This is a genomic window from Streptomyces eurocidicus (assembly GCF_002891295.1).
In the GTDB taxonomy this organism is placed as follows: domain Bacteria; phylum Actinomycetota; class Actinomycetes; order Streptomycetales; family Streptomycetaceae; genus Streptomyces; species Streptomyces eurocidicus.
Genome location: NZ_LGUI01000005.1, coordinates 518,194 through 574,605, shown reverse-complemented (window position 1 = coordinate 574,605; position 56,412 = coordinate 518,194). Strand labels below are relative to the sequence as shown.

The window sequence follows — 56,412 nt, the reverse complement described above, 5'->3', positions numbered from 1 at the left end:
CGGTCCCCGCGCGAGCGCGGCACGCCGTGCCCCACCTTGAACGCCCGGATCTGCGGCGCCAGGCGTTCGTACGTCGCCCGGTCGTCGCAGGACAGCGTCGCCACCAGGGCGCCGTTGCTCGCGTTCATCGCCGCGAGCAGCTCGGCCTCCGTGTCCACCAGCACGATCGTGTCCACCGGGCCGAACGGCTCCGCGTGGTGCAGCGGTGACGCCGACGGCGGGTCGAGGAGGACGACGGGTGGTACGTACGCGCTCGTGTCCTGGCCCGGCAGGAAGCGGCCGGCGGCGAGCCCGGCGCGGTGCAGGGGTATCGCGCCGCGGTCCATCGCCTCCGCCACCTGGTCCGTCAGCTCCTTGGCCTTGGCCGCGTTGATCAGCGGGCCGAGGTCCAACTCCGGCAGGTCCTCGTCCGGCGACGCCACGGCCAGCGGGTGCCCCAGCGTCAGCGCCCGCACGGCCGGCAGATAGACCTCCAGGAAGTCGGCGAAGACCGCCCGCTGCACCACGAACCGCGGATACGCCGTGCAGCGCTGCTTCCCGTACTCGAAGGTCTTGCGGATCCGCGAGCCGAACCCCGCCCAGTCCGTGAAGTTCCAGACGCCCCAGGTGTTGAGGCCCTCCTGCTCAAGGATGTGCCGTTTGCCCAGATCCGCGACGGCGGTGGCGACCCGGGCGCCGGTGTCCCGGCCGCCCACGAAGGACACGCAGCCGATCTCGGGGGCCCGTACCAGGGCGCCGGAGAGCTCGCCGCCGCTGCCGCTGACCAGGGTCACGGGCAGCCCCTCGCGGGCGGCGAGGGCGCTCGCCAGTGTCAGACAGGCCAGGCCACCGTCCGTCGGCGTCTTCGCGATCACGGCGTTGCCCGCCAGCGCCTGGACCAGCATGGCGTGGACGAGCACGCTCATCGGGTAGTTCCAGCTGGCGATGTTGCTGACCGGGCCGGGCAGCGGGCTCCGGCCCTCCGTCATGCGGTCGATCTCCCCGGCGTACCACCGCACGCCGTCGATCGCCCGGTCCACGTCCGCCCGCGCCGCCCGCCAGGGCTTGCCGATCTCCCAGACGAGGAGGAGGGCGAGGAGGTCGCGGTGCTCGCCGAGCGCGTCGAGGGTGGCGGCCACCCGTGCCTTGCGGTCGGCGAGGGGTACGGTCCGCCAGGCGCGGTGGTGGTCCAGGGCGGCCCGTACGGCCCGGTGCGCGGTGGCCGCGTCGAGGCGGGGCGGGCCCGCGACGGGGGTGCCGTCGACGGGGGTCGTGGCGGGGAGCGGGCGGCCGTCGGGCCGCCAGGCGCCGTTCCAGAGGTTGAGGACGCGATCGTCCCGGAACGCCTCGGGGGCCACGGCGAGGCAGCGCTGCCAGGCCGTGGTCCACTCGGTGCCGGGCTTGAGGGCGAGGTGGGGCGTCGGTGCCATCGCAGATCTCCGCTCTCGGTGCACGGTCGGGGCGGGGAGGTGGCGCGCGGCGCTCGCGGGTACGGGTGCCGCGTAACTCCTACTGCGTACTGCTACCGAACAGTAGCCACGGTGCGGGGCCGCCGAGGGGTGCCCGGCCTCGATGAGGCCCACGTCACGTGAGACCGTTTGCAGGCATCGTCCGACGGTCCGTCCGGCTCGCCCCTGGTCGCCCGGCTCGCCTCGGTCCCTTGCTCCGCTTCGTTCGTCTTGTCCGCCTCGCTCACCACCACGGGACTGATCGCCATGGGACGGGTCACCTCACGACGCCGCGTCATCCGCATCCGCGACGGAGCCGCCGGCTCGCGCCCGGACACCCTCGTGACCGAGGAACCCATGGAGATCCGGCTCAACGGCAAGCCGCTCGCCATCACCATGCGCACCCCGGGCGACGACTTCGCGCTCGCGGCCGGCTTCCTGGTCAGCGAGGGCGTCCTCGCCACCGCCGACGAGCTCTCCCACATCGTCTACTGCGCGGGTGCCACGGAGGACGGCTCCAACACGTACAACGTCGTGGACGTGCGCCTCGCCCCCGGTGTGCCGCTCCCCGACATCGCCCTCGAACGCAACGTCTACACCACCTCGTCCTGCGGCCTGTGCGGCAAGGCGAGCCTGGACGCCGTACGGACCACCGCGCGGCACCCGGTCTCCGACGGCCCGTCACCGATGCGGCTCACCGCGGAGCTGCTGGCCGGCCTCCCCGGCCGGCTGCGGGAGGCGCAGCGCGTCTTCGACCGCACGGGCGGGCTGCACGGCGCGGCGCTGTTCACCGCGGACGGCGAGCTGCTGGACGTGCGCGAGGACGTGGGGCGGCACAACGCGGTCGACAAGATCATCGGCCGGGCCCTGCAACAGGGGAGGCTGCCGCTGTCGGGCACGGTGCTGCTGGTGTCGGGGCGCGCGTCCTTCGAGCTGGCGCAGAAGGCCGTGATGGCCGGGATCCCAGTGCTCGCGGCGGTGTCGGCGCCGTCCTCGCTGGCCGTGGACCTGGCGGCGGAGACGGGGTTGACGCTGATCGGCTTCCTGCGCGGCGCGTCGATGAACGTCTACGCGGGAGAGGAGCGGGTGGTGCTGGGCGGGGGCGTCGAGGGCGGCGGCCGCTAGGCCCGGGCGGGCCGGTGCCGTGGCCCCGGCCGGTCCTGTAGCCCTGGCTGAGCGCTCCGCGCAAAGTCCGGTGCGCCGTCTGCGGGTGCGCCGTGGCCGGTCGCGCAGTTCCCCGCGCCCCTTCGGGCGCTGCCGAACCGCACCGGACTTCGCCAAGCCCGCTTAGTCCGGTAGCCCTGGCCGATCCCGTACCCCCGGCCGGTCCCGGCCTTCGCCCGTCACCCCTCCGCCACCTTCCGGAGCAGCTCCAGGAACCGCTCCCGCTCCCCCGGTGTCAGCGCCCCGAGCAGTTCCTCGTTCGCCTCGTCGCCCAGCTCCGCGAGCCGGGCCAGCCGCCGGCCGCCCTCGTCCGTGAGGGAGATGGCGTTCTTGCGCCGGTCGAGCGGGTCCGGCGCGCGCGTGACCAGGCCCGCGGCCTGGAGGTCGTTGAGGATGCCGACCATGTCCTTGGGGTCGAAGCCCGTCGTACGGCCCAGCTCGGCCTGGGCGACCGGGCCCAGGTCGGACACGGCCGACAGCACCGCGTGGTGCGACATCCGCACGCCCTCCCGGGCGAGGGCCTCGCTCACCAGCCGACGGCCGCGCGCGGAGGCGCGGTTGAGCTGCCAGCTGGGGAGGGCGCGGATCCGCGTCAGCGCCGGTTCGTCCCCGGCGCCCCCGGTCAGTGCGGCGGTCTCGTTCTCCATGCCCCGACCCTACCCATAAATCCATTGGACGTCCCAACGAAATACAGATACCGTTGGGACCACCAACGACATCTGGGAGGTGCGCGTGCGTCGCGTCCGGTATCACGAGAACGGCGGCCCCGAGGTCCTGCGGGTCGAGGAGACCGAAGTCCCCCGCCCCGGCCCCGGCGAACTGCTGCTGCGCACCGAGGCGGTGGGCGTGACCCTGCCGGTCGTCCGGAAGGTGCGCGAGGGCGGCCTGGCGCTGCCCGCGGGCCTCGGAGGCGAGGTGGCGGGCCCGGTCGTCGCGGTCGGGCCGGACGTGACGGGCTTCGCCGTCGGCGACCTCGTCACGGGCCTGTGTTTCGGCGACGGCTACGCCGACCGCTCCGTCGTGCTCTCGGCCATGGCCTCCCCCGTCCCCGACGGCGCGAGCGCCACCGACGCCGTCGCGCTGGTGCGCTGCGGGCTGGTCGCCCGTGGCGCGTACGAGGCGGCCCGCCCCGCCGAGGGCGAGTCCGTGATGGTGACGGCGGCGGCGAGCGGCGCCGGGCACCTCGCCGTGCAGCTCGCCAAGGCGCGCGGCGCGGGCCGGGTCGTCGCCGCGGTCGGCTCGGCCGCGAAGGCGGACTTCGTCCGGTCGCTGGGCGCGGACGAGGTCGTGACGTACGAGGAGCTGGCCGGTCCGGCACCGCTGCCCTTCGCCCCCGTCGACATCGTCCTCGACGCCGTCGGCGGCGAGCTCCTCTCCCCCGCCGTGGCCGCGCTCGCCCCCGGCGGCCGCCTGGTGGCCTACAGCTCGGGCGGTGGCACCGTCGAGGCGTACGACCTGCTCGTCGGGGCGAAGTCGGTCGTCGGCTTCCAGATGGCCCTGATCGCCCGGCACCGCCCCGAGCTGATGGAGCGTTGGCGGCGGGAGCTGTGGGAGGACTTCGCGGCCGGGCGGGTGCGCCCCCGGATCCACGCCGAGCTGCCGCTGGAGGAGGCCGCGACGGCGCACGGGATCATCGAGTCCCGCGTCAACCTGGGCAAGGTGGTGCTGCGACCCATGTGAGCTCTTTGGCGGAACTCGCCTTGTGGGGTTGCGGAGCGCACCGTACGTTCGGCTCGCCGGACACGGAGTCAGAACGTCCGGTTTTCCGTGTCACGACATGCCATCACGTGCCTCGACGCGAAAGGGCCGGGCCATGGCGCCGCACCCCCCACCGGGTCCCCGACACCACCGATCCCGCCGGCTCCCCCTCCCCGACATCCCCGACATCCCCGATCTCCCCGGCCTCCCCCGGCTCCCCCCGGCCGGCGGGCCCCCGCGTCCCCGACGCGGCGTCAGGACGCCGCACGCCTGCGTCCGGGCCCTCACCGCCGTCACCGTCACCGCCGCGCTGGCGGCCGCCGTCCACCCCGCACCCGCCCGCGCCACGGCGGACCCCGCGCCCCCGGCCCGTACCGGCTTCGAGGAGCGGGTGCTGTTCAGCGCGGCGCAGGACGGCCCGCCGGGCGAGTACTCCTGCTTCCGGATCCCGGCCGTCGTGGCCGGACCCGATCCCGGCACGGTGCTCGCCTTCGCCGAGGGCCGCAAGGGCAACTGCGGCGACGCCACCGACATCGACGTCGTCCTCAAGCGTTCCGCCGACGGCGGCCGCACCTGGGGACCGCTGCGGACGGTCGACGAGGGGGACGGCGACACCCACGGCAACCCCGCGCCCGTCGTCGACCGCGCCACCGGCCGGGTCGTGCTGGTCACCACCTACAACAAGGGCCGGCGGGACGCCGCCAACTGCGACGTGCCGTGCGACCGCACCCCGCACACGCAGTTCAGCGACGACGCCGGCGCCCACTGGTCCCCGCCCCGCGACGTCACGGACTCGCTGCGCCCGCGCGGCTGGAACTCCTGGTACGCCACCGGCCCCGGCCACGGCGTCCAGCTCGCCCACGGGCCGCACCGCGGCCGGCTGGTCGTCGGAATCAACGCCGAGAGCCACGACGGCACGCGCGGCACCGCCAACCACGCCGCCCTCGCCCTCAGCGACGACGGCGGCCGGCACTGGCGGCTGGGCGCCGTGGACACCCACCGGATCGCCGCCGACGGCACCTACCGCCAGATGCCCTCCGAGCTGACCCTCGCCGAGCGGACCGACGGCGCCGTCTACGTCAACGGGCGCGAGCAGAACGGCACCGACCTCGGCCACCGCGACGACGCGGTCAGCCAGGACGGCGGCGAGACCTTCACCGCGCCCTTCCGCGCCCTCCCCGACCTCGCCGCGCCCATGGTCCAGGGCTCGGTCACGGCGCTGCGCCCGGGGCGCTGGCTGCTCTCCGCGCCCGCCGACCCCGACCGGCGCCGCACGATGACGATCCGCTCCTCCTACGACCAGGGGCGCACCTGGGAGAGCGCCGAGCTCGGCGCGCGGGTGACCGCCGACTGGTCGGGCTACTCCGACCTCGCGGTCGTCTCGCCGGGCACGGCCGGCCTGCTCTACGAGGCGGGCAAGGGCAACGCCCGCGACGAGATCCGGTTCGCCCGCTTCACCGAGGAGTGGCTGGGACCGCGCACCGGTCCCGGCGCCACGACGCCGGACCGCGGGACGGACGGCCGGGACGGGGCGGGCAGGGCTGACAGGGCGCACGCGTACGTCCTCGGGGGCGCCCGGCCGGTCGGCGGCCGGTGGGGCGGCGCGCTCTCCTTCGACGGGGTGGACGACGCCGTACGGCTCCCCTACCGCGACGCGCTGCCGCTCGGCGAGCGGGACTTCACGGCGGCCCTGTGGTTCCGCGGCGGCACCGCCGCCCGTGCCGAGCAGCCCCTGCTGTGGCTGGGCGGGGTCGGCGGCGCGCCGCAGGTGACGCTGCGCTGGGAGCCGGCCGAGCGGCGGGTGTCCGGGCAGGTCACGGCCGTCGCCGGGCCCGGCCCCGGCCGGACGGCGACCGTCCGGGCGGGCGTCGGGCCGCCGGGCGACGGCCGGTGGCACTTCGTGGCGCTGCGGCGCGGCGGAGGGCGGCTCACGCTCACCGTCGACGACGGCTCCTCGTGGGTGGCCGACGTGCCGGGCTCGGTGAGCCGCGGGTCGACGTTCGGGGCGTATCTGGGGCAGAAGCCGGACGCCCGGGCGTTCCTGGCGGGAGACCTCGACGACGTACGGGTGTACGGGCGGAGGCTGCCGGACGGGCAGGTCGCGGAGGTCAGGGCGGGGCGGGAGGCGGGACGGGCGGTGGTGTGGTTGCCGCTGGACGGGGTGCGGGGGGCTTTCCCCACGCGCCCCTTTCCGTGACGGGGCCCGGCACCCCGGTGGGCGACCTCCGGCCCGGGCGCCGGTGGGTCGGGGGCGGGGCGGGGTGGGCCCTCCGGGGCTGCATGATTTACGGGCCCCGTTACGCGACATTGCACAGTTACCCGCCGTTCGGCCCGCGAATCACTCCCCCAGCTACCGCTGGGGGTGCCCCCAACGCCCCTTGCCGGGCCCACCCCGCCCCGCCCCCTCCCGCCGCACTCCGACTGCGGGCCGCCGCCACCGGCGCCTGCCGCGCGTACCTCTTCGCCAGGACCGCGCAGACCATCAGCTGCATCTGGTGGAAGAGCATCAGCGGCAGGACCGCCAGGCTCGCCTGGGCGCCGAACAGGACACCCGCCATCGGCAGACCGCCCGCCAGGCTCTTCTTCGAGCCGCAGAAGACGATCGTGATCCTGTCCTCCCTGCCGAAGCCCAGCCGGCGCGCGCCGTACGTGGTGAGGGTGAGCATCAGGCCCAGGAGCACCGCCTCGACGCCGACCAGGGCCAGCAGCCGTACGGGCGTGACCTGGTGCCAGATGCCGCGGACGACGCCCTGGCTGAACGCGGCGTAGACGACGAGGAGGATCGAGCCCCGGTCCACGTAGCCCAGCACCTTCTTGTGCCGGGTGAGGAAACCGCCGACCCAGCGGCGCAGCAGCTGGCCGGCGGCGAAGGGCACCAGCAGCTGGGTGACGATCGAGACCAGGGAGTGCGCGGAGAAGCCTCCTCCGTGGCCGCCCAGGAGCAGCGCCGCGAGCAGCGGGGTGAGGACGATGCCGACGACGCTGGAGAAGGAGCCCGCGCAGACCGCCGCCGCGACGTTGCCGCGCGCGATGGAGGTGAAGGCGATCGAGGACTGGATCGTCGACGGCACCAGGCACAGGAACAGCAGGCCGGCGTGGAGCTGGGGCGTCAGGACGTACGGGACGAGGCCCCGGGCGGCGAGGCCCAGCAGGGGGAAGAGGAGGAAGGTGCAGGCGAGGACCGTCAGGTGGAGCCGCCAGTGGCGGACGCCGTCCATCGCCTCACGGGTGGAGAGCCGGGCCCCGTAAAGGAAGAACAGCAGTGCGACCGCACCGGTGGAGGCGCCGTTCGCCACCGGAGCGGCGGCGCCGCGCGCGGGGAGCAGCGCGGCCAGCAGCACCGTGCCGAGCAGGGCGGCTATGTAGGGGTCGACGGGGATGCGCGACACACGTATGCGCGTGAGGAAGGAGGGGAGGCCGGGGCGTCGCATGGCTCCAGCCTCTCCCCGGCCGGGGAGATCGGGAACCCCGTTCACCGCACTGACTGTTATCACGTACGACGATATAACCGTAGGCTCGACATGTGTTCGATCCGACGCAGCTGCGCACCTTTCTGACCGTCGCCCAGACCCTGAGCTTCACCCAGGCCGCCCACCGGCTGGGGCTCCGGCAGTCGACCGTGAGCCAGCAGGTCCGCAGGCTGGAGGAGGCGGCCGGCCGGCAGCTCTTCGCCCGCGACACGCACGGCGTGGCGCTGACGGAGGACGGCGAGGCGATGCTCGGCTTCGCCCGGACGATCCTGGCGGCGAACGAGCGGGCGGCGAGCTGGTTCGCGGGCACCCGGCTGCGCGGCAGGCTGCGGTTCGGCGCCTCGGAGGACTTCGTCCTGACGCGGCTGCCGGAGATCCTGGCAGGCTTCCGGCACGAGCACCCCGAGGTGGACCTGGAGCTCACGGTCGATCTCTCCGAGACGCTCCAGCAGCAGCTCGCGGCGGGCCGCCTCGACCTCGTCCTGGCCAAGCGCCCGCCGGGCGGCCCGCACGGGCGCCTGGTCTGGCGGGACAGCCTGGTGTGGATCGGCGGCGAGCGGCTCCGGCTGGAGCCGCACCGGCCGCTCCCGCTGGTCGTCTTCCCGCCGCCCGCGGTGACCCGGGCCCGCGCCCTGGAGGTACTGGAGCGGCACGGCCGCGCCTGGCGGGTGACCTGCACCAGCGGCAGCCTCAACGGCCTGGTGGCGGCCGCCCGCGCCGGGCTGGGCGTGATGGCCCACACCCGGGGCATGATCCCGCCGGGCCTGGTGCGGATCCCGGCGCGGGCCGGGCTGCCGGACCTGGGCGCGGTCGACGTCGTACTGCTGCACGGCGCCCCGCCCGACGGCGCCGCGCGGGGACCGGCCGAGGCGCTCGCGGAGGCGATCCTGGCGGCCGGGGACCGGCTGCACGTCCCGGCGCCCGGTGCCGGACCCGGGACGGCGCCCTCCCCCGAGGGGACCGGGGCGGGCCCGGAACGCTGAGCGGGACACGGGGAGGGCGGTCCGGGCGGGGACCGGGGGCGCGGGCACAGCGGGGACGCAGACACAGCGGGAAAGCGAAACCGGCGGGGCGGGCCCGGGAGCGAGGCGGGAGCGGCCCAGGAACGAGGCGGGAGCGGCCCGGGAGCAAGGCGGGGAGGGCCCGGGAACGACGCGGGAGCGGCCCGGGAGCGAGGCGGTAGGGGCTCGGGAACGGCACCGGGGCGGCCCGGGAGCGAGGCGGGGAGGGCCGGGAGCAGTACCGGGGCCGCACGGCCGCGGCGCCGAAAAGGGTTCAGGGAGGTTCTTGACCGGGTACGGTCACCGCGCTGTGCGGAGCGGCGAGTGCGGAGCACCGCCAGGAGCACGTAGGAGCGGCCAGTTGCGCGAGTTCACCGTCCCACCCCTGGTGACGACCCCCCACGTCGGCGGTCTGGCGGACGCCGTCTTCGAGCGCGCGGAGCAGGACCCCGGCGGGATCGCGCTCGGCCGCCGGGACGACGGCGGCGCCTGGCGGGACGTGACCGCCGCGGCCTTCCGGGACGAGGTCCTGGCCCTGGCCAAGGGCCTGCTCTCGGAAGGGGTGCGGTTCGGCGACCGGGTGGCCGTCATGTCCCGTACCCGCTACGAGTGGACGCTGTTCGACTTCGCGCTCTGGTCGATCGGCGCGCAGCCGGTGCCGCTGTATCCGACGGCCTCCGCCGAGCAGGTCTTCTGGATCCTGCGCGACGCGGGGGTCACCGCCTGCGTGGTCGAGCACGAGGACCACGCCATGACCGTCGGCTCGGTCGTCGACCGGCTGCCGCGGCTGACCCGGCTGTGGCAGCTGGACGCGGGGGCCGTCGCGGCGCTGACCGCCGCGGGCGAGCGGATCGGCGACGACGTCGTGCACCGGCACCGGAGGGCGGTGACGGCCGCGTCCCCGGCCACGATCGCGCACACCTCGGGCACCACGGGCCGCCCCCGGGGCTGTGTGCTCACGCACGCCAACTTCATGGCCGAGGCGGACAACGTCGTCGCACGCTACGGGTCCGTCTTCCGCTCCCGCCCCGGCGACGAGGCCGCCACCCTGCTGTTCCTGCCGCTGGCCCATGTCTTCGGGCGGATGGTGCAGGTCGCGGCGGTGCGCGGCCGGGTGAAGCTGGGGCACGAACCGGAGCTCACGGCCGCCGGGCTGCTGCCGGCCCTGCGGGGGTTCCGTCCCACGTTCGTCCTCGCCGTGCCGTACGTCTTCGAGCGGCTCTTCGCCCAGGCCCGCCGGGCGGCCGAGAGCGCGGGCCGGGGCGAGCCGTTCGAGAAGGCCGTCGAGGTGGCGGTATGCCACGCGGAAGCCCGGGAGCGGCGCGCCTTCGGCCTGGGCCCCGGGCCGGGCGCCGCGCTGCGCGGCCGGCACCGGCTCTACGACCGGCTCGTCTACGCGAAGGTGCGCGAGGCGCTGGGCGGCCGGGTGCGGTACGCGATGTCGGGCGGCTCGGCGATGGACCGGCGGCTGGGGCTGTTCTTCGCGGGCGCCGGGATCACCGTCCTGGAGGGGTACGGGCTGACGGAGACCACCGGTGCCGCGGTCGCCAACCCGCCCGAGCGGACCCGCTTCGGAACCGTCGGCCGGCCCGTGCCGGGTACGTCCGTGCGGCTGGCGGACGACGGCGAGGTGTGGCTGCGCGGCGGGCAGGTCTTCACCGGCTACCTCGACGACCCCAGGGCGACGGACGCGGTCCTGCGGGACGGCTGGCTGGCCACGGGGGACCTCGGCACGCTGGACGCGGACGGCTATCTGACCATCACCGGGCGGAAGAAGGAGATCCTGGTGACGTCCGGCGGCAAGAGCGTCTCCCCGCTCCCGCTGGAGGAGCGGGTTCGGGCGCACCCCCTGGTGTCGCACTGCGTCGTCGTCGGCAACGACCGCCCGTTCGTGGGCGCGCTGATCACCCTGGACGAGGAGGCCGTCACGCACTGGCTGCGGATGCGCGGCAGGCCGGCGCCGGAGTGGTCGGTGCTGGTCCGCGACCCGGACCTGGAGGCCGAGGTGCGGCGGGCGGTGGTGGCCGCCAACACCATGGTCTCCCAGGCGGAGTCGATCCGGGCCTTCCGGATACTGGGCGGGCGGTTCACGGAGGGCAGAGGGCTGCTGACGCCGTCGCTGAAGCTGCGCCGGAAGGTGGTCGAGGAGGTGTACGCGCGGGAGGTGGAAGAGCTGTACCGGGGCCGGGGGTAGGGCGTGGACCGGTCCGTTCCCCCGTGCGCACGCGTATGCGGAACCCCCGCCCGGGTCGGTCGTTAGGCGGCCGACACCTTTCGACTTCGACGTGAGGAAATACCGTGAAGCCTTGGGCCAAGGTGGTGGCCGGTTGTGTGCTGGCCGGAGCGGCCGTCCTGACGGCCGAGCCCGCGGCGACGGCCGAGGAGCAGCCGCTGGACCTGACGGAGACGCTGTCGGGCGGGGCGTGCCGGCATGTGTCCTTCGGCGGACTGGACTTCAGGGTCCTCTGCGCGAACGAGGTGTCGATCGACGGCGCGCTGCCGTCCGCGACGGCCGGCTGACCGGCGCGGGCCATGGTCCCGCCCGCACCCGGAAGGAGCGGCCGGCCGGGCGGGACCCGGCCGGCCGCCATGCGCTACGGCCTCACACCGTGGTCGCGTTCACCACGTAGTGGAGGGCGTACAGCACTCCGGGCAGGGCGGCGATCAGTCCGCCGATGGCCGCGATCACGAACGGCAGGCGACGCGTCGCCCGCAGCACGTTGGCCAGATAGCCCACGAGCACGAAGAAGGCCAGGGCCACGACGACCCCGGCCGACAGTGGCCACAGAGCTGGGTTCGGATGCATGTCAGCGCTCTCCTTGTGACGGTGCCAGTCCGACGGGTGTTCCACATCTCGACGCGGGGGCACGGCGCATCCACGAAGGGGCCTTGGTAGGAGGCCCGGGATCCGCTCACCCTGCGCGGCGATTGATTCGACGGTAGCCCAAATGGGCGCTCGCGGACCAGAGTTGGCGGTATGCAAAGAGCGCACACAACGGCACAGCACCGAACGGGAGTTGCTGTGCGGTGTTGTGCGGAAGGATCCGGGGCGCGCGGAAAGAGGCCCGGCAGGGCCGGACAGGAGGGACCCCCGGGCTACCACCCCCGGTAGGTCCCTGCCCGAGCCATCGCGGACTGGCACGTCACGGAAGGCTTTCCCGTGATAGTGCCACGCCGCGATAAACGCTTGAGAAACGCCGCACGGCCCCACGCTCTGTCTTTGCTCTGCGCTCACTTAACGGCGGCTGAACGGACTGCTACCGTGGGAGCGGGCCGAGCGCGTCCGCGCGCCGACGGTCCGGCGGGGGACGGCAAGGGGGGCGAAGGTGACGGCACTTCGGTTCGGGCTGCTGGGCCCGGTGACGGCGGAGCACGGGGGCCTTCCCGTCCCGCTCGGCCCACCGCAGCGGCGCGCGGTCCTCGCGGCCCTGCTGCTCGCCCGGGGCCGGGCCGTGACGGTGGCGGCCCTCCGCGACCGGATCTGGACGGGGCCACCACCCGCGTCCGCCGTCGCGGCCATCCAGGTCCATGTGCACCACCTCCGGCGGCTGTTCGGCGCGTACGGCCCGGGGCCCCGCCTGGTCACCCACCCGGGGCAGCCCTCCGACCGGGTCAGCTACGTCCTGCACACGGACCCCGGTTCCGTCGACGTCACCCGCTTCCAGGAGCTCTGCGGGCGGGCGGAAGCCACGGCGGCGGACGGCGACCCGGCGGGCGCGGCCGCGCTCTTCGACACCGCGCTCGGCCTGTGGCGCGGCGAGCCGTTCATGGACCTGCCGCCCTCCGCGTACTTCACCAGCGCCCGGCGCGGCATGGCCGACCTCCGCCTGGACGCGGGCAAGCGCCGGGCGGGCGCCCTGCTGGCGGCCGGGTCGCCCGCGCGGGTGACGGCCGACCTCCTGGACCTGCACGCCGAACACCCGGGCGACGAGGCCCTCGTGGTCCTGCTGGCGACGGCGCTCTGCCGCTCGGGCGCCCGCGCCCGCGCCCTCGACCTGGTCACGGGCGAGCTGGACCGCTGGCAGAACGACTACGGCCTCCGCCCGCCCGCCCTGCTCCGGCAGCGCGAGCGGCTCGTCGCGGGCGGCGGGGGCCACGATGAGGACTGAGGCGAGCATCCTCGGACCGCTCGTCCTGACCGTCGACGGTATCGACATCACCCCTTCCGCACGCCGTCAACGGAGCCTGCTCGCCGCCCTCCTCCTGGAGCCGGAACGGATCGTTCCGCCGGAGACCCTCATCGAGGACATGTGGGGCAGCACCCCTCCGGCCAACGCCGGTGCCCAGGTGCAGAATTACGTTCATCTGCTCCGCAAGAAGATTGAGGAGGCCGGAGGCCCCGGGTCGGGCATGGCCGCACTGGGGCGGCACCCGGTCGGCTACGTGCTGCATGTGACGTCAACGGACCATGAGCGGTTCATCGAGCTGCTCGGCACGGCCCGCGAGGAGCTCCAGGCCGGCGCGTACGAGCGCTGCCAGGAGGCGGTCGGGCAGGCGCTGCTGCTGTACCGGGGGCCCGCCTTCGCCGGGGTGCCGCGCCACAGCCGCCGGCTCACGGACCGGGTGCGGGAGATCGAGGCCGACCGGTGCGCGGCCCTGGCCCTGCGCGTCGACGCGCGCCTGCGCCTGGGCCGGCACACCGAGGTCGTCCCCGAACTGCGCGCCCTGATAGAGGAGTTCCCGGCGCACGAGGGCTTCCGCACCCAGCTGGCCTTCGCCCTCTACCGCACGGGCCGTACGGCGGAGGCCCTGGAGGCGTCCGCGGAGCTGCCGCCCGGGGCACGGGCGGCGCTCCGCAGTTCCCTCCAGGACGGTGGCCGGGAGCTCGTGGGCCCGGTGCGGCAGGGCGGGGGGAGCCCTGCCGCGGACGTCGCGCGTCTCCCGGCGCGCCGCCGCCCGCCGGCCGGCGACCGCCTCAGCTTCTCGGTGCTCGGGCCGGTGCGCGCCTGGCGCGGCGAGGAGGCCCTGCACACCGGCTCCCCCCAGCAGCGCGGCCTGCTCGCGGCCCTGCTGCTGCGCGGCCACCGCACGGCCACCGCCGCGGAGCTGCTGGAGGACCTCTGGGGCGACGACCCCCCGCACCAGGCGCTGGCGGCCCTGCGCACGTACGCCTCGCGGCTGCGGAAGGCGTTCGGGCCCGACGGGGACATCCTCGTCAGCGAGTCCGGCGGCTACGCCCTGCACCTCCGGGAAGCCTGGTTCGACCTGGACACCGTGGACGGCCTCGTCGCGGACTCCGGGCGCGCCCGCGCCGCCGGCGACCCCGTCCGGGCCCTGGCCCGGCTCGACGAGGCGCTGGCCCTCTGGGACGGCGAGCCGCTCGCCGGCCTGACCGGCCCGTTCGCCGAGATGCACCGCAGCCGTCTGGAGGAGTGGCGGCTCCAGCTGACGGAGTCCCGCGTCGAGCTGCGGATGGAGCTGGGCCGGCACGCGGAGGTCGTCTCCGAGCTGACGGCCCTCACCGCCCAGCAGCCCCTGCGCGAGCGGCTGCGCGAGCTGCTGATGCTGGCCCTGTACCGGAGCGGTCGGCAGGCCGAGGCACTCGCCGTCTACGCGGACACGCGCCGGCTGCTGGCCGACGAGCTGGGCGTCGACCCGGGCCCCGCGCTGGCGGACCTCCAGCAGCGGATCCTGCAGGCCGACACCCGGCTGGAGATCACGTCGGCCACGGAACCTGCCACCCCGGGACGCGAACCCGAGCCCGTACGTCCCGCACAGCTCCCGGCGGACGTCCTGGACTTCACCGGCCGGGGCGACCTCGTCGGCGAGATGACCGAGAGCCTGCTGGCGGAAGGGCGCCCGGCGCCCGTGGTCCTCGCCCTCACGGGCCTCGGCGGGGTGGGCAAGACCACGCTGGCCCTGCACGTCGCGCACGCCGTCGGCGACCACTTCCCCGACGGTCTGCTGTACGCCGACCTCCGGGGCGCGGGCCCCGATCCGGTGGATCCCGCGGCGGTGCTGGGCGATCTGTTACCCGCCCTGGGGGTGCACCCGGCGTACGTCCCGGCGACCGTCGCCGCCCGGTCCGCCCTGTACCGGTCACTGCTGGACCGCAAGCGGATCCTCGTCGTCCTGGACGACGCGCGCGACGCGGGCCAGGTCCGGCCGCTGCTGCCGGGTGCCCCGGGCAGCGCCGCGATCGTCACCGGCCGGGCGCGCCTGAGCGGTATCTCGGGGGCGCACCAGATCGACGTGCCGGTGATGGACCGTGAAGAGGGACTCCGCCTGTTTACCCGGATTGTGGGCGAGGAGCGGGTGGCGGACGAGCCGGACGAGGCCCTGGAGGTGGTGGAGGCGTGCGGCGGGCTGCCCCTGGCCGTCCGGACCGCCGGGGTCCGGCTCGCGGCCCGCCCGTCCTGGCCGGTGGAAACCCTGGCCGCGAAGCTGGCGAACGAGCACAGGCGCCTCGACGAGCTGCGGGCCGGTGATCTGGTGGTGCGGTCCGCGTTCGAGCTGGGCTACGGCCGGCTGGCGCCGGAGCAGGCGCGTGCCTTCCGGCTGCTGGGCATCGCTTCCGGGCCGGACATCTCGTTCCACGCCGCGGCCGCCCTGCTCGGCTCGGGGCCGGACGGGGACGACCTCGCCGGGGCGGAACGGCTCCTCGAATCACTGGTCGACAGCAGCCTCCTGGACTCCCCCGAGCCGCACCGCTACCGGCTCCACGACCTGGTGCGGCTCTACGCCCGTACCCGCGCCGAGGCCGACGAGCCCCTGGAGGAGCGGCAGGCGGCCGCGTCCCGGCTGCTCGGCTTCCAGCTGTGCACGGCGACCGTCGCGCAGCTGCGGCTGCGTCCGCGTGACGGGTGCGCACGGTACCTGGCCTCGGGGTGGGGATTCGGGTTGTCCTTCGAGGACCGCAGGGAGGCCCTGGAGTGGCTCTTCGCCGAGGCGGGGAACGTGCTCGCCGCCGTGGAGGACGTCATGGCGGGGCCGCAGGAGGTCTCCCGCGGGGATCTGCGCCGGGCGGTGGACACGCTGTGGGCGATCAGCGATGTCCTGGAGGACGGGGAGTTCACCGACCGGCACGCGGCGGCGGTCGGGAGCGTCGCGACCGCTGCCAAGGAGCGAGGCGTGAACCTCGTCGAGGCCCGGGCGCGGTATCTGCTCGCCAGGGGGCACGAGATCGCCGGGCGGACCGAACGGGCGGCGGTCGAGGCGGCACGCGCCGAGAAGTGCGCCACCTCGGTCCAGGACCTCTTCGCGCTGGGGCACACCCTGCGTCTGATGGGCTCGCTGGCCCGCCGCGACCACAACCGGGACCGGGCCGGGAAATTCCTCGGCAGGGCCGCCGACGCGTTCCGCCACGACGAGAACCGGATGGGCGAGGCCGTCACCCTGGCGAGCGTCTCCCGGCTGCTGCTGGCCGGGGGCACGGTCGACCGCGCGGTGGAGGAGGCCAGGCGCAGCGTGGCGCTCCTGCGGGAGCTGGGCGACACCCCGGAGCTGGGCAGCGCCCTCAACACCCTGGGACTGGCCCTGGAACGGGCCGGGGACGCCGAGCCAGCCTTCCGCGCGCTCAGCGAGGCCCGGACCCTCTTCCGAGTGTGGCGTCAGCCGCTGCGGGAGGGCCTGGCGCTGTTCCGGATGACCAGGATCCGGCTCGCGCAGAAGCGCCCGGCGGACGCGGCCGACCTCGCGGAACAGGCGCTCGGCACCCTCACCGGCGGTGACCGGCGCCGGGCCGACGTGCTCGCCCTCCTCGGCCGCGCCCTGGACGGCATGGGCGAGACCCGCCGCGCCCGGGCCGCCTGGCAGCAGGCACTGTCCCTCTACGGTTCCGAGGACGACCCCGAAGCCAAGGTCGTACGCCTCTTTCTGGACGCCCGGACCGCTTTCTCGACGCCTGGACAGTAAAGGCGGCTACCCCAGATCGAACGCGTTCCGCAGCCCCAGCCTGTACCGCAAGGCGTCCTGCGCCTTGGCCGCCTCCAGCTCCGGCGCGCGGTAGAGGGGCGTCACCGTGCACCGTTCGGCCCGCGAACCCACGGCGTCCAGGAGGGCGTTCACCGCGGCGCGGGCCGAGGCGTTGGCGCCTTCCATGGTCGCCAGGTCGATGTCCGTGGCGACGTAGTCGCCGCAGAGGAAGAGGTTGGGTATCGCGGTGGCGGCCTCAGGGCGGTCGAACCAGGTTCCCACGGGGTGGATGAGCAGTTGCTCGTCGTTGGTGGGCCGGGGGACGCCGATCTCGACGGCGGGGTCCAGGAACCAGGAGTGCAGCTTCGCGTCGCTGAGGACCGTCCGGCCGGTGTCGTTCAGACCGGCCTTCATCTGGGCCCACACCTCGCGGGCGACCTCTTCGCGGGTGCAGTCCTTGGCCTTCTTGCCGTAGAGGATGCCGGGCCTGTCCCACTCGGAGACGTCGACCGACAGGCAGTCGGCGACCGTGCCGTCGCCGTAGTCCGCGCGGAAGTCCCGCCCGGACCAGTACTGGGCCTGTCCCACGGCGGTGATCGACCAGGGCGAGTCGATGTGGTTGATGTGGCCGTGGACGATGGGCGTGGGCTCGGTCAGATAGAACTGGATGCCCGTCATCCAGTCCGTGCGCAGCGCGTCGCAGCGGGCCAGGCGGGGGTCCGCGGCCCGTACGGCCGCGTTCCAGGTCGTACGGGCGTGCTCGACCGGCATCGCCGAGACGAAGTGGTCGGCGGTCACCGCGTGGCGGGCTCCGGCCGGGTCGTGGACGACGGCCGCGGTGATCCGGCCGCCGTCGATGCCCAGGTCCTGCACGGGCCAGCCGATGCGGAAGGTCACGCCCAGCGACTTCAGATGGGTGACCCACGGGTCGATCCACGCCTCGTTGGTGGGGGCGTCGAGGACCCGGTCGGGTTCGCCGTCGGCACCCCGGCCCAGGATGTTGAAGAGGAACGCCTCGGTGACGTTGCAGACGGTGCGGGTGCTCGCCACCTCCGCCTTCGTCGCCACGATGTTGCGGGTGATGCCGATGGCGAGCAGCCGCTGGTAGTTCGGCGACATCCGCGCGGCCTTGATGAAGTCCCACCAGGGGACGCGCTCCCAGCGGTCGAGCCGCCGGGCGTCGCAGCTGGTGAACCAGACGAGCAGCCGGTTCGCGAAGTAGGCGAGCTCGTGGGCCGGGATGTTCCCGAAGGCGTCGAAGAAGCCGACCAGCGCGCGGCGCAGCGCCTCGGGGGTGAGGACGGGCGGCGGCTCGCCGATGCTGTGGAACGGCATGCGGATGTCCTCGTGGCCCGTTCGGGCGAACAGCACCTCGCTCGACGCCACGAGGTTGTCGTGGCAGCCGTCGGGGTTGCCGGGGAACGGTATGCGGCGCAGGGTGTCCGGCAGGTTGCGGTAGAAGCCGGGGATGAAGCGGAAGCCGTGCTCGCCGGGCAGCGGCCGGCGGCCGCCCCGGGCGCTGCCGGGCACGTCCATGCTGCGGGCCTTGCCACCCGGTGACTTCTTCTCGTAGACCGTCACCTCGAAGCCGCGCTCGGCGAGTTCGTGCGCGGCCGTGAGTCCGGCGACGCCGCCGCCGAGGACCGCGACCGTCCGGCCACCGGGTGCCGTGCGGGGTGCGGCGGCCGCCTTGCCGCCGAGTGCCGCCGTGCCCAGCGCGGTGGCGCCGGCGACGGCCGCCGCCCCGCCGATGAATCCTCTGCGTGTGCCGCCCGTACCGTCCATGCCAGCCCCTACCGTCGGTAACGCCTGCCCTTCCGGCCGCAGGAGCATAGGAGCGGCACCCGTATCCCGGAAGGGAACTTCCGACGCACGACGCTCCATCGCGCACATTGACGCGAAAGCGCCCCCGCCGCGTGGGACGCTTGAGTCACCGGCATCCACGACGAAGGGGACACCCATGGCCGTCGAACCGCTCTCCCAGAAGGACGTCGAGGACCGCCTCCAGGAACTGCCCGGCTGGACCACGGACGGCGACACCATCAGCCGTACGTACTCCTTCGAGGGCCACTTCCCGGCGGCGGCAATGGTGATCCATATCGCCCAGATCCAGGAGGAGTTGGGGCATCACTCCGATCTGACGCTCGGTTACAACACGGTGCGGCTGTCAGTGAACACGCACAGCGTCGGGGGGAAGGTGACGGGGCTGGACGTGGAGCTGGCGCGGCGGGTGGAGGCGATCGCGGTGGGGCATGGGGGGCGTTGAGGGGTGAGGCGGCGGGGTGGCCGCTGCGCGGGGCTTGTTCCCCACCCCGCCCCTTCCCGAATGTCCTCAATCGCCGGACGGGCTGAAAATCAGCCCGTCCGGCGATTGAGGACCGGGGGCCGGGGCGGAGCCCCGGTTCGGGAAGGGGCGGGGCTGGGGAAAGCCGCCCGCAGGGCCCCTACCGGACCCGGACCTCCGACTCCGCCGCCTCCTCCTCGTCCGGCAGCCGTACGTCCACCACCGCGACATTGACCTCCACCACCTCCAGCCCCGTCATCCGTTCCACCGCCGAGATCACGTTCTCCCGTACCTCACCCGCCACCTCCGTGATCGGCACCCCGTAGACGACCACGAGGTCGAGGTCGACCGCCGTCTGCCGCTCCCCCACCTCGACCTTCACCCCGCGAGTGACGCTCGGGCGCCCGCCCGGCACCCGCTCCCGCACCGCCCCCAGGGTGCGGGCGAAGCCGCCGCCGAGCGCGTACACGCCGGGCACCTCGCGGGCGGCCAGGCCCGCGATCTTCTCCACGACGCCGTCGGCGATGCTGGTCCGGCCGCGGACGGCCGCGGGGGTGTGCGCGCCGGGGGCGCCAGCCCGGACGGTGGTGCCGGTGGTCGTGCCCATGCCCGTACCCGCGTCCGCGGTGCGGCCGGCAGGCCGGGGCGGGGTCGTCGTTTCCGTCGTCGTTTCCGTCGTCATCGCCGTGTCTCCTTCGGCTCCGCGGATCGTCGGACGCGCGCTTCCCGACTTCTGTCCGCGTGGCGGCGTCCTACCCCTGACGGCGGCGGACCCCGTTCACACCAGACCACGCCCCCGCCGGAAACGCCCCGCCGTGTCCCCGGGTTCCACGACCGGCTCCGGGTACCCGCGGCGGTCCCGGTCCGGCAGCCGCCAGGGCTCGTGCACCGCCCGGCCGGCCACCCCCCGCAGCTCCGGGACCCACCGGCGTACGTACTCCCCCTCCGGGTCGTACCTCCTCGCCTGGGTCAGCGGGTTGAGGACCCGGTTCGGCCGGGTGTCGCTGCCGGTGCCCGCCACCCACTGCCAGTTCAGCTGGTTGTTCGCCACGTCCCCGTCGACGAGCAGGTCCAGGAAGTGGCGGGCGCCCGCGCGCCAGTCGAGGTACAGGGTCTTGGCGAGGAAGCCCGCCGCGAGCAGCCGGGCCCGGTTGTGCATCCAGCCCTCGTGGGCCAGCTGCCGCATCGCCGCGTCGACCACCGGGTATCCGGTACGGCCCGCCCGCCACGCGGCGAGCTCCCCGGCGTCCTCGTACCAGCGGTCGTGCCGGGGGCGGTAGTCGTGCCAGGACGCGTCCGGGCGGGCGGCGAGCAGCTGGTGGTGGAAGTCCCGCCACGCCAGTTGGCGTACGAACGCCTCGGCGCCCTCCCCCCGACCGGCCCGTGCCCGCGTGACCAGCTCCACGGGCGACAGGCAGCCGAAGTGGAGGTACGGCGACAGCCGGGACGTGGCGTCGCCCGCGAGGTCATCATGGCGGTCGGCGTACCCGGCCATTCCGCCGCGCCGCCAGGCGTCGAGGCGGCGGCGGCCCGCCCGCTCGCCGCCCTCGGGCAACGCGGGTGAGAGCGTGCCCGGCCGGCCGGTCAGGGCGGCGGCCGAGGGCAGCGGCTCCGAGTGCGCCGCGGGCACCCGAAGGGCGCGCGGGGCGTCGGCCACGGGCCGTAGCGCCTCGGCGGACCAGCGGCGGAAGTACGGCGTGAACACGGCGAAGTGGTCCCGCCCGGCGGGCAGCACCGCGCCCGGGGCGACCGCCGTGATCACGGCGTCGTGCACGCGCAGCCCGCGCCCGTCCGCCTCCAGCGCGGCCCGCAGCCGCTCCTCGCGGCGCAGGGCGAAGCCGCTGACGCCGCCCGCGAGGTGCACCTCCCCGGCGCCCGTCTCGGCGGCCACCCGGCAGGTCTCCTCGACCACGTCCCCGCGCCGCACCACCAGCCGGCCGCCCCGCTCGCGCAGCCCCGCGTCCAGGTCGGCGAGGCAGTCGGCCAGGAACGCGGCGCGGTTGGGCACGGCGAAGCCCGTGGCGGCGAGGCCCTCGTCGACGACGAACAGCGGCACGACCCGCCGCCCGGCGCGCACGGCGCCGCGCAGCACGGGGTTGTCACTCAGCCGCAGATCCGCGGTGAACAGGGCGATCGCTGCATCCACCCGCCGATTGTGCGCGCCCGGCGGCCCGCGCGCCCGGTCGCGGGGCCGTCACGACCAGGTGATGCCCCGCCAGGGGCTGCCCGGGTCGGTGGCGAGCGCCCGGTGGGCGAGCGACGCGGCACGGCCAGGCGCCTCCTCGCCGGAGCGCAGCGCCCGGCCGAGCAGGAAACCGGCGGAGAACGCCTGCCAGGAGGCGTACGCGCGGGCGCTGCGGTCGCCCGCCGCCACGACGACCCGTTCGGCCTCCGCCGGGTCGCAGTAGCGGGCGGCCAGGCCCAGCCGGGCGGCGTGGACCACGCACCCGTGGTCGTACGCCGTCGTCGAGCAGGCCCGGCCGCCGGGCGGCAGCAGCCCCTCCCGGCGGAGCCACTCCTCGAACCCGTCGATGCGGACGGCCACGTCGTCCAGGGCGCGCGTCTCCTCGGGGGAGGCGGCGCGGTGCAGCAGGACGTGGGTGAGGGACCGCCGCCACTCCTCCGTCGCGGGGACCCGGCCGTCCTGCGCCGTGAGGCCCTCGCGGGCGCGCAGGGCGAACTCCGCCTCGCGGCCGGCGCCCTCCCCGGCGAGCAGCCGGTCCGTGAGCCGCCGCCATCCGGCGGGGTCGGTGACGCCCCAGGAGTCGCGCAGGACCGCGCGGTCGGCGTCGTAGTCGTGGTGGACGGCGCCGAGGACGTTCCAGGGCAGCGCCTCGGCCACGGCGAGGGGAGCACCGCAGGCCAGGCCCCGTGCGAGCGGGCCGTGCAGCGGGCCGGCGAGGCTCGTCACCAGCCGGCCGCCGGTGGGCGGCGGCGTCTCGGCGCACACCTCCAGCCATGCCTCGCGGTCCAGCGGGGTGGCGGGGACGGCCGCGCCGCCGGGCAGGCCGGGGTTCACGGCCAGCCACCACTTGTCGTGGGGCCACTCCTGGGCCAGCTCGGCCAGCGAGGTCCGCTGGAAGACCCAGTCGGGCCGCCAGGGCGGCAGCGCGCCACGGGTGAGCACGGGCAGCGCGCGCCTGCCGCTCACCGGGTCGCGGTAGGGGGCGAGCGGCGCGGGCGGCACGAGACCGTCAGCCTCGGCCCGCGCCACACCGATGAACAGGTCGGCCTCGGCGAGCGCCCCGATCTGGCCGTCCCAGTCCCCGCGCGCCGTCGACTCGTGGAGCCTCCGCTCGATGTCGGTCGGCGGTGTCCAGGGCGCGAACTGCATGATCGGCAGTCTAGGGACGGGGCGGTACGGCACCGGCCGCGGGGCCCCGGGGCGCCCACGGCCGGTGCCGTACCGGAGGATCGGCGAGGGATTCTTTCTTGACCGATCGTTCCAGATACGACTACCTTGATCGTCGTGGCCAGGACAAAGGAATTCGACCCCGACGCCGCTCTTCAGTCGGCCCTGGAGCTGTTCTGGGAGCGCGGCTACGAGGCGACGTCGATGGCGGACCTCGTCGAACGCCTCGGCGTCGCGCGGGCCAGCCTCTACGCGACGTTCGGGAACAAGCACGAGCTGTACCTGAAGGCGCTGGAGCGCTACGGCGAGCAGTCCACCGTGCTGGAGGAGCTGTCCCGGCCCGGCCCGGCGCTGCCCTCGGTGCGCGCGCTGGTCCGCCGTTTCGCCGAGGAGTCCGCCCGCGACGACCTGCGGCGCGGCTGCTTTGTCACCAACACGGCGGTGGAGCTGGCGCCGCACGACCCCGACATGGGCCGGCGCGTGGAGCGGAGCTGGGACAGCCTGGAGACGGCGCTGACCTCGGCGCTGCTGCGGGCCGCCGCACAGGGCGAGCTGCCGGCCGGGCGGGACCCGGCGGGGCTCGCGCGGATGCTGCTGGTGCTCATGCAGGGCATGCGGGTGGTGGGGAAGGCCGCGCCCGGGTCGGCCCGGCTTCGGGACGCGGCCGACCAGGCGCTGTCCCTGCTGGACTGACCCACTGGAGCGGAGGCGGCCGGGCGCCGTTTCCGTCTGCCCTGATTCAAGAACGAACGTTCTTCTTATGTCGTGTCTCTCATCATCTTCGAGGAGTCATCTCATGACCGCACGATTCACCGGCAGGACCGTCCTCGTCACCGGCGGCGGTACGGGCATCGGCCGGGCCGTCGCGCTCGCCTTCGCCCGTGAGGGCGCCCGGGTCGTCGTCGCCGGCCGCCGGGAGGAGCCCCTGAAGGAGACCGTCCGCCAGATGGAGGCCGCGGGCGGCGAGGCCGTGGCGATCACCGCGGACGTCACTCGGGCGGCGGACGTACGGAACCTCGTCGAGCGGACCGTCGAGCGCTTCGGCGGGCTCGACGTGGCGGTCAACAACGTCGGGATGCTCATCGCCCCCGCCAAGGTCGCCGACATCGACGAGGACGACTGGGACCGGATCATGGACACCAACCTCAAGGGGATCTGGCTGTCCATGAAGTACGAGATCTGCCACATGCGGGAGCACGGCGGCGGGGCGATCGTGAACATCGCCTCCAACCTCGGCGCCCATATGCGCCGCCCCGGGTTCGGCGCGTACGCGGCCGGCAAGGCCGCGGTCTCCGCGCTCACCCGCAACGCCGCGCTCGACCACATCGGCGACGGGGTGCGGATCAACGCCGTCAGCCCCGGGCCCGTGGAGACCCCGATGTCCTCCCGGCCGGGCGAGTCCTCGCCGGAAAAGGCCGAGCGGATGCGCCGCGACGTGCCGGTGGGCCGCGCGGGCGCCCCGGACGAGATCGCCGCGGCCGTGCTCCACCTCGCCTCGGACGAGGCCGGTTACACCGTGGGCGCCGACCTCGTCCTCGACGGCGGCGTCACCGCTTGACGGCCGCCTCGGCGGGCTCGGTGGGCTCAGCGGTCCCGGCCGTCACGGCGGACTCGACGGACTCGACAGACTCGGCCGCCCCGGCGGGCTCCCCCGCCGGGCGGCGGGCCGCCAGCCAGACGTAGACGATGATGCCGGTGAAGAGGAACAGCACGCCCTGGTAGACCGCCGCGTAACCGGCGCCGGCGACCAGCCAGAAGGAGAAGGCGAACGCGCCGAGCGCGAGCACCATGTCACGGGTGAACCGGGCCGGGCGGACCTTGTCGCGGCGGCCGGTCAGCAGGAAGTACATCTGCGCGGCGGCGGCCAGCAGGTAAGGGACGGTCGCCGAGAAGGTCGTGATCAGCACCAGGATCTCGAAGACCCCGGTCACCCCGGTGGTGTAGTTGAAGACCGTCAGCAGCGTGGCGAGGACCGTGGCGGTCAGCACGCCCACCGTCGGCACCCCGCGCCGCTTCTTGGCGAAGACGGCGGGGAACAGCCCGTCCTTGGCGGCGGCGTACGGGGCCTGGGCGCTCATCAGCGTCCAGCCGTTGAGCGCGCCCACGATGGAGATCACGGCGCAGGCGGCGATCAGCGTGCCGCCCCACTCGCCGCCGAACATCACATTGACCGCGTCGGAGAACGGGGCGGTGGAGGTGACGAGCTTGTCGTGCGGCACGGAGCCGAAGACGGAGAGGGTGCCCAGGAGGTAGACCACGGCCGCGCCGATGGTGCCGAGCACGCTGGCCCGTCCGACGTTGCGCTCCGGGTCGCGGACCTCGCCGGCGCTCATCGCGGCGGACTCGACGCCCACGTAGCTGTACAGGAGGATCGCCGCGGAGGCCGTCAGCCCGCCCGTCCAGTTGCCGCCGCCCACGGTGAAGGAACCGAGGTTGTCCGGGTCGAAGAAGAACAGCCCGATGACCGCGACGAACAGCAGCGGGACGAACTTCATCACCGTGGAGATCATCTGCACGGCGCCCACCCAGCGCGTGCCCGCGAGGTTCGCCAGGGCCGGCAGCCAGAGCATGGCCAGCGCCACCAGCAGGTCCTGGGACTTCGAGCCGCCGCCGGTCAGCACGTGGAAGTAGCCGACGCCCGCGACGGCGAGGGCGGCGTTGCTCACCCAGGTCATGGTCCAGAACGACCAGGCGGAGAGGAAGCCGGCGAAGTCGCCGAACGCCTCACGGGCGTAGACGTACGGGCCGCCGGTGCGCGGATGGCGCTCGGCGAGCCGGCCGAAGACGAGGGCCAGCGCGATGGCGCCGACCGTGAGGACGCCGAACGCCAGGAGGCTCACCGTGCCGAAGGGCGCGACGGAGGCGGGCAGCAGAAAGATGCCGCCGCCGATGATGTTGCCCATCACCAGGGCGGTGGCGGTCGGTAGGCCGAAACGGCGGGTGTGTGTGCCGTCGGTGTCGTGCATGAGGTGGTGCGCCTCTCGTCCTGCGGGCAGGTCGCGGGGTCGTGCGACAGCGCATGGTGCAACGGAGCGCGCCCCTCCGCAAAATCACTCGGTTTTGTCCCGCAGGGCAGGGCCGGTGACCGCAAAAGGTGCTGGCATTTCGCCCACCGGCAGTGATTCGTGCGCCCGCCCGTCAAACGGAATCCGGCCCACCGGTATCTGGGGTTCCCCGGCCTCCGCCTGCCGCTCCGCCACCGCTGTCACGGGCTCTCCCGCCTCCCGCAGCCACCGCCGCAGCACCCGGTGCACCCGCTCCGCCCCCACCAGTTCCGCGCCCTCCCGCACCGGCGCGCTCAGCTCCCGGGGCCACAGCAGGAACGGGTGGCCCTGCTCGCCGCCCAGCCCGCCGTGCGAGCCGATCTGCTCCTCGAAGGCGTGCACCGAGCCCGTCGCCGGGTCGTACGCGGAATTGACCATGATGTCCGCCGTGTGCGGGAACCCGGCCGTCCGCCGCACGGCCTCCACCGCGCCCGGCCCGAGACCGCGCAGCGGGCTCTCCGCGGCCCCCTCGCCGGTCTCCAGGCGGTGCTCGGCACGGCCGGGCCCCAGCACCACCGGGCCGTGCTCCTCGGAGCGTACGAGCAGGAAGCCGATCCCCGGGTGATCGGCGAGGCCGCGCAGCAGCCCGGGGTGCCGGCGGTCGATCTCCTCGCGGCTCGCGCGGCCCGGCAGGTCGGGGAAGGAGACCAGGCCGAGGTTGCCCGAGGCCAGCACGACCGGCTGCGGCCCGGCCGCGGCCCGGCCCCGCCGCACCAGCTCCTCGAGCGTCAGTCCGTAGCGGCCGGCGAAGGTCTCCCCCGGGCTCTGGCCGTGGTCGGAGAGCAGCACGATCCGGTACGGGCGGGGCGCGTGCCGGGTGACCCTGGCGATCAGCGCGACGGCCCGGTCGAGGTCCCTCAGCACCTGGTGGGTGTCGCGGCCGCGCGGGCCGGAGTGGTGGGCGACCTCGTCGTAGCCGACGAGGTCCGCGTAGACGGCGGTGCGGCCGGCGAGGACGTCACCGAGGACGGCGGCGACGACCACGTCCCGCTCGACGACCGTCGCGAAGGCGCGGACGAAGGGGTAGAGGCCGCCGCGCGGCAGCCGCGGGGCCTCCCGGCGGATCCTGGCCCGGAGGGACTGGCCGATCTCGCGGAGGACCTCGGCGACGTAGGAGACGGCGGTGCGGGTGGCGTTGGCGGGGTCCGAGAAGTAGGCGAAGTAGCCCGACCGGGAGCGGTTGTGCCGGCCGCGCCGGGCGGCGACGGACAGGACGAGGGCGACCTGGTCGGCGCCGCCGCTGAAGAGGTTGCCCCGGCTGGCGCCGTCGTCGCCCAGCAGGCCGCGGTCGCCGGTGCGGGCGACGGCGCGCCGCTGGAGCTCGGCGGCCCCGGCGGGCCGCCCGCTGACGAGGACCTCGCCGGTCTCCTTCTCGTACCAGCGGAAGGCGGGCACGTCCTCGTTGGAGCCGTGCAGGATGGCGAGCTGGCTGGCGCCCGTCTGGCTGGACCAGTCGGTGCGCCAGGGGGTGAGCCGGTGGCTGGTGGCCGCCCACCCGGCGAGGGTCGGCATCAGCGGCCCCTCCCGGCGCCCGCCGGGGCGCTCCCGCAGGGCGTCCCGGAGCACGTCGTGGCCGACGCCGTCGAGCTGGAGGAAGACGGTGCCGGGCGTCCGGCGCCGGCCGGTGTCCGCACCGCGCCGGCGCCGCTTGCGGCCGGCGAGCCGGGCCAGCCTGCGCCCGTACGCGGCGTCGTCGCGCACGGCGAGGAAGGTGCCCGCGGCGGACGAGGCCGCCGACATCGCCGCGGCCACCACCACGGCCGTCTCGGGTTCGGCGGCGCCGCTGCCCACGGGGAGCAGGGCCAGCGCGATCAGCAGCAGCGACCCGTTGAGGAAGAAGACCAGCAGTCCCAGCACGAACGCGGGCACCAGCAGCAGCGCCCGTACCAGCACGGGCCAGACCACGGCGCCGAGCAGGCCGAACATCCCCGCACCCAGCGCCGCGGTGATCGCGACGCGGGTGGCGCTCTCCCCGTCGGCGGACTGGAGCCGGAAGTCGGGCAGGACCGCCGCGAGGACGAGCATCGTGACGGTGCCGGCCGCCCACGGACCGACGACCTCCCGCCACCGCTCCCTGGCCGACCTGCCGAAACGTCGAACCGCGCCGCGCACACGCCCCATGCTTGAAAGGGTAGGTGAAGGGCTCCGGAACACCGGGCTCTCGTCCTGAAGAAGCCCTTGACAACGTCACGTTCTCCCGCCCGCCCCCGCGACGAAGCGAGCCCCCGATGACCGACCGGCGCACCCCGACCCCTCCTTCCTCGAAGCCGGCCCCGGAGCCGGCCCCGACGCCCCCGGCCTTCGGCATCGCCGACCCGGGAGGGTTCGGCCGGGGCGTGTTCCACGAGCGCCACCCCGCCCTGGTCGAGCGGCTCTGCGAGAGCAACCCCTACGGTCCCGGGCAGCGGTCCGGGCTCCGGGAGCTGCTGGCGGAGTCGGCCTCGGACACCGCCGTCGTCCGGCCGCCGGAGGAGACGACGCCGGGCCGGGAGCAGTGGCTCGGGTGGGGCCGGGAGTACTTCGGCCGGCCGTGGCGCGACGTGCCGTTCCTGTGGGCCGAGAGCTACTTCTACCTTCGACTGCTGGAGTGCGTCGGGTACTTCGCGCCCGGGCCGTGGCAGGGGGTGGACCCGTTCGCCCCCATGAAGGCCGCCGAGCTGGCCGACCCCGCGCTGGAGGCCGACACCGCGTGGCTGGACGGGCTGGACCGCTCGGCGCCGGCCGAGGCGTTCCGCACCCTGCTGCTGGCCTCCCTGTACGGGAACCGCGCCGATCTCGGCTTCCGGCTGGTGCGCGACGAAGGCGCCGAGGACGGCGTCCCGCTCCTCGCCGACGACAGCGGCGCCCTGTGGCGGCACCTGGGCGGGCGGTCCCCGGGCGAGGTCCACGTGATCCTGGACAACGCGGGGCGCGAGCTCCTCGCCGACCTGCTGCTCGTCGACCACCTGTTGCTGACCCGGCGGGCGAGTTCGGTCTTCCTGCACGTCAAGCCACGGCCCTACTTCGTCTCCGACGCGGTCACCACGGATGTGCGGGACTGCCTGGTGCGGCTGTCCTCCTTCGGCGGCGAGGCGGGGAAGGCCGCGGGGCGGCTGCGGGAGGCGGCGGCCCACGGGCGGCTCCGGGTGGGGGGCCACGAGTTCTTCTGCTCGCCGCTCGGCTTCGGCGAGCTGCCCGCCGGGCTGCGGGCGCAGCTCGGCGCGGCCCGGCTGTGCGTGTTCAAGGGTGACCTCAACTACCGGCGTCTGGTGGGCGACCGGGCCTGGCCTGCGACCCGGCCGTTCGCGGACGCCGTCGCGGGGGTGCCGGGTTCGCCGGTCGCGCTGCGCACGCTGAAGTCGGACGTGGTGGTCGGGCTCCGGCGGAAGACCGCGGAGCGGATGGACGTGATCCGGCCCGGGTGGCGCACCGACGGTTCGCAGGCACTGGTGCAGGCGCGGCTCGACGGCTGAGGGGCCGGCGGAACGGTACGCCAAGCCGGACTTCCACGATCACCGGTGACCCTGCCGTCCCAGGGCTTTCGCCCCGCCCCGGCTGGGCAGGATGCCGGCATGACCACCCTTCGTACCCCTCGACTGACGCTGCGCCGCTGGCGCGAGGACGACCTCGGACCGATGGCCGACATCAACGCCGACCCGGAGGTGATGCGCTGGATCGCCGACGGCGCGGTGCTGGGCCGGGAGGAGACGGCGGCGGACCTCGCGCGGTGGGAGCGGGAGTGGGAGGAACGGGGGGTCGGGCTGTTCGCGGTGGAGGTGCGGGGGACGGGGCGGCTGGCCGGGTTCGCGGGGCTGTCCGTGCCGGAGTACCTGCCGGAGATCCTGCCCGCGGTGGACATCCGCTGGCGGCTCGGGCGCGGGCACTGGGGGCACGGGCTGGCCACCGAGGCCGCCCGGGCGGTGCTGGACTTCGCGCTGCGGGACCGGGGCCTGGGCCGGGTGGTGGGCGTGCACCAGGTGGGCAACGACTCCGCCGCGAAGATCATGCGCAAGCTCGGGATGCGGCGGGAGCGCGAGACGACGGATCCGGCGCACCGGGTGCCCGTGTGTGTCCATGTCATCGAGGTGGCCGGGGGACGCCCGTAAGGTGGGAGGCACCGATGAGTCATGGAGGTGCCCGGTGCCGGTGGAGCTCACCTGGTGGGGGCATGCCACCGTGACGGTGGAGGACTCGGGGACACGGGTCCTGACCGATCCGCTGTTCGTCCGGCGGCTGGCGCATCTGCGCCGCCGCCGGGGCGCGGTCCCGCCGCCCGAGGCGGCCGTCGCGGACGTCGTCCTCGTGTCGCACCTGCACGCCGACCACCTCCACCTCCCCTCGCTGGCCCGGCTCGCCCCCGGTACGCGCCTGGTGGTGCCCCGGGGCGCGCCGACCGTGGTGCCGGGTCTGGGCAGGCTGGCCGCCGCCCGGGGCCTGCGGATCAGCGAGGCCGCGCCGGGGGACGTGGTGCGCTGCGGAGAGCTGCGGATACGTGCGGTGCACGCGGAACACGACGGGCGCAGGCTGCCGTACGGGCCACGCCGGGTGCCCGCGCTCGGCTATGTGGTGCGGGGCGAGGCGACGACGTACTTCGCCGGGGACACGGGCTGGTTCGAGGGCATGACGGACGAGGTGGGCCCGGTGGACGTGGCGCTGCTGCCGGTCGGCGGCTGGGGCCCGTTCCTGGGCCACGGCCACCTGGACGCGGGCCGGGCCGCGCGGGCCCTGGCCCGGCTGGAGGCGCCGACCGCGGTGCCGGTGCACTACGGCACGTACTGGCCGATCGGCATGGACGGGGTGCGGCCGCACGAATTCCACGCGCCGGGCGAGGAGTTCGTCCGCCTGGCGGGGCGGCTCGCCCCCGAGGCCACGGTGCACCGACTGGGCCACGGCGAGTCCGTACGGCCGCTGGGGGCGAGGTGATCGCTCCGTTGCCGGAGTGGGCCGCCGAGGCGCTGACCCGGGCGGTACCGCCGGAGTCGACCCAGCAGGCCGTCGGCTACCCGTCGTTGTTCCTGCTGGTCGCGCTCGGCGCCCTGGTGCCGGTGGTGCCGACGGGCGCGGTGGTCAGCTCGGCGGCCGTGGTGGCCTTCCACCAGAGCTCGCCGTTCTCCCTGCTGTGGGTGTTCCTGGTCGCGTCGTCCGCGGCGTTCCTCGGCGACATGGCGCTGTACGGCCTCGGCCGGCGCGGGGTGGCCTCCCGCAACGGCTCCCGCTGGCTGAACCGCCTCCGCGACCGCGCCTCCCCGGAACGCCTGGCCCGGGCCCGTACGAAACTCGACGAACACGGGGTGACGGTCCTCGTCCTGTCCCGCCTCCTCCCGGCAGGCCGCGTCCCGGTGATGCTGGCCTGCCTCCTCTCCCGCGTCCCGCCGTCCCGCTTCGCCCGCGGCGACGCCCCGGCGTGCCTGGCGTGGGCGGCGACGTACCAGGTCATCGGCGTCCTGGGCGGCTCGCTCTTCGCCCGCCCGTGGCAAGGGGTGGCGGCGGCGGTCGCGGTGACGGTGGTGGTGGGGGCGGTGCCTTCGGTGTGGCGGCGGGTGCGGTAGCGGGCTTGGCCGGCCCGCTGTCCTAAAGGTCGTCCGCGGTCCCGTCGACGGCCGGGCCGCAGCCGGGGCGAAAGATCATTATCGCGGAGGCGGGGAGGCGGCTTACTGACCCGGCGTCAGCACCCGGGAGCCGCCGATCGGGAGGTCCCACAGGTCCTCGCGGGGGCGGCCGGTCACGGCCCAGGCCGCGCGGGTGCGGATGAGGGGTTCGAGCGGTGGTTCCGCGGAGAGCAGGAAGGTGGACCAGTGCATGGGGGCCATCGCGCGGGCGCCCAGGTCCTGGCAGGCGAGGACGGCCTCCTCCGGGTCGGTGTGGACGGGGCCCAGCATCCAGCGCGGGTCGTACGCGCCGACGGGCAGCAGGGCCAGGTCGATGCCGGGGTAGCGGTCGCCGATGCGGGCGAACCAGTGGCCGTAGCCCGTGTCCCCGGCGAAGTAGACGCGCCGGCCGTCCGGGGCGGTCAGCACCCAGCCGCCCCACAGCGAGCGGCAGGTGTCGGTGAGGGTGCGCTTGCTCCAGTGGTGGGCGGGGACGAAGTCGAAGCGGACCGGTCCGGCCGGGCCGGGCAGTTCGACCGCCTCCCACCAGTCGAGCTCGGTGACGTGGGTGAAGCGGCGGCGGCGCGCCCAGCGGGCGAGGCCCGCGGGCAGCAGCAGCGGGGTGTCGCGGGGCAGCCGTTTGAGGGTGGGCGCGTCGAGGTGGTCGTAGTGGTTGTGGCTGATGACGACGGCGTCGACGGGCGGCAGGTCCTCCCAGCGGACGCCGACGGGGGTGAGCCGGGGCGGCGTGCCGAGGATCCTGCGGGACCAGACGGGGTCGGTGAGGACCGTGAGACCGCCGACGCGCAGCACCCAGCTGGCGTGCCCGGCCCAGGTGACGGCGGTCGTGGCGGCGTCGACGACGGGCAGCGGGCCGGGCTCGACCGGCAGCGCGGACACCTCCCGGAGCGCTTCGGGGCTGGGGCGCAGCCGGCCCTCGCGGGCCAGTCTGGCCAGGGCGCGGACACCGGGCAGCGGCGCGGTGAGGCGGTCGACGAAGGTCCGTGGCCAGACGCGGCGTTCGCCGAGGGGGCGGGGTTCGCCCAGTGGGAGGGGCTCGGCGAGGGAGCGCTCGGTCTGTTCGGTCATCGAGGGGGCTCCATTCGGTGGGGAACCGGGGCGGTGCGCCGCGCCGCCCCGGGCGACGGCCGGGGGGAACGGGCGCGGGGTGCCACGGGGGCGGCCGGGACGTACGGAACGGACCGTCCGGACGGAGGGTCCGGGTGAGCCGGGGTGCCGGTGCGGGCGGAAGCGGTCGGCACGACGGTAGGTCAGCCGGCCGCGAGCCGGCGGAACGCCGATGCGAATTCGGTCAGTGCGGCGCCGACCTCCGGCAGGGCCAGTGGATCCGGGCTGTCCAGGGCGCGTTGCCGCTGGTCGTCGGTGGTGCCGAGGAGCGGCGGGGTGGACAGCCGGACCCGGAGGTCGTCGGGGGCGTCGCCGAAGCGGTGGCCGCCGGGCACGGGGCGGCCCAGAGCCGCGCTGAGGTGGGCCTCCAGCTCCACGGAGTCGGTGATGGCGCGGGCGGCGAGGGCGTCGCGCAGCTCGCCGAGGTCGGCGTAGAGATAGGGGCCGGCCTCGGGGGGACGGCTGAGCACACCGAGGTCGTCGAGCCGCTCGCGGGCCGCCGTGGCCAGAGTGGCGTAGAGCCGTACGGCGGCGGCGGTCCGGGCGCGTACGGGCGCGGGCTCGGCGAGGGCGTACGCGGCCGCTTCGGCCACGGGGGGCGGCAGTTCGGCCCGTACGGCGGTGAGGGCGGTGGTGACCCGGGCGCGGAGCACCGGGCCGCGGCCGGTGGCGGGGAAGCGGGCCACGGCGACGGGCCAGGCCGTGGGGGTGAGGGCGCCCGCGAGGTCGGTGAGGACGACGACGTCCTCGGGCCACATCTCCGCGGGGCCCAGGAAGACCGTGCCGCGCGGGTCGTGGCGCATGTCGCGCCAGGTCTCGTCGCTGATGACGGTCAGCCGCTCGGCGACCGCCGCCTCGCAGACCTCGCGCAGGAGTTCGGGCGGGGCGACGCTGCCCGTGGGGTCGTCGGCGACGGACAGCAGCAGCACCCGGGGCCGGCCGCCCTCGGCGCGGATCCGGCGCACGGTCTCCAGCAGCGCGAACGGGTCGGGGACGCCGCCGCACTCGGCCGGTACGGGCACATGGAAGGCGGTCCGTCCGGCGAGGCGGGCGAGCGGCGCGTACCAGGCGGCGCAGGGCCGGGTCAGCAGGACGTCGCCGCCCGCCGCGGCGAGCAGGGCGAGCAGCAGCGGCTGGGCGCCGGGTGCGGCGACGACGTGGCCGGGGTCGGTCGGCAGGCCGCGGCGCGCCCAGTAGCCGCAGGCGGCGGCGAGCAGGCCGAAGCCGCCGCCCGCGGGTTCGGGCTCGCTCCGCGCGGCGGCGCCGGCCAGCCGCGCGGCGAGCTCCGGGAGCACGGGCAGGCCCCGCTCGGGCGCGGCGCCGGCCGGCGGTGCCGGAAGGCTCGCCTGCATCTGTCCGTACCTCCGCCCGCGTCCGTCGTGCGTCCACCTTCGCAGATCATGGGTGGCGCGGCGGTGCGACACGGGCCGGGAGGGTGAGCCTCGGCCGGGTGGCGTCGGCGCGGCCGGGGGCGGGAGCGGTGCCGGGGGCGCCGTGGTGCGGGTGCCCGCGGGCCGGGCGCCGCGGGCACCCGCACGTTTCGACCCCCCGTGATCGGTTACCCGTCCCGCCGCACACCACTAAGCGGCGAGGAGGCAACGGCCCGGATGACCGAGTACGGCTACTTCCTGTCCTGCGCGGAGCACACCCCCGCCGCACTGGTCGAACAGGCCCGGATGGCGGAACAGGCCGGTTTCACCTCGCTGTGGATCTCCGACCACTTCCATCCGTGGACCGGGGAGCAGGGACAGAGTCCGTTCGTCTGGTCGGTGATCGGGGCACTGTCGCAGGCCACGTCGCTGCCGGTGCAGACCGCGGTGGTCTGTCCGACGATCCGGCTGCACCCGGTGGTGGTCGCGCAGGCCGCGGCCACCAGCGCCGTGCTCCTGGGCGGCCGCTTCCGGCTCGGGGTGGGCAGCGGCGAGGCCCTGAACGAGCACGTCCTCGGTGACGCGTGGCCACAGGCGCCGGTGCGGCTGGAGATGCTGGAGGAGGCCGTACAGGTGATGCGGCTGCTCTTCGAGGGCAGCGAGGTCAGCCACCGCGGCAAGCACTACACGGTGGAGAACGCCCGGCTCTACACCGTGCCCGACGAGCCCGTGCCCATCGACGTGTCGGCGTTCGGGCCCGCGGCGGCCGAGGTGGCCGGGCGGATCGGCGACGGGCTGGTGACCACCGGGCCCGACGCGGACGCCGTGGCACGCTTCCGGCGCGGGGGCGGCGGTGCGAAACCCGTCGTGGGCGGCGTGAAGGTGTGCTGGGGGCCCGACCAGGAGTCGGCGCGGGACCTCGCGCACCGGCTGTGGGCCGTCGAGCGGCTGCCCGGTGAGCTGGGGCAGATCCTGCCCACGCCCACCCATTTCGAACAGGCGGTCACCCTGGTGCCGCGTGAGCGGACCGACGCGGCGGTCACCTGCGGCGCCGACGTGGACGAGCACGTCCGCGCGCTCGGCGCCTACGCCGACGCGGGCTTCGACCGGGTGCACGTGGCCCAGATCGGCCCCGACCAGCAGGGCTTCTTCGACTTCTACCGCACCGAGGTACTGCCCCGGCTGACCGGCTGACCGGCTGGCCAAAACCCCAAGCCCTCCCCCAAGCCCGCGAGACCCGAGAAGGTGGAGAACACGATGAGTCAGAAGGTGGCCGACTTCATCCTGGCGCGGCTGCGCGCCTGGGACGTGGAGCAGGTCTTCGGCTATCCGGGGGACGGGATCAACGGGCTGCTGGCGGCGTGGGAGCGGGCGGACAACCAGCCTCGGTTCATCCAGTCGCGGCACGAGGAGATGTCCGCCTTCGAAGCCGTCGGCTACGCCAAGTTCAGCAGCCGGCTGGGGGTCTGCGTCGCCACCTCCGGGCCGGGCGCGATCCACCTGCTCAACGGGCTCTACGACGCGAAGCTCGACCATGTGCCGGTGGTCGCGATCGTCGGCCAGACCCACCGGTCGGCGATGGGCGGCGCGTACCAGCAGGAGGTCGACCTGCACACCCTCTTCAAGGACGTCGCCTCCGACTTCCTGGAGACGGTCTACGTGCCCGAGCAGCTGCCGAACGTCCTGGACCGCGCCATCCGCACCGCCTACGCGCGCCGCGCGCCGACGGCCCTCATCATCCCCGGCGACGTACAGGACCTCGCCTACACACCGCCCACGCACGCGTTCAAGATGGTGCCCTCCAGCCTGGACCGCAGCGGCTGGCAGGCGGTGCCCTCGGACGAGTCGCTGGCCCGGGCGGCGGAGCTGCTCAACGCCGGTGAGAAGGTCGCGATCCTCATCGGGCAGGGCGCGGCGGGCGCCCGCGCGGAGACCGAGGAGATCGCGGACGTGCTGGGCGCCGGGGTGGCGAAGGCGCTGCTGGGCAAGGACGCGCTGAGCGACGAACTGCCGTACGTCACCGGCTCGATCGGGCTGCTGGGCACCCGCCCCTCGTACGAGCTGATGCGCGACTGCGACACCCTGCTGACGATCGGCTCCAACTTCCCCTACACCCAGTTCCTGCCGGAGTTCGGCCAGGCGCGGGCGGTGCAGATCGACATCGACCCGCACCTGGTCGGCCTGCGCTACCCGTACGAGGTGAACCTGATCGGCGACGCCCGGGCCACCCTCCAGCGGCTGCTCCCGCTGCTCCGCCGCAAGGAGGAGCGGACCTGGCAGGACGGGGTGCGGGCCGGGGTGGCGCGCTGGGACGAGGTGATGGCGCGGCGGGCCGCGGTGAGCGCCGATCCCATCAACCCGGAGCACGTGGCCCGGGCGCTGTCCCCGCTGCTGCCGGACAACGCGATCCTGACCTCCGACTCGGGTTCGGTCGCCAACTGGTACGCGCGGCACGTCCGGATGCGGGGCACGATGCGCGGCTCCCTGTCGGGGACGCTCGCCACGATGGGCTGCGGCGTGCCGTACGCGATCGGCGCGAAGTTCGCCCACCCCAACCGGCCGGTGGTGGCCCTGGTCGGGGACGGCGCGATGCAGATGAACGGGATGGCCGAGCTGATCACGGCGGCCAAGTACCACGCGCAGTGGGACGATCCCCGGCTGGTCGTGGGGGTGTGGAACAACCACGACCTGAACCAGGTGACGTGGGAGATGCGGGCGATGAGCGGCTCCCCGCAGTTCCTGCCGTCGCAGGAACTGCCCGACGTCTCCTACGCCTCCTTCGCCCGCTCGATCGGGCTGACGGGCATCCGGGTGGAGAAGCCGGAGCACGTCGAGGGCGCCTGGCGGCAGGCGCTGGCCGCCGAGGGGCCCGCCGTCGTGGAGTTCCTGACCGACCCGGCGGTGCCGCCGATCCCGCCGCACGCGGACTGGGACCAGATCGAGTCCACGGCCGCCTCCGTCGTCAGGGGTGACGCCGACCGCGCGGGCATGATCCGGCAGGGCCTCAAGGCGAAGGTGCAGGACTTCCTGCCGGGCGGGCCCAAGCGGGGCCAGGGCGGCGGCGCACGCCGACAGGCCCCGGGGGCCACCGGCTCCACCGCGCCCCGGGAGGGCGGCGGGTGAGCGCGGAAGCCCGCCCCGGAGACGCCCGCGGCCGCCGCCCCCGCACCCCTCCTCCCGTTCTCACCGAAAGGACCCCCTCCTCATGAACGTGGCATTCCTTGTGGCGCCGGAGGGCGTCGAGCAGACCGAACTGACCGATCCGTGGCGGGCCGTGAAGGAGGCGGGCGGCTCCCCCGTCCTCGTGTCGACCGACTCCGGGACCGTCCGGGCCTTCCACCACCTCGACAAGGCCGACGTCTTCCCCGTGGACAAGGTCGTCGGCGGCACGGGCGTCTCGGAGTACGACGCGCTGGTGCTGCCCGGCGGGGTCGCCAACCCCGACGCGCTGCGCCTGGACGAGCGGGCCGTCGCGTTCGTCCGGGGCTTCTTCGACGCGGGCAAGCCGGTCGCGGCGACCTGCCACGCGCCGTGGACGCTCGTGGAGGCCGACGTGGTGCGCGGCCGGACGCTCACGTCGTGGCCGAGCCTGCGGACCGACATCCGCAACGCGGGGGGCACTTGGGTGGACGAGCCGGTGAAGGTGTGCACGGCGGGGCCGACGACGCTGGTGACGAGCCGTAGGCCGGACGATCTGAAGGCGTTCCGCGACGTGTTTCTGGCGGTGTTCCGGCGGGTGCCGCGTCCGTGACGGCGTGGGGTGCGGTGTCTGGTTGCCGCTGCGCGGGGCTTTTTCCCCAGCCCCGCCCCTTCCCGTAACCGGGGCTCCGCCCCGGACCCGGTGTCCTCAAACGCCGGACGGGCTGAATTTCAGCCCGTCCGGCGATTGAGGACATTCGGGAAGGGGCGGGTAGGGGAAAAAGCCCCGCGCAGCGGCGACCCGCCCCCTCAGACCCGACGCCCCAACAACCCCAGCAGCAAAGCCTGCGCATCCGCCCCCACCGGCACCTCCACAGCCGCCGCGAACAACCCCGTACCCACCAGCGAATCCGCATACGGCTCCACCTCCCGCCGCGCGAACTCGACCAGAGCCCCCGGCAGCGCCTCGTCCGCGCCGATCGCACGGGAGAGGTCCCAGGCGTGCACGATCGCGTCGGCCGTCATCTGCGCGCAGTAGGCGTCGGCCCGGGTGGGCCCCTGGCTGAGCAGCGTCGTGCGGTCCAGGGCGCCGGGGGCCGCGAAGGCGGTACGGGCCGCGGCGGCCGCGTCGTCCCAGGCGGCGGCCGGGTCGTCGCCGAGCAGGTCGCCGTCCAGCGAGTCGCCGAGGTCCGCGACGGACGCGCCGTCCAGCATCGGCGGCACCCACAGCTGCTCGACCGCCAGATGGTTGACCAGCTCGCGTACCGACCAGTCGGTGCAGGGCGTGGGCGCGTCCCACTGGTCGGCGCGGACGGCGTGCACGCGCTCGGTGAAGAGGGCGAGCGCCTCGCCGTGCCGGGACAGCAGGGCCTTCGCCCCCGGGGTCTCACGGGTCATGGGGCCTATTGTCCGCGCGCGTCCGCCGGGCGGCGACCGGCGCGCCCGGCGGCATGGGCCGGACGGCGGCCCCGGTACTGCGGCAGGACCCCGGGACCGAGGGCGGCGAACCGTCGTTCGAGCCATCACCGCATCGGGTGAGGCGCTCACGGACGCCTACCGGAAGCACCCGGAGGAGATCCCCTTCCCTCTCCGACGACGCCAACTAGCCTTGTTCCCATGAACATTCTGGGGACTTCGCTACGGGTGTGCGTCGACGATCTGGAATCGGCGATCGGGGTGTACGAGCGGCTGACCGGGGCCGAGGCGATGCGCTTCCAACGCGCCGGGGTGAGCGTCGCGGCGGTCGGCTGCTTCTTCCTGATGAGCGGTCCGGAGCGGGAGCTGTCGGTGCTGCGGAACATCACGGCGACCATCGCGGTGACGGACGTCGACGAGGCGCTGGACGACCTCCGGGCGGTCGGCGCGCAGATCATCGCCGGGCCCGTGCCGACGCCCATCGGGCGCAATCTGGTGGCGCGCCATCCGGACGGGTCGGTGTTCGAGTACGTCGACCGCAAGCCGGGGTAGGGCCCGGGCGGGGGGCGCCGGGACCGGCAGGCGTACGGGCCGGGCGGCCGGGGGGAACCGAATCCTCGCCGGACCCCGGGCCCCGGCCCCGGACCGCCCGCCGATGCGGGCCCGCACCGGACGGCGCCGGCGGCGTCCACCACGCGTACGGGCCCGCGCCCCCCGTACGCCTCAGCCCTCGGGAAGCCGCGCGGGCCGCATCCGGAAGTCGTACCTCCGGGGCAGCGGGTGCTCGGCGCGCGCCCTCGACCGGATCGTCTCCGTGACGGGGCCGCCGTCCGCGAGCAGCCGCTCCGCGACCGCGTACCACGTGTCGGCGAGCGTCTCGTCGCCCTCCCTCAGGTCGTCGACCTCGAAGCCCTCGTCGAAGAGCGCCCGCGCCCCCGCCGCGTCGCCGCGCGCGAGGAGCACCCGGGCCCGCAGCAGCGTGAAGCGCCCCCGCGCCAGGACGGCCGGGCGCAGCCCGTCCAGCACGGCTCCGGCGTCGTCGGCGCGCCCCACCGCGAGCAGGGCCTCGGCCGCCTCCCGGCCCAGGGCCGCCATCGCGGCCGTCCAGGAGACGCCGTCCCCGTGCCGCGCGCGGGCGCCCTCGTACGCCTGGAGGAAGCGGTCGGCGGCCCGCTCGGGGTGGCCGTCCGCCTGGTCGGCGACGGCGAGGCAGCGCGTTGACGGCCAGTGGCCGCCCCCGGTCTGCTCCCAGCTGCGGACGGCCTGCGAGCGGTCGCCCGCGTGCCAGCGGGCCACGCCGAGGTGGTAGTGGAGGTGGTGGTCCTGAAGGTCGTCGCCGGTCTCGGCCAGCTCCAGCAGGTCCCGCCAGTGCGGCGACACCAGCGTCGGCTCCGGGGGCAGCGCCCGCGCCGGCACGGGCAGGGAGCCCGAGCGCAGCAGGGCCAGCCAGGGCTCCTGCTCCTCGCCCAGCGTCCCCGCGTCGAACGGGGTGCCGGGCAGCTCGTACCGGCCGCGCTCGACCTCCAGGGCTCCCCAGCCGGAGCCGGTGGCCAGGCTCTCCTTGGGGTCGAGGTCGGCGTACGGGCGCCACGCCTCGTACGCCTCCGCCACCGCGGCGCGCGGCAGCGCCGCCTCCAGGCGGGCCCCGGCCTCGTCCCGGGCCGCCGCCCAGTCGGCACCGTGCACGCGCCCGGCGTCGGCCGTCAGCGGGCCGTACGCCTCCAGCCAGGAGAACTCCCCGCCCGCCTCCAGCCGTACGTGTTCCAGCTGGGTGCGGGCGAGCCCCGCCTGGATCTCGGCGTAGCCGTCCGTGCCGGGTTCGGTCAGCCACTCCTGCCAGCGCCGCCCGCCGGGTCCGGAGCCCCACACGAAGAGCTTGCGGCCGCGCAGCAGGTCCGTCGAGGTCTGTACGAGGCCGGAGCCCTCCGCGTCGAGGGAGGCGATCCAGCGGCGGCCGCCGTCCGGCACGTCGTAGAAGAAGTCGGCGGCGTGCGTGCTGCGGAGCGGGTACGTGCGGTCGGCGCCCTCCCATTCCGGGACCGGCACCCGGCGCAGGGTGCGTTCGTAGCCGAACCGCCACGCCTCGTCCGCCGGGGCGAGGACGCGGGTGCCGGCCGCCTCGGGCACGGCGATGTTGGACCACCAGTAGACGGGCGCGGGGCGTTCGTGGGGATTGCGGATCCGTACGCCCACGTGGAGGAAGTCGGAGCCGTCGGGCAGCCAGAGGTCGACCTGGAACGGCAGGTCGCGCATCCGTTCCCACTCCCACAGCCGCAGCATCTCGCCGCCCCCGGGGGCCGGCACCCGGGCGGCGTGTACCGGGGCCGTGGCGAGCGGCGAGTGCCCTGTGGCGCCGGTGTTCCACTCGATGCCGCCGGAGAACCACGCGCCGTTCAGCCCGAACTCGGCGGGCTGGAGCACCGGGTTGCGATAGAGGAGCTGCCGGCCGGTCGGCTTGTGTTCGAGCGAGTGCACCCGGCCGCCGAGGCCGGGCAGGACCGTGGCGCGCAACCGGTCGTTCTCGAGGATGAGCGCCTCGACGTCGGTGGGGACGCGCTCGCGGGCGTATCCGTCACGCCGCCGTACGGGCAGCACCGTGCGGAGCGGGGCGTAGCCGACCTGACGGGCCATCGCGGCGGGCAGGGCGGCGCGTTGCGCGGCGTCGGGGCGGTGGGGTCTGAAGGGCGGCAGCAGCGCGGGCAGCGGGTTCTCGGGGCCCAGCGGGGCGGCGGGCAGGGACAGCACGGCACGTCGGATGGTCGTGGGCACGGCACCTCGTTCTCTCGGACCCTGGTGGAGCTCTCGGCGTCTTTTCGCTACGGCTTGGCGTGCGGCTTTCGGTGCGGGTTCTGGTGCGGCTCTCGGTGTGGCTTCTGGTGCGGCGCTCGGTGTGAGTCCGGCCCGGCGCCGCTAGGGCGCGGGCGGCATGTCGGCGGTGATCGCCCAGCGTTCGTGGTCGCGCCAGGCCCCGTCGATGAAGAGGAAGTCGGGCGAGAACCCCTCCAGCCGGAAGCCGTGCCGTTTCACCAGCCGGATCGACGCGGCGTTCCCCGGCTGGATGTTCGACTCCAGGCGGTGCAGCCCCAACGGGCCGAAGGCGTACCGCAGTACGAGCCCGAGGCCCTCGCCGAGATGGCCGCGGCCCGCGGAGGGCGCGAAGGCGCCGTAGCCGAGCGCTCCGCACCGGAAGGCGCCGCGCACAATGTTGTTGATGTTGACGAACCCGGCCGGCGTCTCGGCCGCGCCGTCCTCGGCGGGCAGGCAGACGAGCAGCCCCACACGCTGTTCGCCGTCCAACCGTTCGACATAGGCGGCGAAGGCGCTCTCGGTGTCGGGCATCGAGAGCCACGGCCGGTGCAGGTCCACGCTGGCGCGCACCAGCCGGGTGAACTCCGGGCCGTCCGCGCGAGTGACGGGGCGGATGGCGACACGGGGCCCGAGGGCGAGATAGCGGCCGTCACCGGCCACGGGATGATCAAGCACCATCTCCTCATCGTACGGGCCGAGTACGGCGTTGGGGGGTGCCCTGACCTCACCGTTCCGGGGTTCGCGGGCCGGCGCCGCGCGGTGCGCGAGCGCCCCGCGCCGGGGACGGGCCCGGAAGCCGTCCGCCCCGGGACGGCGCACTCGGTGGCACCCGTCGCAAACATCCGCGCCCCCGCGCGCCCCTCACGTACCACCCACCACCCCCTGTGAGCGTGCGACCCCCCTCCGTAGCGTTAGGAGGCGGAACTTCCGCATCCCTTGGGAGGCCAAGGCATCGCGGCAACAGGAGGTCGAGATGAAACGACGCACCCCCATCCTTGCCATGACGGCACTCGCGGCCCTCGCCATCGGCACGGCCACGGCCACCGCGGAGGACGGACCCAAGAACAAGCCGGGGATCGTGGCACCGAGCCAGCAGAAGGCGGAGAAGGACGCGGACTCGCTGGCCGCGCACAACCAGTTCTTCGGGGACTTCGTGACGGTGGAGCCGAACACCAACCGCGCGGCCACGGTGACGTGTCCGGCCGGCCAGGTGCCGACGGGCGGCGGCGGCACGACCAGTGCCATCCGCGTCTTCTTCACCGACTCCTTCGCGAGCGGCCGGTCCTGGGTCATCAGAGGCACGAACACCAACAGCGTGAACGAGTCCATCAGGGCGTTCGTCATCTGCACCACGCCGTAGCCCGAAGACTCCCGGGTGCCGGGTCCCCCACCATCCGGCGCCCGGGACCGCCGGCCGCCCGCGCCCAGCCCCCCTTCGGGCGCGGGCGGCCGGCTCCTCGCGGGCGATGGCGGGACCACGGCGCCACCGGCCGCGAGACGGGCGGGCCCCTGCGCCCGTCCGGCCGCCGGGAGCGGCCTCAGTTGTTGAAGGTCTCGAACCTGACCCGGGCGGTCCGCTCGCCCTCGTAGGTGACCGTCAGCTGGACGACGTCGGCGTTGGGGTGCGCGTCCGGCGGGTCGTCGACGTCCAGGACGACGCCGTCGAGGGTCGCCCTGATGCCGTCGGGCGTCTCCTTGTCGATCGAGCGGCTGCGGTCGCCGGGGTAGGCCGCGAGCCAGGCGTGCACGTCGGCGCGCGGCATCCGGAACGTGCCCCGCATATCGGGCCCCATCAGGGTGTTCTTCTTCTCGCAGCTCTCGTCCGTGGCCCGCTCGGGCAGCTCCCCGCCCGCGAACGACAGGGCCTCCGCGCAACCGACGGGGGAGACACCGTCCATGGGCCCCATGGACCGCACCAGCCACACGCCCAGGCCGACGACCGCGGCGACGCCGAGCACGATCGAGGCCGCGGCGATGCCGATGACCCGCCTGGTCTCCGACGCGCCCGCGTGCCGCCGCCTCGGGAGCGCCTTCGTCGGCGGGTGCGCCGGGAGGGCGGCCGGGGCCGGGGCGGGGGTCTCCGTCACCGCGCTTCCTGTCTTCCGATAATCACTCGATGGAAGACAAAGTATGACGCCCTGGCGACGCCGCAGGTCAGGCAGGGTCTGCGGACGGAGCCGCACCGGCCTCCGGCGGGCTCCCGCCATCCGGCACCGGCCACATCCGCTCCGCCGCCGCCGCGACGGCCGCCAACTGCTCCCGCGTGGCGCCGTCGCGCGCCTGCTGGGAGAGGCCCTGCATCATCCCGACGACGCAGCGCGCCAGGGTGGCCGCGTCGGTGTCCGGCGGCAGTTCGCCGTCGGCGACCCCGGCGCCGATACGGCGCTCGAACGCCGCGACGGTGGCGGCCCGGCGGGCCCGCAGCACCTCCTCCGCCTCGGCCGAGGAGGTGGTGCAGCCGGTGGCCGCCAGCAGCGTCAGACAGCCGGTGGGGCGACCCGGCTCGGTGTACTCGCGCGCGGCCTCGCGCAGCACGCGGCCGAGGGCGCCGAGCGCGGTCGGCTCCTCCTTCAGAGCCCGGCGCACGAAGTCGCCGTACGTCCGTCCGTAGACCTCGACGACCTCGGCGAAGAGCGCCTCCTTGTTCCCGAACGCGGCGTAGAGGCTGGGCGGGGCGATGCCCATGGCGCGGGTCAGGTCGGCGACCGACGTCGCCTCGTAACCGTGCTCCCAGAAGGCGAGGGTCGCCGTCTCCAGGGCCGCCTCGCGGTCGAAGGAACGGGGGCGGCCACGCTGTCTCACTGCCATGGGCGAATTCTATATCGACCGCTAACCATTGTGTTATGGTCCCGCCGTATAGCGATCGCTACAGAAGGGGAGCAGTGCCATGGGTGCACTTACGGGTAAGACCGCCCTCGTCACCGGCGCGAGCCGGGGCATCGGCCGGGCCATCGCCGAGCGACTGGCCGCCGAGGGAGCGCGGGTCGGCGTGCACTACGGCAGCAACGACGACGCGGCCAAGAGCGTCGTGGCGGCGATCCAGGACGCGGGCGGCGAGGCGTTCGCCCTCCGCGCCGAGCTGGGCGTACCCGGTGACGCGGCGGCGCTGTGGGCCGAGTTCGACCGGCACGCCGACGGGCTGGACATCCTCGTCAACAACGCCGGCATCGGGCTGCTCGCCCCCGTCGAGGGCGTGCAGGAGGCGGACTTCGACCGTGTCTTCGCGGTCAACGTGAAGTCCCTGTTCTTCATCACCCAGCAGGCCCTCGGGCGGCTGCGCGACGGCGGGCGCGTCATCAACCTCTCCAGCGCCACCACCCGGATCGCGATGCCGAACATCGTGGCGTACTCGGCCACGAAGGGCGCGATCGACACCCTGACCCTGACGCTCGCCGAGGCCCTGGCGCCCCGGGGCATCACCGTGAACGCGGTGGCGCCCGGCATCATCGAGACGGACCTCAACCCGTGGCTCGCGATACCGGAGATGCGCGCCACGGCCGAGAGCTGGTCGGCCCTGGGCCGGACCGGCACGCCCGCCGACGTGGCCGGCGTGGCGGCGTTCCTGGCCTCGGACGCCTCGGGCTGGACGACCGGCCAGGTCATCGACGTGAGCGGCGGCTCGGCCCTGGGCAACGGGCCGTCGGCCAAGCGCTGACGCGCGGGCCGTCGGGAAGGAATGTGGAGGGGGTCCGCCGTGCGGCGGGCCCCCTCCACATTCCCCCCGCTCCCCCGACATGACAGATCCGCCCGCCGCCGGCGCCCACCGCGCCCCGGCGGTATCCGGCGTTCCGTCGGCGGCGGCGCAGGGAGCCGCCCACGCACGGCGCTTCCGCGCCGCGGCGACGCAGGCTATGACCAAGGCCACTCCGGTGAACCGTCGATTCCGGAGTTCAATCCCCCAAGACGTCGAGCGGCTCGTCGCATATGACGCACAACTGCCTTGCGCTCGGCGTGACTTCGCTTCCGCACGCAGACCGACACGGGGGAATTCGCCATGCCCATGGATCGCCGTACCCTCATCAGACGGACCGCCGCCGTCACCGGAGGCACCGCCCTCGGCGGCCTCGCCGCACCGGCCCTCGCGGCCGACGAACCCGCGCCCGGCGAGTCCGGGTCCTCGCTGGAGACCGCGGGCGGCGCCACCGTCCTGCCGGCCGACGGGCGCTACGCCCCGCTGACCACCGGCAACAACATGCGCTTCGCCGCCCGGCCCGACTACATCAAGATGATCAAGTCCACGGCCGACGCCGCGAAGGCGCTCGGCGACGCCGTCAGGGCGGGCAAGCGGGTCGTGGCCCGCAGCGGCGGCCACTGCTTCGCCGACTTCGTGAGCCACCCGGACGTCAAGGTCATCCTGGACTTCTCCGAGCTCAACCGGGTGGGGTACGACCCGGCCATGCGGGCCTTCTCCGTCGAGCCCGGCGCCCGGCTGCTCAACGTCTACGAGTCCCTGTACAAGGGCTGGGGCGTCACCATCCCGGGCGGCACCTGCTACGGCGTCGGCATCGGTGGCCATGTGGCCGGCGGCGGCTACGGGCTGCTCTCCCGCCGGCACGGGCTGGTCGTCGACCACCTCTACGCGGTGGAGGTCGTCGTCACCGACGCCGCCGGCAACACCCGGGTCGTCCGCGCCACCCGGGAGGCGAACGACCCCGACCGCGACCTGTGGTGGGCGCACACCGGCGGGGGCGGCGGCAACTTCGGCCTGGTGACCCGCTACTGGTTCCGGTCGCCGGGCGCCACCGGCACGGCGCCCGGCGCCCAGCTGATCTCTCCGCCGTCGAACGTGCTGGTCAACGCCGTCGGTATCCCCTGGAGCCAGCTGGACGAGCAGGGCTTCACCCGGCTGCTGAAGAACTACGGCGCCTGGTTCGAGGCCAACAGCGCCCCGGATTCCAGGAACCGCCACCTCAACAGCATCCTCAACATCTCCTCCCAGGCCAACGGCGTGATCGGGATGTTCACCCAGGTCGACGCCACGGTGCCGGGCGCCGCACAGCTCATGGACGAGTACCTGAGCGCGGTGACCGCGGGAACCGGCGCCCGGGCCAGGGCCCTGGACCGGCCGAACGGCGAGCTGCCCGCGATGCCGCAGCTCGCGGCGGCGCGGCAGCTCCCCTGGCTCCAGGCCACCCGGCTGATCGGCACGAGCAACTCCACGCTCAACGACCCCACGATGCGCGGTGCCCACAAGTCCGGCTATCTGCGCGCGAACTTCACGGACGCGCAGGTCGCGGCCGTGTACGCGGCGATGACCGACCCGGGGTACCGCAACGCCCGCACCATGCTGGTGCTGTTCCCCGTCGGCGGGCAGGTCAACGCCGTCGCCCCGGACGCCACCGCCTACCCCCAGCGGAGCGCGTCCCTCAAGATGCTGTTCCAGACGTTCTGGAACGACCCGGCGCAGGACGCCACCCACCTCGGCTGGCTCCGGGGCTTCTACGGGAGGTTCTTCGCGGCGACGGGCGGGGTGCCGGGACTGGGCGGCCAGAGCGACGGCTGTTACGTCAACTACCCGGACACGGACATGGCCGACCCCGCGCAGAACACCTCGGGGGTGCCGTGGCACGCGCTGTACTACAAGGACAACTACGCGCGGCTGCAGCAAGTGAAGAAGCGGTACGACCCCGGGAACGTCTTCCGGCACGGATTGTCCGTGACCCTGCCGAAGAACTGACCCCGGCCCGGCCTCGCCGCGCGCGGCGTCCTCACACACCGGACGGGCCGGCTGCCCGGCCCGGGATCCGGGGCCGGGCCCCCGGACCGTAGGTCGCTCAGGCCGTCGCCACCGCGATCGCCGCCGCGTGGCCCGCGCCCGCCGACACGTCCGTGAGGGTCCAGCCCGCCGGGGACGTCGGAGCCGCTCCGGAGCCGACGTAGGTCACGGCCGGGCTCTCCGACAGGCCCGTGCCCGTGCCCTTGAGGTACGCCTCCTTGCGGGTCCAGCAGCGGGCGAAGGCCGCCGCCCGGTCCGGGCCGGGCAGGGCGCCGATCTCGGCGGTCTCGTCGGGGTGGAGCATCCGCGCCACCTCGGCGACGACCTCGGCGGACTGCTCCTCCTCGACGTCCGCGCCCACCGGGGTGTCCGCGAAGGCGAAGAGCGCGAGGTCGCCCGCGTGCGAGAGGTTGAAGTGCAGCGGCGCCCCGGCGACCGCGGGCCGGCCGTGCGGTTTCCCGCAGCCCGGGCAGGGCTCGCGCATCAGCGCGACGTCCGCCGGGGCGGTGCCCAGATAGGCGCCGAGCAGACGCCGCAGCCCGAGGTGGGCGGCCGTGTAGCGCTCCCGGTGGAGGTCGCGGAAGAACGCCGTGACCCGGGCCCGCTCACCGGCGTCCAGGATCCGCTCGTACACCTCGGGCGGCTCGGGCGCGTGGTCGGCGATCCGCAGCAGCCACACCTGGGGCGGGCCGCCGCGGACCCAGCCGCCGGGCAGCGGGTCCCGGCCCAGGATCCTGGGCGTCACCCCGCCGGTCCGCCCCGGAACGCCGCCGCCCTCGTTCATCCGCTCTTCTCCCCCAGGTGCGCGGTCACCGCCCGGGCGACCTCCGCGGCCGGTCCGGGCCGCGTCATGTCCGCGTGGGCGCAGTCGATGTCACGGTTGATCAGATTACCGGTGACGTACGGCCGCCAGGCGTCGCGGGTGAGCCATGTCTCGGCGCGGGGCGCCGCGGCGGTGAAGAAGAGGACGTCGCCGTCGAAGACCCGGTGCCGGTGGCCGCGGGTGAGCGCGGTGGTGCGGACCGCGGTGTCGACGACCGCGGCCAGGGTGGCGGCGGGCAGCGTGGCGAACGCGCTGTCCGCGGCGCCCAGCCGGGTGGTGACGGCCTCGCGGGTGAGCGGCGTCTCCCCGGCCGCGCAGCCCGCCGTCTCCAGCAGCGCCGCGAGGGCGTCGGCTTCGACCGTGCCGAGGCGCTCGCGCCACTGGCCGGACGGATAGCCGTCCATCATCGCCAGCAGCTCCACCCGCTCGCCCGCCTCCTGGAGGAGGACGGCGACGGCGTGGGCGAGCACGCCGCCCGCCGACCAGCCCAGCAGGCGGTAGGGGCCGTGCGGCCGGATCCCGCGGATGCGCTCCGCGTACGCGGCGGCCATCTCCTCCAGGGAGGCGTACGGCTCGGGCGGGGCGTCGCCGGGGCGCAGGCCGGGGGCCTGGAGCCCGTACAGCGGCTGGTCCGGGGCGAGGTGGGTGAGCAGGGCGGTGTAGCACCAGCCGAGGCCCGCCGCCGGGTGCAGGGCGAACAGGGGGGTGCCGGCGCCGGCCGGGCGCAGCGGCAGGACGGGGCCGAGCGCGGCCTCGTCCGCCGTGCCGTCGGCGTGCATCCGGTCGGCGACGGCCGCCGGGGTGGCGGCCTGGAAGAGGGTGCCCATGGGGAGGTCCGCGCCGAGGACGTCGCGGACGCGGGCGGCGAGCCGGGCGGCGAGGAGGGAGTTGCCGCCGAGTTCGAAGAAGCTGTCGTCGACGCCGACGTGCGGCAGGCCGAGCGCTTCGGCGAACAGGCGGGTGAGGGCCTCCTCGCGGGCGTCGCGCGGCTCCCGCCCGCCGCTGGTGGCGGCGGTGCCGGGGGCGGGCAGGGCGGCGTGGTCCAGCTTGCCGTTGGGGCCGGCGGGGAAGGCGTCCAGGACCACGACGGCGGTGGGCACCATGGCCTCGGGCAGCCGGGCGGCGACATGGGCCCGCAGCGCGGCGGGGTCCGGTCCACCGGCCTCGGCGGCGGCATCCGCCGAGGCCGGAGTCACATAGGCGACCAGGCGGGGGTCGCCGGGGCGGTCCTCGCGGACCAGGGCGCAGGCGGCGGCGACGTGCTCGTGGGTGGCCAGGACGGCCTCGATCCCGTCGAGTTCGACGCGCTGGCCGCGCACCTTCACCTGGCGGTCGGTGCGGCCCAGGTACTCGACCGAGCCGTCCTCGCGCCAGCGGGCGAGGTCGCCGGTGCGGTACATGCGCGCGCCGGGGGGCCCGTAGGGGTCGTGGACGAAGCGCTCGGCGGTCAGGTCGGGCCGGCCGAGGTAGCCGGTGGCGAGCTGGGCGCCGGCGAGGTGGAGTTCGCCGGGGACGCCGGGCGGGCAGGGCCGGCCCGCGGTGTCGAGGATGTAGAGGCGGGTGTTCCAGACGGGCCGGCCGATGGGCACGGGGCCGGTCTCGCCCGGCTCGCAGGTGTGGTGGGTGACGTCGACGGCGGCCTCGGTGGGCCCGTAGAGGTTGTGCAGCGCGGTGCCGGGCAGCAGGCGGTGGAAGGCGTCGGCCGTGTCCCGGGGCAGGGCCTCCCCGCTGCTGAACACGTGGCGCAGCCCGGTGCACGCGGCGGCGCCGGGCTCGGCGAGGAAGAGCCGGAGCATGGAGGGGACGAAGTGGACGGCGGTGACGCCCTGCTCGCGGACGGTACGGGCGAGGCGGGCGGGGTCGCGGTGGTCGTCGGGGCCGGCGACGACGAGGGTGGCGCCCTCGCGCAGCGGCCAGAAGAACTCCCAGACGGAGACGTCGAATCCGGTGGGGGTCTTCTGCAGGACCCGGTCCCCGGGTGCGAGCCGGTAGCGGTCCTGCATCCAGCGCAGCCGGTTGTCGATCGCGGAGTGCGGGACGACGACGCCCTTGGGCGTACCGGTGGAGCCGGAGGTGTGCAGGACGTAGGCGGGGTGCTGCGGGGTGAGCGCCCGGCCGGGGTCGGTGGGGAGCAGCGCCGCCAGTTCCTCGCGCAGCGCCGGGTCGTCGAGGGCGACGACGGCCGGGGTGGTGCCTCGCGCGGAGGGGGCGGGCAGCGCGGCGCGGCCGGCCAGGTCGGTCAGCACGCAGACGGGCCGGGCGGCGTCGAGGACGGCGGTGAGCCGGGCGGCGGGGTGCGCGGTGTCCAGCGGCAGGTAGGCGCCGCCGGCCTTGAGGACGGCCAGCAGGGCGACGACGAGGTCGGTGGAGCGGGGCAGGGCGACGGCGGCGAGCGCGCCGGGCCGTACGCCGAGGGCGGTCAGGTGCCGGGCGAGGCGGTTGGCGCGGGCGTTGAGCTCGGCGTAGCTCAGGGTCTCCGGGCCCGAGACGAGGGCGGTGGCGCCGGGGGTGCGGGCGGCGCGGGCCTCGATGGGGCCGATCAGGGTGGTCGGCGGCAGCTCGACGGCGGTGTCGTTGAACTCGGTGAGGACCCGCGCGCACTCGGCGTCGGTGGCCAGGGCGAGGCCGCCCAGCGGCAGGTGCGGGTCGCGATCGGCGATCCGGGCCAGCAGGTCGAGGAAGCGGTCCTGGTGGGCGGCGAGTTCGTCCTGCCGGTAGAGGGCGGGGTTGCCGTCGTAGTCGACGCGCAGGCCGGAGCCGTCGGCGCGGTCGTAGATGTTGACGGTGAGGTCGTCGACCGGGCCGGAGGCGATGTTGTGGGCGTCGGAGCGGGCGCCGGCGAAGGTCAGTCCGTAGTCGAACGGCATGACGTTGACGAGCGGGCCGACCAGGGCGCGGCCCTCGCCGAGGAGGCCGAGGTCGCGGCGGATGTCCTCGTAGCGGTAGCGCTGGTGGCGGCGGGCGGCGCGGATGCCGAGGACGACCTGGCGGGTCAGCTCGGCGAAGGTGGTGTCGGCGGTGACGGTCAGCCGCAGCGGCAGGACGTTCATGACCATGCCGGGGACGCGCAGGGCGACCGAGCCCATCCGGCCCATCATGGGCAGGCCCAGTACGACCTCCTCGCTGCGGGTGGCGCGCGCGAGGTAGAGGGCCTGGGTGGCGAAGAGCACGTCGGTCCAGGTCGCCCGGACGGAGGCGGCCAGCCGGCGGAGCCGGTCGGTGCGCTCGGGGGCGAGGTGGGCGGTGCTGCGCACGGAGGTGCGGGAGGGCAGGGCGGTGCGGCCGGCCAGGGTGGGCGCCTCGGGGCGGTCGGCGAAGCCCGCGAGCCAGTGGGCGCGGTCGCGGCCCCGCGCGGGCGAGTCGCGGTAGGCGGCGTCCTCCTCGACGAGGGCGGCGAGGCGGCCGAAGGGGCTCGGGCCCGGGTCGGTGCCGGCGGCGAGCGCGGAGTAGACCTCGGCGACGCGGCGGGCGACGAGGGAGTAGCCGTAGCCGTCCAGGACGGCGTGGTGGACGCGCTGGTACCAGAGCCAGCGGTGGTCGCCGACGCGGAAGAGGCCGTGGGCGAAGAGCGGTCCGGTCGCGAGGTCGAAGGGCTCGGCGGCGTCGGCGCGCATCCAGGCCCGCGCGGTGCCCTCGGGGTCGCCCTGGTCGCGGAGGTCGGCGGCGTAAAGGGGGAAGCCGTGGCCGGGCGGTTCGACGGCGATGGGCGACTGGCGCGGCCCGTCGGCGGTGTCCGCGATCCGTACGCGCAGGGCGTCGGCCTCGCCGACGGTGCGGTGCAGGGCGTCGGCGAAGAGGGCGGGGTCCACGTCGCCGTGGATCTCGATGCACTCGGCGGTGTTCAGGGCGGGGCTGCCGGCGTCGAGCGCCTGGGCGAACCACATGCCCGACTGGGCCGCGGTGAGGGGCAGCCCCTCCGGCGCGGGCGTGGGCCGCGCGCCGGAGGGTGCCGGGAGGGGTGCCCGGTCGAGCGTGCGGGCGTTCACGTCCGGGCCCCCAGGAGGGGGACCCACTGCTCGATGGCCGGCTGCTCGGCGAGGTCCACGAAGGTGACCTCGGTGCCGTGGTCACGGCGCCAGCGCTCGACGAGGGTCATGATGCGCACCGAATCGAGGCCGTAGTCGACGAGGTTCTCGTCGTCGGGGATGTCCGCGGGGGCCTCCCCGAGGACGTCGGCGACATCGGCCCGGATCTGGTCGAGGGTGAGAGCCATGGGAGTTACGCCCCTTCGAAGAGCCGGTCGGTGGTGGTCACCACGGCGCACTTGGCGGCGGCCCAGCGCAGTGCCATGGCGTGGTCCTCGGCGGAGAAGTCCGCGACGGCGTCGGCCACGAGGAAGGGCCGGATGTCGCGCATCCAGGCGTCGGCGGCGCTCATCAGCACGCCGATGTGCGCGTACACGCCGACGATGATCAGCTGGTCGCGGCCCTGCGCGGCCATCCGCTCGGCGAGGTCGGTGCGGACGAAAGCGCTGTACTTCCACTTCGTCAGGACCGTGTCGGCGCCGGTGGGCGCGACGGCCGGGGCGATCGCCTTGGCGTCCTCGTCGTCGGGCAGGCCGGGGCCCCAGAAGTCCTGCTGGAGGCCGCGCTCGGCGGCGCTCTGGCCGCCGGGCTGCGCGGAGTAGACGACGGGCACGCCCAGCCGGTCGCACTGCTCCTTGAGGGCGGCGACGTTGGCGAGCAGCTCGGTGACGGGCGAGGCGCCCGCCTCGAACGCGCCGAGGAAGTAGTTCTGGAGGTCGTGCACGAGCAGGACCGCCCGGGCCGGGTCGACGGTCCAGCCGACCTTGTTCGCGGGCAGGTCGTCCGCGGTCGGCATCGGGTACGGGGCGATGGCAGGGAGCGCCATGGTGTTCGGTGGGCCTTTCTCAGTGCTGGGCGGTGACGAGCCGGGCGGCGATGGCGGCGCGGAGGTCCTTCTTGGACACCTTGCCGATACCCGTCTGCGGGAACTCCGCGACGAACTCCACCCGGTCGGGGACCTTGTAGGCGGCCAGCCCGCGCTCGCGGACGAACTTCTTGACGGCGAGGGGCTTCAGTGGTTCGGCGCCCTCGCGCAGGACGATGTAGGCGCAGGTGCGCTCGCCCAGGTAGTCGTCGGGCATGGAGACGACGGCGACGTCGTGGACGGCCGGATGGGCGAGGATGTGGTTCTCGATCTCCTCGGCGGCGACCTTCTCGCCGCCCCGGTTGATCTGGTCCTTGGCCCGCCCCTCGACGACGAGGTGGCCGGTCTCCGTCTGCCGGACGATGTCGCCGGTGCGGTAGAAGCCGTCCGCGGTGAAGGCGGTGGCGTTGTGCTCGGGCGCCCGCCAGTAGCCGCGGATGGTGTACGGGCCCCGGGTGAGGAGGTGTCCGGTCCCGCCCACGGGCAGGTCGTTGTCCTCGTCGTCGACGACGCGGATCTCGTCGTCGGGCGAGATCGGGCGGCCCTGGGTGGTGACGACGGTCTCGTACGGGTCGTCGAGGCGGGTGTAGTTCACCAGGCCCTCGGCCATGCCGAAGACCTGCTGGAGCCGGCAGCCGAGCGCGGGCGTCACCCGGCGGGCGGCCTCCTCGCTGAACTTGGCGCCGCCGACGAGCAGGACGTCCAGGCTGGAGAGGTCGTACGGGGTGGCCGCGGCGGCCTCGGTCCACACCAGGGCGAGGGGCGGTACGAGCCCGGTGAGGGTGACGCCCTCGCGCTCGATGAGGGGGAAGGCGACGTCGGGGCTCGGCCGGGGGGCGAGGACGACGCGGGCGCCGGCGTAGAGGGCGCCGAGGGTGCCGGGCGAGCTCAGCGGGAAGTTGTGGGCGGCGGGCAGGGCGCAGAGGTAGACGCTGTGCTCGTCCACGGCGCAGAGCTCGTTGGAGCCCCACAGGGAGTAGATGTAGTCGTCGTGGGTGCGCGGGATGAGCTTGGGCACTCCGGTGGAGCCGCCGGAGAGCTGGAGGAAGGCCAGGTCGTCGGGGCGGGGGCCGTCCGTGATCTCCACCGGGTCGCGGGCGACGTCGCGCAGCGCGGTGTGCTCGCCGGGGTCGCCGACGACGAAGACGTGCCGGAGGGTGCCGACCCCGGCCCGGACCTTGCTCGCCAGCTCGCGGTGGTCGAAGCCGGCCTCGACGTCGGGGATGACGTAGGCGACGGCCTCGGTGAAGGCGCAGAAGTGGCGGATCTCGCTCTCGCGGTGGGCGGGCAGCGCGAAGACGGGCAGGGCGCCGATGCGGAAGAGGGCGAAGACGACCTCGAAGAACTCGGCGATGTTGGGCAGCTGGAGGACGACCCGGTCGCCCTTGGCGATGCCGCTCGCCAGGAAGCCCGCGGCGAGCCGGTCGGCGCGCGCGTCGAGCTCGCCGTACGTCCAGGCCCGGCGGTCCGCGCCGCCCGGCGCGCTGCCGGGGTCCACGATCGCGATCCGGTCCGGGTGGGCGGCCGCGCGGTCGCGGAGCATCCGCCCGAAGGTCTCGCCGCGCCAGTAGCCGGCGGCGCGGTAGCGCTCGGCGTACTCGGCGGGGTAGCCGGGGGCGTCCTGGGTGGTGGTGCGCTGGCTCATCGGCCGGCCTCCTGCTGGTCCGCGCCGACGGCGTCGAGGAACGTACGGAACTTGGCGCCGGTCTCGGCGGTCTCCGCCTCCGGCGAGGACTGCTCGACGACACCGGCGCCGGCGAACAGCCGCAGGGTGCGCCCCTCGGCCTCGGCGCAGCGGATGGTGACGACCCATTCGCCGTCGCCCCGGGCGTCGCCCCAGCCGACCATGCCGGTGTAGGCGCCGCGGTCGAAGGGCTCCAGCTCGGTGATGACGTCGCGGGCGACGTCGGTGGGGGTGCCGCAGACCGCCGGGGTGGGCTGGAGGGCGGCGGCCAGCTCCAGGGCGGAGACGGCCGGGTCGGCCAGCTCGCCGGTGACGGTCGTGGACAGGTGCCACATGGCGGCGGTGCGCACCAGGGTGGGGCGGGCGGGCACGTCGAGGGTGCGGGCGAAGGGGGCGAGGGCCTCGCGGACGGCGTCGACGACGACGGCGTGCTCGTGCAGGTCCTTCTCCGACTGGAGCAGGGCGGCGGCGCGGCGGACGTCCTCGGCGAGGTCGGCGCTGCGGGGCGTGGAGCCGGCGAGCGGATTGGCCACGAGGGTGCGGCCGCGGCGGGCCACGAGGAGTTCGGGGCTGGCGCCGAGCAGGGTGCGGCCGGGGGCCGAGGGCACGGCGAAGGTGTAGCCGGAGGGGTCGCGGCGGGCGAGCCGCTGGAGCAGCGCGGGCAGGTCGAGGTCGCGGTCGGAGCGGAGCTCCAGGGTGCGGGCGAGGACGACCTTGCTGAAGTCGCCGCGCTTCATGCGGCGGACGGCCTCGGCGACGGCGGCGCCGTAGACGGCGGGCTCGGGGACCGGGCGGATGTCCCAGCGGGCGGCCGCGGGGGCGGCGGCGGGCAGGGCGATCAGCGGGTCCTCGGCGAGCGGCGGGGCCCAGCGGACGGCCTCGGGCACGGCGAGCGCGGCGGGGGCGGTGGGGTCGAAGGGCACCGCGCCGATGACGACGGGTGCCGCGTGGCCGGCCAGGAGCTGGGCGTCGAGGGTCTCGGTGACGCGCTGCACCAGGGGCGCCGTGCCGTGCGGGACCTCGGCGCGGACGCCGTGGGCGAGCAGGGTGCGGGTCGGGGAGGCGAAGAAGCGGGCGCGCCCGGGCTCGTAGGCGTCGAGCAGCGAGGTCGCGGCGCCTACGGTGTCGGCGGCCCCGGCGGGGCGGCCGGGTGCTACGGGTGCCCCGGTGGGGCGGGCGTCCGCGCGGGCTTCGGGCTCGCTCGGCCGGTCGGCGACGTGGTGAGCCGTGGTCACCTGCTGCTCCGTTCTCCCGACGGGTCTCGTCGGGTCTGCGTGTTGCCGTTTCCGGCGTTCGTGTGCCGGGTGCGGCGCCGTTTCCGGTGCGGTCCGCTGCGCGGGGCTTTCCGGTGCGGTGCCGGGCCTCCGGGGGCCTGGTGAGGGGCTGCTTCGCTTTACGCCCCTCACCAGGCCCCCTCCGGCCCGTCCCCTCCCGTGGGTGGGTGGGAGGAAGTGCGTGGTGGGACCGGCCGCCGGTCAGGTGCCGGCCGCCGGTCGTGCGTCTTCGTCAGGCGCGCAGGGTCGCGCCGCCGTCGACGTAGAGGTCGTGCATGGTGATGTGCCGGGCGCGGTCCGAGACCAGGAAGGTGACGGCGTCGGCGACGTCCGAGGGCTCGGCGATGCGGCCGAGGGGGATTCCGACCCGGTAGCTGGCGGGGTCGCCCTCGATGACGCGGAGGGGGGACTGCTCGTCGGTCCACAGGTCGCGCTGCATGGCGGTGTCGGTGGAGCCGGGCGAGACGACGTTGCAGCGGACGCCGCTGCGGCCGAGCTCCAGGCCGAGGCACTTGGTGAACATGGTGGCGGCGGCCTTCGAGGCGGCGTACGCGGCCATGCTGGTGCGCGGCACGCCCGCGGCGTTGGAGCCGACGGTGACGATGCAGCCGGAGCCGCGTCCGGTCATCCGGCGGGCGGCGGCGCGGGAGGCGTTGAAGACGCCGGTGGAGTTGACGGCGAAGGTGCGCTCCCAGACCTCGTCGGTGATGTCGACGACCGGGGACGGGCGCAGCACTCCGGCGACGTTGACGAGGATGGCGAGCGGGCCGACGGTGCGCTCGACCTCGTCGACGACGGCCTCCACGGCGGCGCTGTCGGCGACGTCGGCGGTGTGGGCGGTGACGGTGTCACGGCCGAATTCGGCCTCGAGGCGCTTGACGCCGTCCGGGGTCCAGTCGAGGGCCGCGACGCGTGCTCCCTGTGCGACGAGGGCGCGTGTCACGGCCTCGCCTATGCCCTGGCCGGCTCCGGTCACCAGCGCGACGCGGCCGGAGAGTTCGGACTGCTGCACGGCTGTTCCCCCGATTCCATTCATACTAAGGTAAGCCTCACCTTACATGCCCGGCTCGCTCTCGACGCATCGGCCGGGCAGGCCGGGGCGCCCGGCCGCGCCCGCACGCCTCCGAGCAGGAAGGAGCCCGGTGGCATACGGACGCAGCGAGCACGAATATAGGCTTAGGTTAGGCTAACCTCAGGCTCTTGCCTATAGGGAGGCGCCCCCGGCGTGCGCCCCCCTCGGCCGTCGCTGACCGCCCCTCAGTCGTCCTTTCCGGACGCCGGGTTCACTTCACGAGCTCCAGCAC

At 74.9% G+C, this 56,412-nt stretch carries 47 protein-coding genes and 1 pseudogene (2 of these 48 cut by a window edge); 23 read left to right on the top strand and 25 right to left on the bottom strand.

Annotated elements, in window-relative coordinates; all coding sequences use genetic code 11:
- Window positions 1–1,409, bottom strand: the 5' portion of a protein-coding gene (locus tag AF335_RS19390) for an aldehyde dehydrogenase family protein (protein ID WP_102919649.1). Its footprint begins 139 nt before the window's first position; only the first 1,409 of its 1,548 coding nucleotides appear in the window; the start codon lies at window positions 1,407–1,409; the stop codon falls past the left edge of the window.
- Window positions 1,410–1,694: 285 nt separating this feature from the next.
- On the opposite strand from AF335_RS19390, the gene fdhD reads away from it, so the two are divergent.
- The gene (gene fdhD / locus AF335_RS19385) at window positions 1,695–2,552 is read left to right on the top strand and encodes a formate dehydrogenase accessory sulfurtransferase FdhD (protein ID WP_102919708.1); all 858 of its coding nucleotides are present in this window, start codon (window positions 1,695–1,697) and stop codon (window positions 2,550–2,552) included.
- 218 nt (window positions 2,553–2,770) lie between these two features.
- On the opposite strand, the gene AF335_RS19380 is transcribed toward fdhD, so the two are convergent.
- Window positions 2,771–3,238, bottom strand: a complete 468-nt coding sequence (locus AF335_RS19380; protein WP_102919648.1) for a MarR family winged helix-turn-helix transcriptional regulator — start codon at window positions 3,236–3,238, stop codon at window positions 2,771–2,773.
- 85 nt (window positions 3,239–3,323) lie between these two features.
- Here AF335_RS19380 and AF335_RS19375 point away from each other — a divergent pair, with 85 nt between their 5' ends.
- Together AF335_RS19375 and AF335_RS19370 are read left to right on the top strand one after the other, a co-directional pair.
- A complete protein-coding gene (locus AF335_RS19375; protein WP_102919707.1) occupies window positions 3,324–4,271 on the top strand; it encodes a quinone oxidoreductase family protein in 948 nt (315 codons plus the stop codon).
- A 133-nt stretch (window positions 4,272–4,404) separates the two neighbouring features.
- Window positions 4,405–6,486 carry a sialidase family protein gene (locus AF335_RS19370; RefSeq protein WP_102919647.1) on the top strand — a complete coding sequence of 694 codons (2,082 nt, stop codon included), beginning with the start codon at window positions 4,405–4,407 and terminating at the stop codon, window positions 6,484–6,486.
- A 118-nt stretch (window positions 6,487–6,604) separates the two neighbouring features.
- Here the strand turns inward: AF335_RS19370 and AF335_RS19365 are convergent, their stop codons facing one another.
- Entirely contained in the window at window positions 6,605–7,720 is a 1,116-nt protein-coding gene (locus AF335_RS19365; RefSeq protein WP_102919646.1) for a bile acid:sodium symporter family protein, read from the bottom strand.
- Between the two features lie 92 nt (window positions 7,721–7,812).
- On the opposite strand from AF335_RS19365, the gene AF335_RS19360 reads away from it, so the two are divergent.
- The 3 genes from AF335_RS19360 to AF335_RS19350 all read left to right on the top strand — a co-directional run bounded on the left by AF335_RS19360 (window position 7,813) and on the right by AF335_RS19350 (window position 11,280).
- Window positions 7,813–8,742, top strand: a complete 930-nt coding sequence (locus tag AF335_RS19360; RefSeq protein WP_102919645.1) for a LysR family transcriptional regulator — start codon at window positions 7,813–7,815, stop codon at window positions 8,740–8,742.
- A gap of 379 nt (window positions 8,743–9,121) precedes the next feature.
- Complete coding sequence (locus AF335_RS19355) at window positions 9,122–10,954, top strand: AMP-dependent synthetase/ligase (protein WP_102919644.1); 1,833 nt, start codon at window positions 9,122–9,124, stop codon at window positions 10,952–10,954.
- Between the two features lie 104 nt (window positions 10,955–11,058).
- On the top strand, window positions 11,059–11,280 hold the full coding sequence (locus tag AF335_RS19350) for a hypothetical protein (RefSeq protein ID WP_146045567.1): 222 nt from the start codon (window positions 11,059–11,061) through the stop codon (window positions 11,278–11,280).
- Between the two features lie 82 nt (window positions 11,281–11,362).
- On the opposite strand, the gene AF335_RS19345 is transcribed toward AF335_RS19350, so the two are convergent.
- The gene (locus tag AF335_RS19345) at window positions 11,363–11,566 is read right to left on the bottom strand and encodes a hypothetical protein (RefSeq protein WP_102919642.1); all 204 of its coding nucleotides are present in this window, start codon (window positions 11,564–11,566) and stop codon (window positions 11,363–11,365) included.
- A gap of 520 nt (window positions 11,567–12,086) precedes the next feature.
- On the opposite strand from AF335_RS19345, the gene AF335_RS19340 reads away from it, so the two are divergent.
- The 3 genes and pseudogenes from AF335_RS19340 (at window position 12,087) to AF335_RS19335 (ending at window position 16,614) form a co-directional block, all read left to right on the top strand.
- The gene (locus AF335_RS19340; RefSeq protein ID WP_102919641.1) at window positions 12,087–12,869 is read left to right on the top strand and encodes an AfsR/SARP family transcriptional regulator; all 783 of its coding nucleotides are present in this window, start codon (window positions 12,087–12,089) and stop codon (window positions 12,867–12,869) included.
- A pseudogene (locus AF335_RS36675) lies at window positions 12,859–13,083 on the top strand (AfsR/SARP family transcriptional regulator); the annotation flags it as partial. The gene AF335_RS19340 and the pseudogene AF335_RS36675, both read left to right, overlap by 11 nt.
- 27 nt (window positions 13,084–13,110) lie before the next feature.
- Window positions 13,111–16,614, top strand: coding sequence for a BTAD domain-containing putative transcriptional regulator (locus AF335_RS19335; protein ID WP_376697876.1), 3,504 nt, complete (start codon window positions 13,111–13,113; stop codon window positions 16,612–16,614).
- Between the two features lie 6 nt (window positions 16,615–16,620).
- Here the strand turns inward: AF335_RS19335 and AF335_RS19330 are convergent, their stop codons facing one another.
- The gene (locus AF335_RS19330; protein WP_102919639.1) at window positions 16,621–18,399 is read right to left on the bottom strand and encodes a hydroxysqualene dehydroxylase; all 1,779 of its coding nucleotides are present in this window, start codon (window positions 18,397–18,399) and stop codon (window positions 16,621–16,623) included.
- A 175-nt stretch (window positions 18,400–18,574) separates the two neighbouring features.
- Here AF335_RS19330 and AF335_RS19325 point away from each other — a divergent pair, with 175 nt between their 5' ends.
- A complete protein-coding gene (locus AF335_RS19325; RefSeq protein ID WP_102919638.1) occupies window positions 18,575–18,880 on the top strand; it encodes a 4a-hydroxytetrahydrobiopterin dehydratase in 306 nt (101 codons plus the stop codon).
- A 178-nt stretch (window positions 18,881–19,058) separates the two neighbouring features.
- Here AF335_RS19325 and AF335_RS19315 read toward each other — a convergent pair whose 3' ends face one another.
- From AF335_RS19315 to AF335_RS19305, 3 genes are all read right to left on the bottom strand, one after another.
- Entirely contained in the window at window positions 19,059–19,580 is a 522-nt protein-coding gene (locus tag AF335_RS19315; protein ID WP_102919636.1) for an Asp23/Gls24 family envelope stress response protein, read from the bottom strand.
- A 96-nt stretch (window positions 19,581–19,676) separates the two neighbouring features.
- Complete coding sequence (locus tag AF335_RS19310) at window positions 19,677–21,044, bottom strand: cryptochrome/photolyase family protein (RefSeq protein ID WP_102919635.1); 1,368 nt, start codon at window positions 21,042–21,044, stop codon at window positions 19,677–19,679.
- A 48-nt stretch (window positions 21,045–21,092) separates the two neighbouring features.
- Window positions 21,093–22,232: a DUF1266 domain-containing protein gene (locus AF335_RS19305; RefSeq protein WP_102919634.1), complete on the bottom strand. Its 1,140-nt coding sequence runs from the start codon at window positions 22,230–22,232 to the stop codon at window positions 21,093–21,095.
- 135 nt (window positions 22,233–22,367) lie between these two features.
- Here AF335_RS19305 and AF335_RS19300 point away from each other — a divergent pair, with 135 nt between their 5' ends.
- Window positions 22,368–22,943, top strand: coding sequence for a TetR/AcrR family transcriptional regulator (locus tag AF335_RS19300; protein WP_102919706.1), 576 nt, complete (start codon window positions 22,368–22,370; stop codon window positions 22,941–22,943).
- 103 nt (window positions 22,944–23,046) lie between these two features.
- Complete coding sequence (locus tag AF335_RS19295) at window positions 23,047–23,808, top strand: SDR family NAD(P)-dependent oxidoreductase (RefSeq protein ID WP_102919633.1); 762 nt, start codon at window positions 23,047–23,049, stop codon at window positions 23,806–23,808.
- Here the strand turns inward: AF335_RS19295 and AF335_RS19290 are convergent.
- Window positions 23,798–25,216 (bottom strand): amino acid permease, encoded by a 1,419-nt coding sequence (locus AF335_RS19290; protein ID WP_102919632.1) that lies wholly within the window; start codon window positions 25,214–25,216, stop codon window positions 23,798–23,800. The two genes, AF335_RS19295 and AF335_RS19290, sit on opposite strands and share 11 nt — an antisense overlap.
- Window positions 25,217–25,300: 84 nt before the next feature.
- A complete protein-coding gene (locus tag AF335_RS19285) occupies window positions 25,301–27,415 on the bottom strand; it encodes a phage holin family protein (protein ID WP_102919631.1) in 2,115 nt (704 codons plus the stop codon).
- A 107-nt stretch (window positions 27,416–27,522) separates the two neighbouring features.
- Between AF335_RS19285 and AF335_RS19280 the strand changes: the two genes are divergently transcribed.
- From AF335_RS19280 to AF335_RS19265, 4 genes are all read left to right on the top strand, one after another.
- Window positions 27,523–28,746 (top strand): damage-control phosphatase ARMT1 family protein, encoded by a 1,224-nt coding sequence (locus AF335_RS19280; RefSeq protein WP_102919630.1) that lies wholly within the window; start codon window positions 27,523–27,525, stop codon window positions 28,744–28,746.
- 99 nt (window positions 28,747–28,845) lie between these two features.
- Window positions 28,846–29,379, top strand: coding sequence for a GNAT family N-acetyltransferase (locus AF335_RS19275; RefSeq protein ID WP_102919629.1), 534 nt, complete (start codon window positions 28,846–28,848; stop codon window positions 29,377–29,379).
- 34 nt (window positions 29,380–29,413) lie between these two features.
- Window positions 29,414–30,196: an MBL fold metallo-hydrolase gene (locus tag AF335_RS19270; protein ID WP_102919628.1), complete on the top strand. Its 783-nt coding sequence runs from the start codon at window positions 29,414–29,416 to the stop codon at window positions 30,194–30,196.
- Complete coding sequence (locus AF335_RS19265; protein ID WP_244927092.1) at window positions 30,193–30,822, top strand: DedA family protein; 630 nt, start codon at window positions 30,193–30,195, stop codon at window positions 30,820–30,822. Before AF335_RS19270 ends, AF335_RS19265 begins: the two co-directional genes overlap by 4 nt.
- 102 nt (window positions 30,823–30,924) lie before the next feature.
- Here the strand turns inward: AF335_RS19265 and AF335_RS19260 are convergent, their stop codons facing one another.
- Entirely contained in the window at window positions 30,925–31,950 is a 1,026-nt protein-coding gene (locus AF335_RS19260; RefSeq protein WP_102919627.1) for an MBL fold metallo-hydrolase, read from the bottom strand.
- A gap of 182 nt (window positions 31,951–32,132) precedes the next feature.
- Window positions 32,133–33,341, bottom strand: a complete 1,209-nt coding sequence (locus tag AF335_RS19255) for an aminotransferase class I/II-fold pyridoxal phosphate-dependent enzyme (protein WP_102919626.1) — start codon at window positions 33,339–33,341, stop codon at window positions 32,133–32,135.
- A 255-nt stretch (window positions 33,342–33,596) separates the two neighbouring features.
- Between AF335_RS19255 and AF335_RS19250 the strand changes: the two genes are divergently transcribed.
- The 3 genes from AF335_RS19250 to AF335_RS19240 all read left to right on the top strand — a co-directional run bounded on the left by AF335_RS19250 (window position 33,597) and on the right by AF335_RS19240 (window position 37,110).
- Window positions 33,597–34,553 carry a TIGR03557 family F420-dependent LLM class oxidoreductase gene (locus AF335_RS19250; protein WP_102919625.1) on the top strand — a complete coding sequence of 319 codons (957 nt, stop codon included), beginning with the start codon at window positions 33,597–33,599 and terminating at the stop codon, window positions 34,551–34,553.
- A 63-nt stretch (window positions 34,554–34,616) separates the two neighbouring features.
- A complete protein-coding gene (locus tag AF335_RS19245; RefSeq protein WP_102919624.1) occupies window positions 34,617–36,482 on the top strand; it encodes a thiamine pyrophosphate-requiring protein in 1,866 nt (621 codons plus the stop codon).
- Between the two features lie 82 nt (window positions 36,483–36,564).
- A complete protein-coding gene (locus AF335_RS19240; protein WP_102919623.1) occupies window positions 36,565–37,110 on the top strand; it encodes a type 1 glutamine amidotransferase domain-containing protein in 546 nt (181 codons plus the stop codon).
- A 197-nt stretch (window positions 37,111–37,307) separates the two neighbouring features.
- Here AF335_RS19240 and AF335_RS19235 read toward each other — a convergent pair whose 3' ends face one another.
- The gene (locus AF335_RS19235; RefSeq protein WP_102919622.1) at window positions 37,308–37,895 is read right to left on the bottom strand and encodes a TIGR03086 family metal-binding protein; all 588 of its coding nucleotides are present in this window, start codon (window positions 37,893–37,895) and stop codon (window positions 37,308–37,310) included.
- Between the two features lie 219 nt (window positions 37,896–38,114).
- Here AF335_RS19235 and AF335_RS19230 point away from each other — a divergent pair, with 219 nt between their 5' ends.
- On the top strand, window positions 38,115–38,465 hold the full coding sequence (locus AF335_RS19230; RefSeq protein ID WP_102919621.1) for a VOC family protein: 351 nt from the start codon (window positions 38,115–38,117) through the stop codon (window positions 38,463–38,465).
- 171 nt (window positions 38,466–38,636) lie between these two features.
- Here AF335_RS19230 and AF335_RS19225 read toward each other — a convergent pair whose 3' ends face one another.
- Together AF335_RS19225 and AF335_RS19220 are read right to left on the bottom strand one after the other, a co-directional pair.
- Entirely contained in the window at window positions 38,637–40,682 is a 2,046-nt protein-coding gene (locus tag AF335_RS19225; RefSeq protein ID WP_102919620.1) for a DUF5107 domain-containing protein, read from the bottom strand.
- Between the two features lie 141 nt (window positions 40,683–40,823).
- Window positions 40,824–41,399, bottom strand: coding sequence for a GNAT family N-acetyltransferase (locus AF335_RS19220; protein ID WP_102919704.1), 576 nt, complete (start codon window positions 41,397–41,399; stop codon window positions 40,824–40,826).
- A 295-nt stretch (window positions 41,400–41,694) separates the two neighbouring features.
- Between AF335_RS19220 and AF335_RS19215 the strand changes: the two genes are divergently transcribed.
- The gene (locus tag AF335_RS19215; protein ID WP_146045566.1) at window positions 41,695–42,081 is read left to right on the top strand and encodes a hypothetical protein; all 387 of its coding nucleotides are present in this window, start codon (window positions 41,695–41,697) and stop codon (window positions 42,079–42,081) included.
- A 178-nt stretch (window positions 42,082–42,259) separates the two neighbouring features.
- Here AF335_RS19215 and AF335_RS19210 read toward each other — a convergent pair whose 3' ends face one another.
- Together AF335_RS19210 and AF335_RS19205 are read right to left on the bottom strand one after the other, a co-directional pair.
- Window positions 42,260–42,808: a hypothetical protein gene (locus AF335_RS19210; protein ID WP_102919618.1), complete on the bottom strand. Its 549-nt coding sequence runs from the start codon at window positions 42,806–42,808 to the stop codon at window positions 42,260–42,262.
- A 67-nt stretch (window positions 42,809–42,875) separates the two neighbouring features.
- Window positions 42,876–43,529 (bottom strand): TetR/AcrR family transcriptional regulator, encoded by a 654-nt coding sequence (locus tag AF335_RS19205; protein WP_102919617.1) that lies wholly within the window; start codon window positions 43,527–43,529, stop codon window positions 42,876–42,878.
- Window positions 43,530–43,608: 79 nt separating this feature from the next.
- On the opposite strand from AF335_RS19205, the gene AF335_RS19200 reads away from it, so the two are divergent.
- The gene (locus AF335_RS19200; protein WP_102919616.1) at window positions 43,609–44,376 is read left to right on the top strand and encodes a glucose 1-dehydrogenase; all 768 of its coding nucleotides are present in this window, start codon (window positions 43,609–43,611) and stop codon (window positions 44,374–44,376) included.
- A gap of 339 nt (window positions 44,377–44,715) precedes the next feature.
- Entirely contained in the window at window positions 44,716–46,398 is a 1,683-nt protein-coding gene (locus AF335_RS19195) for an FAD-binding oxidoreductase (RefSeq protein ID WP_102919615.1), read from the top strand.
- A gap of 97 nt (window positions 46,399–46,495) precedes the next feature.
- Here the strand turns inward: AF335_RS19195 and AF335_RS19190 are convergent, their stop codons facing one another.
- The 8 genes from AF335_RS19190 to AF335_RS19155 all read right to left on the bottom strand — a co-directional run.
- Window positions 46,496–47,221 carry a 4'-phosphopantetheinyl transferase family protein gene (locus tag AF335_RS19190; RefSeq protein WP_102919614.1) on the bottom strand — a complete coding sequence of 242 codons (726 nt, stop codon included), beginning with the start codon at window positions 47,219–47,221 and terminating at the stop codon, window positions 46,496–46,498.
- The gene (locus AF335_RS19185; protein ID WP_376697875.1) at window positions 47,218–51,246 is read right to left on the bottom strand and encodes an amino acid adenylation domain-containing protein; all 4,029 of its coding nucleotides are present in this window, start codon (window positions 51,244–51,246) and stop codon (window positions 47,218–47,220) included. The genes AF335_RS19190 and AF335_RS19185 overlap by 4 nt, the downstream gene beginning before the upstream one ends.
- Window positions 51,243–51,473, bottom strand: coding sequence for a phosphopantetheine-binding protein (locus tag AF335_RS19180; RefSeq protein WP_102919613.1), 231 nt, complete (start codon window positions 51,471–51,473; stop codon window positions 51,243–51,245). The genes AF335_RS19185 and AF335_RS19180 overlap by 4 nt, the downstream gene beginning before the upstream one ends.
- Before the next feature lie 5 nt (window positions 51,474–51,478).
- Window positions 51,479–52,111 carry an isochorismatase family protein gene (locus tag AF335_RS19175; RefSeq protein ID WP_102919612.1) on the bottom strand — a complete coding sequence of 211 codons (633 nt, stop codon included), beginning with the start codon at window positions 52,109–52,111 and terminating at the stop codon, window positions 51,479–51,481.
- A 19-nt stretch (window positions 52,112–52,130) separates the two neighbouring features.
- Entirely contained in the window at window positions 52,131–53,795 is a 1,665-nt protein-coding gene (locus AF335_RS19170) for a (2,3-dihydroxybenzoyl)adenylate synthase (protein ID WP_102919611.1), read from the bottom strand.
- Window positions 53,792–54,937, bottom strand: a complete 1,146-nt coding sequence (gene dhbC, locus AF335_RS19165; protein WP_228773077.1) for an isochorismate synthase DhbC — start codon at window positions 54,935–54,937, stop codon at window positions 53,792–53,794. Before dhbC ends, AF335_RS19170 begins: the two co-directional genes overlap by 4 nt.
- A 403-nt stretch (window positions 54,938–55,340) precedes the next feature.
- On the bottom strand, window positions 55,341–56,144 hold the full coding sequence (locus AF335_RS19160; protein WP_102919609.1) for a 2,3-dihydro-2,3-dihydroxybenzoate dehydrogenase: 804 nt from the start codon (window positions 56,142–56,144) through the stop codon (window positions 55,341–55,343).
- A 247-nt stretch (window positions 56,145–56,391) separates the two neighbouring features.
- Window positions 56,392–56,412, bottom strand: the 3' end of a protein-coding gene (locus tag AF335_RS19155) for a dipeptidyl-peptidase 5 (RefSeq protein WP_102919608.1). It continues 1,965 nt past the right edge of the window; only the last 21 of its 1,986 coding nucleotides appear in the window; its start codon lies beyond the right edge, outside the window; its stop codon occupies window positions 56,392–56,394.

Bases quoted from the DNA above. Each gene is read 5' to 3' on its own strand.
- fdhD (WP_102919708.1), top strand. From the start codon at position 1,695: ATGGGACGGGTCACCTCACGACGCCGCGTCATCCGCATCCGCGACGGA.
- AF335_RS19380 (WP_102919648.1), bottom strand. From the start codon at position 3,238: ATGGAGAACGAGACCGCCGCACTGACCGGGGGCGCCGGGGACGAACCG.
- AF335_RS19370 (WP_102919647.1), top strand. From the start codon at position 4,405: ATGGCGCCGCACCCCCCACCGGGTCCCCGACACCACCGATCCCGCCGG.
- AF335_RS19365 (WP_102919646.1), bottom strand. From the start codon at position 7,720: ATGCGACGCCCCGGCCTCCCCTCCTTCCTCACGCGCATACGTGTGTCG.
- AF335_RS19345 (WP_102919642.1), bottom strand. From the start codon at position 11,566: ATGCATCCGAACCCAGCTCTGTGGCCACTGTCGGCCGGGGTCGTCGTG.
- AF335_RS19335 (WP_376697876.1), top strand. From the start codon at position 13,111: ATGGCCGCACTGGGGCGGCACCCGGTCGGCTACGTGCTGCATGTGACG.
- AF335_RS19330 (WP_102919639.1), bottom strand. From the start codon at position 18,399: ATGGACGGTACGGGCGGCACACGCAGAGGATTCATCGGCGGGGCGGCG.
- AF335_RS19325 (WP_102919638.1), top strand. From the start codon at position 18,575: ATGGCCGTCGAACCGCTCTCCCAGAAGGACGTCGAGGACCGCCTCCAG.
- AF335_RS19315 (WP_102919636.1), bottom strand. From the start codon at position 19,580: ATGACGACGGAAACGACGACGGAAACGACGACCCCGCCCCGGCCTGCC.
- AF335_RS19305 (WP_102919634.1), bottom strand. From the start codon at position 22,232: ATGCAGTTCGCGCCCTGGACACCGCCGACCGACATCGAGCGGAGGCTC.
- AF335_RS19295 (WP_102919633.1), top strand. From the start codon at position 23,047: ATGACCGCACGATTCACCGGCAGGACCGTCCTCGTCACCGGCGGCGGT.
- AF335_RS19290 (WP_102919632.1), bottom strand. From the start codon at position 25,216: ATGCACGACACCGACGGCACACACACCCGCCGTTTCGGCCTACCGACC.
- AF335_RS19285 (WP_102919631.1), bottom strand. From the start codon at position 27,415: ATGGGGCGTGTGCGCGGCGCGGTTCGACGTTTCGGCAGGTCGGCCAGG.
- AF335_RS19280 (WP_102919630.1), top strand. From the start codon at position 27,523: ATGACCGACCGGCGCACCCCGACCCCTCCTTCCTCGAAGCCGGCCCCG.
- AF335_RS19275 (WP_102919629.1), top strand. From the start codon at position 28,846: ATGACCACCCTTCGTACCCCTCGACTGACGCTGCGCCGCTGGCGCGAG.
- AF335_RS19260 (WP_102919627.1), bottom strand. From the start codon at position 31,950: ATGACCGAACAGACCGAGCGCTCCCTCGCCGAGCCCCTCCCACTGGGC.
- AF335_RS19255 (WP_102919626.1), bottom strand. From the start codon at position 33,341: ATGCAGGCGAGCCTTCCGGCACCGCCGGCCGGCGCCGCGCCCGAGCGG.
- AF335_RS19250 (WP_102919625.1), top strand. From the start codon at position 33,597: ATGACCGAGTACGGCTACTTCCTGTCCTGCGCGGAGCACACCCCCGCC.
- AF335_RS19245 (WP_102919624.1), top strand. From the start codon at position 34,617: ATGAGTCAGAAGGTGGCCGACTTCATCCTGGCGCGGCTGCGCGCCTGG.
- AF335_RS19240 (WP_102919623.1), top strand. From the start codon at position 36,565: ATGAACGTGGCATTCCTTGTGGCGCCGGAGGGCGTCGAGCAGACCGAA.
- AF335_RS19235 (WP_102919622.1), bottom strand. From the start codon at position 37,895: ATGACCCGTGAGACCCCGGGGGCGAAGGCCCTGCTGTCCCGGCACGGC.
- AF335_RS19230 (WP_102919621.1), top strand. From the start codon at position 38,115: ATGAACATTCTGGGGACTTCGCTACGGGTGTGCGTCGACGATCTGGAA.
- AF335_RS19220 (WP_102919704.1), bottom strand. From the start codon at position 41,399: ATGGTGCTTGATCATCCCGTGGCCGGTGACGGCCGCTATCTCGCCCTC.
- AF335_RS19215 (WP_146045566.1), top strand. From the start codon at position 41,695: ATGAAACGACGCACCCCCATCCTTGCCATGACGGCACTCGCGGCCCTC.
- AF335_RS19205 (WP_102919617.1), bottom strand. From the start codon at position 43,529: ATGGCAGTGAGACAGCGTGGCCGCCCCCGTTCCTTCGACCGCGAGGCG.
- AF335_RS19200 (WP_102919616.1), top strand. From the start codon at position 43,609: ATGGGTGCACTTACGGGTAAGACCGCCCTCGTCACCGGCGCGAGCCGG.
- AF335_RS19195 (WP_102919615.1), top strand. From the start codon at position 44,716: ATGCCCATGGATCGCCGTACCCTCATCAGACGGACCGCCGCCGTCACC.
- AF335_RS19190 (WP_102919614.1), bottom strand. From the start codon at position 47,221: ATGAACGAGGGCGGCGGCGTTCCGGGGCGGACCGGCGGGGTGACGCCC.
- AF335_RS19180 (WP_102919613.1), bottom strand. From the start codon at position 51,473: ATGGCTCTCACCCTCGACCAGATCCGGGCCGATGTCGCCGACGTCCTC.
- AF335_RS19175 (WP_102919612.1), bottom strand. From the start codon at position 52,111: ATGGCGCTCCCTGCCATCGCCCCGTACCCGATGCCGACCGCGGACGAC.
- AF335_RS19170 (WP_102919611.1), bottom strand. From the start codon at position 53,795: ATGAGCCAGCGCACCACCACCCAGGACGCCCCCGGCTACCCCGCCGAG.
- AF335_RS19160 (WP_102919609.1), bottom strand. From the start codon at position 56,144: ATGAATGGAATCGGGGGAACAGCCGTGCAGCAGTCCGAACTCTCCGGC.